Origin of the sequence: Actinoplanes rectilineatus (assembly GCF_000962825.1) — a bacterium.
GTDB lineage: Bacteria > Actinomycetota > Actinomycetes > Mycobacteriales > Micromonosporaceae > Actinoplanes > Actinoplanes rectilineatus.
Window position 1 is genome coordinate 115,344 of record NZ_JZKF01000001.1, and the last position, 57,671, is coordinate 173,014.

Here is a 57,671-nt window from a genome sequence, read left to right on the forward strand (position 1 = left end):
CCCCGATGAACGCCAGGATCACCGCCAGGCCGTAGTTCAGGTGACGCAGCCGGTCCAGCAGACTGCGCAGCACGAAGTACAGCGCGCGCAGGCCGAGCAGGGCGAACGCGTTCGTGGCGAAGACCAGGTAGGGGTCCTCGGTCACGCCGTACACCGCGGGCACCGAGTCGAACGCGAAGACCAGGTCGGTGGTGAAGACCGCGACCACCACCAGCGCCAGCGGCGTCAGCGTCCGCCGGCCGTTCAGCATGACGCTCATCTTGGAACCGTGGTACTCGCCGGTCACCGGCATGAACCGGCGCAGGAACCGCACACTGCGCAGACCGTCGATGTCGATCTGATGCTCCTGGCCGCGGACCGCGTCCCGCAGCACCTTCGCCGCGGTGGCCAGCAGGATCGCGCCGAACAACAGGAACGCCCACACCCCGGACTGCAGGACGGCCGCGCCGAGAGCGATGAACACCGCCCGCAGCACCAGCGCGCCGGCGATGCCGTAGAGCAGCACCCGCTGCGCCATCACGGCCGGCACCGCGAACGAGGTGAGCAGCAGCATGAACACGAACAGGTTGTCGACCGACAGCGACTTCTCGACGATGTAGCCGGTGTAGAACTCGACGGCCGGCGTCCGCCCGTACACCTGCCAGACGAAGACCCCGAACGCGGCCGGCAGCGCCAGGTAGAAGATCGACCATCCGACCGCCTCGCGGATGTGCACCTCGTGTGGTCGGTGCGTGATCGCGAAGTCGAGAGCCAGCAGTGCCAGCAGCACGGCGATGGTGATCGCCCAGAGCGTGGGCGAGGCGATGGAATGCAAGAAGGGTCCTCCCTCGGACATGGTTCAGCGTCCGAGGTCTCCCTCACCCCGCCGGCCAAGCCGTCTAGGGCGAACGCACGGGGACACACACAGGTGTCCGTGATGACCGCACGTTCTCTCGGAGGTACTCCCCTCGCCGGGCAGCTTACGTCACCCGGCCCGGTTCCGACACCGTCTCCGCGGATCCCTGAGCAGCCACCCCTTGGTCACGGGATGGCTGCTCGGCGACGTCAGCGGCCGGAATCAGACAAGATCACGGACCGAGCGGGCGAACCGGGCCGGGGACCGCAGATGCGGAAAACCGGTGGGGGAGACCGGGCGGCTCGACGCGCGGCGGGTGCGGGGCTTCGAGAACCAGCTCCGGTACGCGTGAAGCAGACTCGCGTCCCGGCGGGCCACCGCGAACTGCCGGTACGGCTCCGGAATGGTCCCCAGATCGGCGGTCGCCAGATGCGACTCCACGGTCGCGGCGGGTGCCGCCGTCGCCGGCACGTCCACGCTGATCACCGTCTTGGTGGCGTAGGAGTCGGCGAACGCCTCGGCCAGCACCACCGACTCGGCGTGTGCCACGAGTACGGGCGCCCGGTGCAGGTCCAGCCCGTTGATGATCATCGCGAGGTCCTGCGCCAGGCTCTCCACCGCGTAGTCGCCGCGTGGCGCGGACTGCCCGTGCCCCGGCAGGTCGACCGCGAGCACACTGCACGATCCGCCCATGTCCGCGGCGACCGGCCACCACATGGTCCGGTCGTAGAGCAGTCCGTGCAGCAGCACGACCGGCCGGCCGAACCGTCCCCAACGGTCGTAGACGAGCAGGTTGGCGGGGGTGCCGTAGGCATGGGTCGTCCGGCGTGGAGCTTGAGGATGCACGGGGATGTTCTTCCTTCGTCCAGGGGGAGTACAGGTTCGGGGGAAGATCAACGATGCCGTGACATCACCCGAACCGGCAAATCTCGTGGGCGTATCGGCTGAGTCTTGCTTCGCCCGTCCCTTTTGTTAACGCCCCTGGCCGCTGATGTCGACGTCGCGTATCTGCCACTTCCGCCCTGTTCACGCCCGCCCTGGTTCAGTCGTGCAGGTGGGCGGGGAGCTGCCGGCGGGAGGAGACGTCCAGCTTGCGGTACACCTTCCGCAGGTGGTGGTCGACCGTGTTCGCGCTCAGGTAGAGCTGGGCGGCGATCTCGCTGTTCGTCGCACCGGCCGCCGCCAGCTGGGCGATCGTCTGCTCCTGCGGTGTGAGCCCTTCCCGCGAGGAGGACGCCGAGGCGGCGGCCAGCTCCTGGCGGGCACGCGTGGCGAACGCGGTGGCGCCCATCTCCTCGAACATCGCCACCGCCGTGGCCAGAGGGATCCGGGCGTCGCTGCGGCGTCTGCGGCGGCGCAGCCACTCGCCGTGGAGCAGGTGTGCCCGGGCCAGGTCGGCGCGGGCCGGTGTCCCGGTGAGCAGGGCGATCGCCCGTTCGTGCAGCGGCTCGGCCCCGGCGGACAGCAGGGCCTGCGCGCGGGCCAGCACCCCCAGCGACCAGGGGGTGCCGGCGGCGGTGGCCCGGACGGTGAGAGTGGCCAGGGCGCGATCGGCGAGGACCCGGTCGCCGCTGCGGACGGCGGCCTCGACGAGGTCGGGGAGGACCCGCGAATGCAGACCGAGGGCGTCCGCCTCGAACACGTCGCGGGCCACGTCCCGGGCCCGCGCGTAGTCGCCCCGCCCGAGCGCCAGCACCACCGTGCTCAGCCGGGTCAGCGACTGCAGCGACCCGGATCCGATCCAGCCGGCCGCCTCCATCGTGGCCGCGAGTTCGGCCTCGGGGGACTCGTGGGACGTGCTCGTGGCGCGCCACGCGGGCAGTCCGGGATGGCGGTGGATCGCCTCCAGCTGGGCGGTCCGGCCGATGGCCGCGCGGACCTGTGCACTTTCGGTCAGGAGCTGTTCGGCGGCGGTGATGTCGCCGAGCTGGACCTCCACGGTGGCGGCGCAGTACAGGGCGGTCACCAGCTGCCACAGGGCGCCGGTCTCCCGGGCCGCCGTGATCACCCGCTGCCAGAGGGCGCGATGCGGTTCGGGGTCCCACCGCACGATGTCCAGGACGCTTCCGGTCAGGTGGTGACGCAGCACCTCCGCGGCGGGCACGGCCGGGTCGCGCAGCACCACGCCGGCCCGGCGGAGCACCGGGACGGCGTGTTCGCAGCCGTCGACGGCGGCCGTGGCGAACGCCGCCAGCAGCAGCCCGGGGAGGTCGTCGCCGGGGATCCGCCGGGCCAGCGCGGCGATGTCGGCGGGGGTGGCGTCGCGGATCAGGTGGCCGGCCTGCACGGCGTGTTCGGCGGCCTCCAGAAGGGCCTCGCGGGCCAGGCGCGGGTCGGTGCCGGCCAGGGCGCGTGCAGCGTGCAGGCAGGTCACGGACCCTTTGGCGTACGCGTCCGCGCCACCGGCCATGACCAGTGCCTTGGCGCGTAACGGATAGGTGTGCGGGATCTGCTCGGCACCGGGCGGGACGGTCTCGAGCAGCCGCAACGTCTGGGTGGGCGCACCCGCGGCGAGGGCGGCCCCGGCGGCGGCGAGCACCCGCGGAACCCGGGACGGCCCGTCCGGGGTGAGCTCGGCCGCCCGGGTCAGAAACGCGGCCCGGGCGATCGCCCCGCCCCGCGCCGCCGCATGATCAGAAGCGGTCACCAATCCTGCCGCCACGGTCTCGTCGGTGCCCGGACAGGCGGCGGCGAGATGCCACGCGCGCAGGTCGGCGTCGCCGGGCCGGGTGGTCGCGGCGGCCAGCGCGGCGTGCACCGCACGGCGGCGCGATCCGGCCGCGCCACTGTAGATCGCGGACCGGGCGAGCGGCTCCCGGAACGCGAGCAGACCCGCGGCCCGGGAGCGGACTTCGGGCGACAGACCCAGCGCGGTCGCGGCCGCCGCGATCCGGGCGGCGTCACCGTTCGGTTCGGCGGCGGCCACCAGCAGCCAGGTCCGGATGTCGTCGGGCAGGTCGCGGATCTGCTGCCGGTAGTGCTGTTCGAGCCGGCTGCCGACCGGAAGCGGATCCGGCAGCGACTGGGCGCCGGTCAACTGGTCCGGGGTCAGCTCCCGGCTCAGATCGATCAGGGCCAGGGGATTGCCGCCGGTGGCCGTGACGAGACGGGCCGCCACCCGCTGGTCGAGGGGTCCGGTGACGGTGGCACGCAACAGGTCCCGGGCGTCGTCCTCGGCGAGACCGCGCAGCTCCACGACCACCGTCGGCGGAGGACCGGCGCCGGTCAGCGGATCGCGGGTGGCCACCAGCAGACCGGGAACGGCGGCACGCAGGACCGCGAGTGACTCCGGATCGGCCCACTGGGCGTCGTCGACACAGCACAGGACCGGTTGCTCGCCGTCCGGCCCGTCGAACCCGTCCGGCCCGTCGAACCCGTCCGGCCCGTCGAACCCGTCCGGCCCGTCGAACACGTCCGGCCCGCTCGGCCCGTCGAACACGTCCGGCCCGCTCGGCCCGTCGAACACGTCCGGCCCGTCGAACAGGGCCGCCGTGGCCCGGACGATCGCCGCGAAATCGGGACGGGGCCCCTCGGCGAGACCGACCGCCCGCCGCAGCGTCACCCGGTGCACCGGCGCGAGGGTGTCCACCACGGTCAGATGGGGGATCAACAGGCGGTGCAGGACGGCGTACCCGAAAGCGGCCTCCGCCTCCACCCCCGGGACCCGCAGCAGGCGCACCCCCGACACCGTCCCGGCGAACTCGTCGAGCAGCGCCGTCTTGCCGGTGCCCGGATCACCCCGCAGCACCAGCACGCCTCTCCGGCCCGCACGCAGACTCTCGGCGAACCGCCGGAGTGCGCGGCTCTCGTCGATCCGCCCCCGCACGAGGCCGAACCTAACGACGGACGGCCCGCCCCGGACCGGCCCTGCCCGCACACCATCCGGCCCACCGTGCACCGGCCCGGATCCGACGCCCGGCCCACCGTGCAGCGGCCCGGACTTTCAGTGCCCGGCCGACCGTTCGCCGGCCCGGATCCTCAGTGCCCGGCCTGCCGGAACCGGGCCGGGGTGGTGCCGTAACGCGCCCGGAATCGTCGCGTGAAATGGGTCGGATCGCGGAAGCCCCAGGCGAGCGCGACGGCCGCGACCGGCCGCCGCTGCTGGTCCGGGCGCAGCAGGTCGCCGCGGGCGCCGCGCAGCCGCTCGTTGATGATCCACTGTTCGAGGCTGAGACCGGCCTCCGCGCAGACCTTGTAGAGCTGCCGCACCGACACGTTGTGGGCCGCCGCGATCCGGGCCGCGTCCAGTTCCGGATCGTTCAGGTGCCGGCGGGCGTACGCGCGGACCCGGCTCAGCAGGGTCTCCTCCCGGACCCGCCGGGACTCCGGTCCGCCGGCCGCCGAGGCGAGCAGCGCCCTGACCAGGTCCACGCTCGCCGTCGCGACGGTCGGGGCGGTGGTGCCGCCGGTGATCCGGGCCGGATCGCGCGCCAGGTGGGTGATGTGACCGGCGACCAGCGGGTACAGCGGACTGGCCGGCAGCCGGCCGAGAGCCCGGCGGATCACGTCGGCGGGCAGGTCGAGCCGGTCGATGGGGAACTGCAGACAGCCGGCCGCGCCGTCGCCCGACCAGGAGTAGTCGTAGGCACCGGCCAGATCCACCGCGAGGAGCTCGCCGGCCGGGGTGATGCGCTGCTCGGCGTACTGTTCCAGGCGGCCCACGCCGTGGCGCTGCACGGACAGCGCGATCACCGGCATGACGTCCTGCCGGGCCTGCCGGGCGGTACGCAACAGGCGCAGACCGGCCGACCGGGCGGTGAAGACGGTCCCGTCGCCGAGGTCCCACACCTCCAGCCTGGTCCGGATCGGGCCGGCCGGATCCTCGTGGATCACGTGACAGGGCGCGGACGCGTACAGCATGGCGGTGTGCACCGCCTCGGCCCGGTCGCCTTCCGGAAGCCCCGCGGTGTCAAGTACGAACCCCATGGCCGTTCCCCGTCGCCCTCAACCGTGTGTCCCCTGTGCACGGTAGCCGCCGAGTGTTTCCCCAGGGGAACCGAGCGCGTTGGACACGTCTCGTGGCCAGGCCGCAAACCCGTCCGCGTGGTGACTTCAGGCGCGCTGGCCGCCCGAAGTCACCACGCTGGTGGTGGGGTGTGGTGACTTCGGGCGCGCTGGGCGCCTGAAGTCACCACGCGGACGCTGACCACGAAACGTGTGCCTAGAAGGTTCTGTCGCGCGGCAGCTCGGGGCGGGCCGGGGCGAGCCCGTCCGGCGGCACCCGGTCGTGGTCGCGCAGCCAGCGTTCGACCGAGGGCCAGTGCCAGAGCGAGGTCTCCGGAACCGGCGACGGGAAGTCCTCGCTGGACCGCCAGCGGTCGGCCGCCGCGATGCCGGCCCGGGCCCGGACGGCGACCTCGTGCAGGGTCACCAGCGACGCGTCGTCGCCGGCCCGCCGGTCCACGGTGGCCCAGACGGCGACCTGCGGCTCCTCCCAGCCGCGGGCGGCGAGCACGGTCAGTTCCCGGCAGGCCTGCCGCATCGCGTCGCGCAGCCGGTCCCGGTTCATCTCGATGGTGTCCCACACCGCGGCCCGGGCGGCCTGGATGCTGCCGAAGTCGCCGAGGTGGCCCAGCCCGTACGGCCGGGTGCCGACCTCGGCCGACCAGGTCCCGCGGTGTCCGGGCCGGACGGTGCCGGTGGTCAGTGAGGTGAACTCGGGCACCCGCACCGGAGAGCCGCACTCGCCGGCCAGGCGGCAGGCGGTGAGCACCTCGGCGACCGGGGTGGGCCGGGTGGACCGGGCTGTCGCCGCCACGTGCGCGGTCAGCCGGCCGGCGGGGGTGAGCCGCGACCACCACAGCTCCCGCATCCGGTCCAGCGCCTCGTCCACCGCGGACACCGGGGCGACCTCGGCGGCCAGGCCGGTGATCTCCCGGAGCAGGGCTCCGGCGGTCGGGTCGTCGGGTCGCGGCATGGACACCACCTCACGGTCGGTTCGGTCGGGGCCTTTCAGCATGACCGTCCGGACCATCGGCGGATGTCCCTTCCGGTGACGGGATCTGTCCGGTGTCCGACGGTGCGGTGGATCGAAGAAGACGACCGTGGCGTGACGATCACGTGACCCGATCCGGGGGTAGTCTCCTGCTGGCACGTCGATACTCATCAGTGATCATTAGTTGGCTATGGATAGGCATCGTGAATGGAAAGAGTGGGCGGCGGCAACCGGGATCTCGTACGCGACGGCACGTCGGCGCCATGAGTCCGGGACGCTGCCCGTTCCCCACCTACCGGATCGGTCGCCCGATCACGGTCGGAGAGCCGGTCGCCGTCGTGACCGATGACACCCCACCGGAAGGCGGGGCTGCCGACCGTGTGCTCATCAGAGCGTACTGAAAGGTAACGGACACGTGCCGAAGATCGTCGATCACGATCAGCGCCGGAACGAGATCGTCGAGGCCTTTCTCGCGGTGGTCGCCCGGGACGGGCTGCCCGCCGCCACCAGCCGGGCGATAGCAGCCGAGCTCGGCATGGGTGCCGGCGCCCTCTGGCACTACTTCGACGGGTTCGATGCGGTGGCAGCCGGGGCGTTCCACCGGATCACCGATCGGACCAACGACCGGATCGCCGCCGCGACGGCGTCCCGGCGGGGGCTGGCGGCGCTCGACGCGGCTCTCCGCGAGATCCTGCCGCTGGAGAAGGAGACCCGCGACGAGGCGCACGTCGTCGTCGGTTTCTGGGGGCGGATGGCCGCCAACGACACGATGCCCGTCATCAACGACGTCGTCGAGGACCAGTGGCGCGGCATGCTGCGCGACCGGCTGGCCGAGGCGGTGGAGGACGGCGACATCGACCCGGCCGTGCCGTACGACGAGGTCATCGACGTGCTGCTCTCCATCGCGCTCGCCCAGCAGGTGCACGCGGTGATGGGCTCACCGCTGTCCGAGCCGGCCCGGCAGCTGGCGATGATCGACCACTGTCTGCGGCCCTGGCGGCGTGCGGCCCGGTCCTAACGTCCGGTCAGCCGCTCCTGGGCCGCCGGATAGCGGTCGCCGACCACCTCGACCTGCGTGGCGGCCCGTTCGATCGCGGCCAGGTCGGTCTCGGAGAGGGCCAGGCCGGCGGCGCCCAGATTCTCCTCCAGGCGTTCGAGTTTGCGGGTGCCCGGGATCGGCACGATCCACGGCCGCTGCGCGAGCAACCAGGCGAGCGCGACCTGCGCCCGGGTCGCCCCGAGGCCCTCGGCGACGGTGCCGATCAGGTCGACAAGCTCCTGGTTGGCCGCCCGCGCCTCGGCACCGAACCGGGGCAGGCCGTTGCGCATGTCGCCCTCGGCGAAGGCGGTGTCCGTGGTGATCGCGCCGGTCAGGAAGCCGCGGCCGAGCGGGCTGAACGGGACCAGGCCGATGCCCAGTTCGGCGAGTGTGCCGAGGAGTTCCCGCTCGGGCTGACGCCACCACAGCGAGTACTCGTTCTGCACGGCGGTGACCGGCTGCACGGCGTGCGCCCGGCGGACCGTGGCGGCGGCCGCCTCGGACATCCCGAAGTGGCGCACCTTGCCCGCCGTGATCAGCTCCCGGACCGTCCCGGCGACGTCCTCGATCGGCACGTCCGGGTCGACCCGGTGCTGGTAGAACAGGTCGATCGTGTCGGTGCGCAGCCGCCGCAGCGAGGCCTCGGCCACCGCCCGGATGTTCTCCGGCCGGCTGTTCACCGCGCCGGGCACCTGGCCGCCGTCGGCGTCGAAGGCGAACCCGAACTTGGTGGCGATCACGACCTGGTCGCGGACCGGGGCCAGGGCCTCGCCGACCAGTTCCTCGTTGACGAACGGCCCGTACACCTCGGCGGTGTCGACGAGCGTGACGCCGCGGTCCACGGCGGCCCGGAGCAGGGCGATGTTCTCGGCGCGGCTCGGGCCGGGCCCGTAGCCGTGGCTCATGCCCATGGCGCCGAAGCCGATCGCGGAGACTTCGAGGCCGTTGCCCAGTGTGCGTATCTGCATGCCCGCTACGCTACGTCCCGCGCTATCCATGAAGGATGAACCGAAGACTGCTTCTCACGGCCGGTTCCGGAGTTCTCGGGGTGGCCGTCCTGAACACCGTCACCGGGTGCGGGTCGTCCCCGTCGTCGACGTCGCCGGCCGCGCCGGAGACGTCGGTCCCGGCCGCGGCCGGGCTGGGTGACTGGCACCGGGCCGACCTGTCGTTCGTCTCCGCCTGGATCCTGGTCCGCGGCGGTGAGGCGGCCGTCGTCGACACCGGCACCCCCGGTTCCGGGCCGGCGATCGAGGCCGCCCTCAAGGCCGCCGGCAGCGGCTGGGACCGGGTACGCCACCTGATCCTCACCCACCAGCACCAGGATCACGCCGGTGGGCTCGCCGAGATCGTGCCCTCGCTCTCCGCGAAGCTGTACGCCGGCGGCGAGGACGTCGCCTCGATCGTCTCGGACGTGGCGCTGACGCCGGTCGCGGACGGCGACGACATCTTCGGCCTGCGGGTCGTCGGCACCCCGGGGCACACCCTCGGGCACATCTCCCTCTTCGAGCCGGCCACTGGCGTGCTGGTGGCCGGGGACGCGCTGCGCAACCAGAACGGGCTGGAGGGTTCCGCACCGGAGTACACCGCGGACGCCACCCAGGCCGTCGCGTCGGTGAGGAAACTGGCCGTCCTGCCGGTGCGGGTGATCCTTCCCGGGCACGGGGATCCGCTGACCTCGGGCGCCGCGGACACCCTGCAGAAACTGGCCGCCACCCTGTGACCTCCGGACCCGGGCCGGAACCTCGCGGATGGGGGCGGTGAGACGGGCGGGGCGGGTGGGGACGTGCTTCACCGCGTACCCCGGAAAAAGCGGAAGGGAAAGTCCTGGCATGTGCCCCCGCGGGGTCTCGGCTGTGGGACGTTCGGCTATCGGGACATCGTCGAGGCGTCGGGAGAGCGGGAGGCGGGCCGGTGCCGATTTCGCTGCGCGGCGGCGACCCGGAGCGGGCCGGGGCGCAGCCGGACCGGCGTGATCGGCTGTGGCACGCCGTTCTGCTGACGGCCGGGCTGGTCGCCATCGGCGTGCCGCTGCTGGCGCCGGAGATGCGGATGGTCGCCTACCTGCCGGTGGTGGCGGTCGCGCTCGGTGCGGTGGTCACCGGGACGCGGCGTCCACGGATCGGCCCGCGCTGGCCGTGGTGGGTGATGGGCGCCGCGATGGTCTGCTCGGCGGTGGCCGGCGGATTCCCGGACTACACCGACGGCGTCGACGTGCTGCACGTGGTGATGTGCCTGCTGTTCACGATGGGGTTGCTGGGCCTGCCGGGCGGCCGGGAGTGGTCCGGCCTGACCGAGGCCGGGATCGTGCTGTGCACCGGCGCGGCCCTGGAGTGGGTGTTCCTCTACGACCCGCTGGTGCACGACCGGACCGCGACGCCGGCCGCCGAGAACACCATCGTCTATCCGATGCTGGATCTGCTGGTGCTCGGCGCGGTGGTCCGGCTGATCGTGGTCCGCGGCGGCCTGAACCGTGCGGAGATGGAGTTGGCCACCGCGGCGACCGTGCTCACCGCGGCCGACGTGATCTTCTTCGTGTCGGCGGTGACCGGCGAGTCGGGCGGGCCGGCCTGGAGCACGGTGGGCTGGCTGTTCGGGTTCCTGCTGGTCGGGACGGCGGCGCTGCGGCCGGAGGACACCGAGCAGCCGGGCGCGGATCAGGGCCGCCCGCACGGCTGGCGGACCGTGCTGGCCAACATCGTGCTGGTGCTGATCGGCCCGGTGGTGACGGTGTACCTGCTGATCACCGAGAACGACGGCGAGGACTTCGACAAGATGGACGTCCTGTTGCCGATGGGGTCGACCGGGCTCACCGCGGTGCTGCTGGTGATCCGGCTCAGCCACACGACGGCACTGGCCTACCAGCAGACCGCCCGGCTGCGGCAGGCGGTCCGGGAACAGGCCGGCCTGCAGGAGACGCTGAGTCATCAGGCCTCGCACGACGCGCTGACCGGCCTGCCGAACCGGCAGACGATGAAGGGCCTGATCGCCGACGTCGCGACCGGCCGGACCGGAGGCGCGTTCCTGCTGCTCGGCCTGGACGGTTTCAAGGACGTCAACGAACGGCTCGGCCATCCGATCGGCGACGCGCTGCTGATCGAGGTGGCAGCCCGGCTGAGTGCCGCCACCCGTGACGGTGAGACGGCGGCCCGGCTGGGCGGTGACGAGTTCGCGCTGCTGCTGCCGGGCAGCACCGCGGAGAACGCGGCGCTGCGGGCCGAGGCGCTGCTCGGTGAGCTGCGCCGTCCGGTGCTGGCCGGCAGTCAGTCGCTGCGGCCGAGCGCGAGCATCGGGGTCCGCGGCTTCGCGCCGGCCTCCGACTCGGTGCACATCCTCAGCGACGCCGACCTGGCCCTGTACGCGGCCAAGTCGGCGGGCAAGGACCAGGTCGCGGTCTTCGACCCGGCGATGCGCGAGGAGCAGGCCGAACGGATCCGCCTGCTGGACCGGCTGGGCGCGGCGCTGGACGCGGACGAGTTCGCCGTGCACTACCAGCCGATCGTCGCGCTGGAGGGCGGCACGGTCGTCGGCGTGGAGGCACTGGTGCGCTGGTTCCCGCCCGGGCAGAAGCCGGTCGGGCCGGACCGGTTCATCCCGGCAGCCGAGGACAGCGGTCTGATCATCGCGTTGGGTGAGTGGGTGCTGCGCCAGGCCTGCCGGGACGCCGTGGCGTGGCACCGCCGGTGGGGGACCGGGGTGTCGGTGAACGTGTCGCCGCGCCAGCTCGCCGACCCGGCGTTCACCGTGAAGGCACTGGGCGCTCTGCGCGACAGCGGCCTGCCGGCCACCGCGCTCACCGTGGAGATCACCGAGGGGGTGCTGGTGCGGTCGGGTGCACACGCCCAGCAGGCGATCGCCCATCTTCAGGCGCTGCGCGCCGAGGGGGTACGCGTAGCGATCGACGACTTCGGCACCGGCTACTCGTCGCTGGCGTACCTGCGGGACCTGCCGATCGATGTGCTGAAGGTGGACCGCGCGTTCATGCCGGAGGACGGCGCCGACACGTCCCAGCTGGCCCTGGTCCGCACGATCGTCGACCTGGCCCGCAGCATGGGCCTGGTGACGGTGGCCGAGGGCGTCGAGACCCCGGTGCAGGCCGACCTGCTGCGGGTGCTCGGCTGCACCCGCGGTCAGGGCTACTACTTCGCCCGGCCGGTCTCCGGCCCCGACCTGGAGGCGATGCTGACCGCGGCCGAATTGGCCCATGCGGGGTAGAACGAGCCCTGGAACGTTCAGTTCGCGCCGGACCCGGCCGAACAGGAGGGTGACGCCGGAATCGGAATGAGTGTGCGGGTGACGGAGACGGGCCGGGCGCGGGCACCGGAGCTGACCGACCTGGAGGTCGTCGACGAGCTGGGCCGGGGCGCCTTCACGACGGTGCACCGGGCGGTCCACGACGGTCGCTGGTACGCGGTCAAGCGCCCTCTCGCCGACCCCGACGAGTACCCGGCGATCCTGGCCTCCTTCCACCGCGAGGCCGCCCTGCTGGCCTGCGCCGCCGACCCGGGGGTCGTCGAGGCGCACGCGTCCGGCCTGCTCGACGGAGTGCCCGCGCTGGTCCTGGAACACCTGCCCGGCGGTTCGCTCGCCGACCAGCTGGGCGCCGGGGCACCGACCGAGGAGCGGGTGGTGGCGCTGGCCGCCCAGCTGGCCCGTGCCCTGGCCGCCGCGCACCGGGCCGGCCTGGTGCACCGCGACGTCAAACCCGGCAACATCATGATCGCCGCCGACGGCGCCGCAAAACTGATCGACTTCGGTCTGGCCCAGCTCGGCCGGCCTGCCGACCCGGCCGGCGACCGGGCGGTCGGCACCTTCCTGTACGCCTCCCCGGAACAGTCCGGCATGCTCAAACGCCCGGTCGACGGGCGATCCGACCTGTACTCGCTCGGCGTGGTCCTCTACGAATGCCTGACCGGGCGTCTGCCGTTCGAGTCGTCCGACGTGGGGGAGTTGCTGCGCCTGCACCTGACCGCGCCGGTACCGGACCCGGCCGTGCTGCGTCCCGGCCTCGCGCCCGCGCTGGCCGAGGTGGTGCTGCGCCTGCTGCAGAAGGACCCGGACGACCGCTACCCGGACGCCGCCGCCCTCCTCGACGGCCTGCGCGCCTGCCCCGGCGGTTCGGCCGAGGACCGTCCGGCCGCCGCCACCTGGCCGCTGATCGGCCGGTCCGCGGAACGGGACCGGCTGGCCCGGCGCTGGGAACGGGCCCGGGCCGGGCACGGCGGGATGGCGGTGCTGCGCGGCCGTCCCGGCGCCGGCCGGACCCGGCTCGCCGAACAGGTCGCCGCGGACACCGGTGACGTGCCGGTGCTCTGGGCGACGTGCCGGCCGGACGAGACCCAGCCGCTGGCCGCGGTCCGTGAGGCGGTCCAGGCCTGGGAGTCCCGGGTACGCCGCCTGCCCGCCGCCCGTCGCGCCGAAGCCGAGTCACGGCTGGCCGCGGCGGAGGCCACCGGCGGTCCTGCCCTGACCGGCGGGCTGCACGGCGGACGCGACGAGAACGTCATCGCGGCGTACGTCGCGTACCTCGCTGACCTGGCCCGCGGCTCCGGCGGCCTGCTGCTGGTCCTCGACGACGCGCACCTGCTCGACCCCAGCAGCCGCGGCCTGCTCAGCGAACTCGCCCCCGAACTGGCCGGGCTGCCGCTGCTGGTGCTGCTCACCGAGAACGGGGACTCGCCGGTCGCCGCCGAGGTCGCCACCGCCGGCCTGCTCGAGGTGGCCTGCCCGCCGCTGGCCCCGGTGGACGTCGCCGACCTGGTCGCCTCCCGGCTGCCCGGCGCCCGGGTCCCCGCCGAACTGGCCCGGCACGTGCTGGCCCGCTCGGACGGCCTGCCGCTGACCGCCGTCGGATATCTGGAACGGCTGCTCGACGCCGGCCTGCTCACCCCGCTCTGGGGTGAGTGGCTGCTGGACACCGCCGGCGCCGACGCACTGCCCAGCGGATCCGGGCTGCGTGACCTGATCGCCGTCCGGCTGACCGGGCTGCCCGAGGCGATCCTGGACTGCCTCACCGCGGCCGCGGTCGCCGGCACCCGGTTCCGTCCGGAGATACTCACCGCGGTGTCCGGACGCGGCGCCGACGAGGTACTGGCCGCCCTGGTCGTCGGCGTGGACCGGCACATGCTGGAACCGCGGCCCGGCGGGCGGTACGGGTTCGTCCACCCCCGTCTGCGGGCGGTCCTGCTCGACCGTCTCGGCCCGGACGAGCTGTGCCGGATGCACGCGGCGCTGGCCGTCGCGCTGTCCGCCCTGCCCGAGGGGGAACGGGACGCGGGGCACGCGTATGCGGTGGCCCGCCACTACCGGCAGGCCGGCGACGCGGTCCCGGACGAGGACCGCCGGCGCAGCGCCGCCACGGCCGGGTTGCGGGCGCTCGCCGACCAGGCCGCCACCGAGGCGATCGGGTACCTGTGCGAGGCCGTCGACGGCGATCCGGCGCCGGGCACCGAGCTGCTGCACGCGCTGGCCCGGGCCTACCTGCGGGCCGGCCGGGTCACCGAGGCCGCCGAGGTGCTGGACCGGGCCCTGGCCGGCGAGACCGACCGGCTGCGGCGGGCCCGGCTGCTGACCACCCGGATCGAGTTGCTGCACACCGTCTGGGACGACGAACAGGCTCTGGACGCGGTACGCGACGCGCTGCGTGAACTGGGCCGCCCGATGCCGGGGCGCAGCCTGCTGCTCCTGCTCACCACCGTGATCATCTCGGTCGCGGGTGGGCTGGTCCGGCGTACCCGGCTGCTGTACGGCTCGGTCCGCGGTCGGCAGCGGGCCCACCTGGAGGCGATGACCGCCGTGCTGGACGCCGGCGGGTACGCCGCCGCGGTCGGTGGACGCCTGCGCGAAGCGGGCATCCTCGCCCTGCGCGCCCTGTACGCGGTGAACCGTCTCGGCCCCAGCCCCCAATACGTCCGTGTCTACGCCCTCGTCGGGTACGTGGCGATGGTCGCCGGGCTGCGCCGCAGCGGCGAACGGCGGGTGGCCCGCGCCGCCACGGTCGCCGCCGCGCTCGGCGATCCGGCCCTCGGCGCCTACGTGGAGTGGATGCGCGGCTGCGGCATGCTCTTCGGCGGCCACGACGACGGCGCCGCCTGGGACCGCACCATCACCCGCAACGCCCGCTGGTACTCCCCGGCCCAGCTGATCCCCGGCCACTCGGCGCTCGGCCTGCGGTTCCTGCTGCGCGGGTACCACACCGAGGCGATCCGGGAACACGAGCGCGGCATGCGGGCGCTGAGCGACCCGAGCCTGGCACTCGGCACCGGGCTGGGCATCCTCAGCGTGATGATCCCGGCGTACCAGGGACGTTTCGGGGCGGCGGCGGAAGCCCTCGAACGGATGCGGACCTCGTTCCCGGACGGCACCGGCACCCGGGTGCAGCGGGCCAACATCCTCACCGCGGCCGCCTGCCTGCTCCTAGAACAGGGCGAACTCGGCCCACCGTTCGAGGACGTGATCGCCGGCTTCGACGCCATCGCCCGGCAGGGCGATCTGATGCCGCAACACAAGTGGACGTACGCGTTCAAGACGCACGCCCGCCTCGTGCAACTGCGCTACGCCCCGGACGAGGAACGCCCGCAGCGGCTGGCCGCGGTCCGCGACGCCGTCCGGGAGCTCGGCCGGGCCGGCGGGTCACCGCTGCTCCAGGCCACCCACCTGGCCGCGAAAGCGTCGCTCTTCCAGGCCCTCGGTGACCCGCGGCGCACGATCCGGACCGCCGACGAGGCCGACCGGATGACCCGGGAGCTGGACGCGCCCCTGCTCCAGTACGAACTGATGAAGATCCGGGCCCGGGCGATGCGGACCATCGGCCTGACCGCCGAATCCGACCGGCAGGCCCGCGCCGCCCTCACCCTGGCCGGGTTCTACGGCTGGGAGCAGCGCCGCCGCCAGGTCCGCACCGAGTTCGGCGTCGACGACGGCGGCGCGCACCGCCGCACCGTCGTCGGCGGCCGCACGGTCGACGCCGGGCGCAACCGCCGGCTGGAGGCGTTGCAGGAGGTCGGTGCGGCCGCCGCGACCATCCTCGAACCGCAGCAGCTGGCCCGGGTCGCCCTCGACGAGATGCTGCGCATCCTCGGCGCCGAACGTGCGCTCTACTTCCTGCTCGACGACGACGGCGAACCGGTCCGCTTCGCCGGGCGCGACGCCACCGGGGACCTGCCCGAGACGGTCGGGCACGCGTACTCGCTGGTCCGCCGGGTCGTCGAGATCGGCGAACCGATCGTGGTCAGCGGCACCGACCAGGGCGAGGTGGTCGGCTCCCGCAGCGCCGTCGAACACGGTCTGCGCAGCATCCTGGTCGCCCCGGTGCAGTTCAAGGGCCGCCTCGCCGGGGTCGTCTACCTGGACAGCCGCCTCGCCAAAGGGGTGTTCACCGACGACGACGTGGAGGTGCTCACCTCGATGAGCAGCCACGTCGCCGTCTCCCTGGAGACCGCCCGCGCCGCCCAGCTGCACCTGGTCGTGCAGGCCGCCCAGCAGCAGCAGGCCCTCGCCGAGATGCTGCAGGCGAGCCTCGCCGAACTGACCGCGATCCTGGAACCCGACCAGGTGCTGCGCCACCTCTGCGGGACGCTGCGTACCCAGCTCAACGCGGACACCGGCTTCATGATCGGCACGGACGGCACGGTCTTCGAGATCTTCGGGGACGCGATGGACGAGTTCGTCGGCATCCAGATCGAGGTGCCGGAGACCAGCGGCGACACCCCGGTCCTGCTGGACGCCTCCGGGCCGTGGGCGCCGGTCCTGCTGGGTGCGCCCACGGTGCTGGCCGTGCCGCTGCGCGGCCGGGGCGTCGACGTCGGGCTCGTCCTGTTCGGCGGGGTCGGGCTCGACGACACCTCCCGCCAGGTGGCCGCGGCGTTGGCGGGTCAGGGCATGATCGCGTACGAGAACGCGCGGTTGTTCAGCCGTGTCCAGGAGCTGGCGACCACCGACGAGTTGACCGGCCAGCACAACCGGCGGCACTTCTACGCGATCGGTGGCGCGATGGTGCTGACGGCGATCCGCAACAACCGGCGGGTGGCCGCGGCGATGCTGGACATCGACAAGTTCAAGGCGATCAACGACACGTACGGGCACGGCGTCGGCGACGAGGTGATCCGCGAGGTGGCCGGCCGGGTCAGCGGTCGGCTGCGCCACTCCGACGTGTTCGGCCGCTACGGTGGCGAGGAGTTCGCGGTCGTCCTGCCCGACCACGACGGGCAGGCCGAGGAGGTCGCCGAACGGATGCGCTCGGCCATCTCCAACGAGCCGATCCCGACGCAGGCGGGCCCGCTGCCGGTGACGATCAGCGTCGGGCTGACCGGTCTGCAGCCCGGCGACCAGTCCCTCGACGAACTGCTGGCACGGGCCGACCACGCGCTCTACCAGGCCAAAGAGGCCGGCCGCAACCGGGTCGTCTCCAGCTGACCGCCTCGGCTCAGTGGCGGCTTCCGTCCTCGGGCGCGGTCCAGCCGGAGGACCGGATCCACGTGGGCAGGTCCCAGACGGCCGGCTCGATCGCCGTCACCGCCGCGAAGTCCGACGGGTAGGCGGCCGCCGCGACGGACCTCGCTCGGATTCCGCCGCTCGCGGCGCGGAGGTGACGTTCTCAGAGGTCGTTGGGGCTGAAGTGCATGTAGTCCTTCAGCGTCTTCCAGCGGCCACCCCAGTAGAAGCCGTTGTCGGTGAAGGCGGCCACCGCGCCGTCCCCGTGGAGCATGCCGGGCAGGTACTGGTCGCGGGGGATCCACGGCTCGCTGCGGGGCGGGTCCAGGTAGTCGCCGCGGATCATCGGGTTCTGGCGCGGGTTCACGTCGATCGCCCGTCCGTAGGAGTGCTGCGACCAGCGGGTCGTTCCGGCGACGTAGCGGCACTCGTACCCGCTGGTCAGAATGCTCTTGTCGGTGAGGCCGGGCATGTTGACCGAGGCGGGCTGCATGACCAGGATCGGGAACCGCAGCCGGTAGAGGGCGGCGAACGACTTGCGGGTCGCGGTCACCAGGTCGCGGTGCATGATGATCGTGCCGTCGTGGGGGACGCCGGTGAAGTCGAGGTAGCGGACCCAGATGCGCCGCAGGTCGCTTGCCGGGACGGGGCACTTCCTGGTGGGGTTGCCGTTGGCCTCCTCCGCGGTGACGGTCTCGACGCGGGAGCGCCAGGGTGGCAGCGTGCCGGCGGGTGGGGTGAGCCGCAGCAGGCCGTCGACGCTGATCAGGTCGGCGTCCGCGAGAGTGTTCCATTTTCGCAGGTCAGCGGTGCCGATGCCGTAGCGGTAGGCGATGGCGGACAGCGTGTCGCCGGGCCGGATCACGTGCGTCACGGGGGCCGCGTCGGCGCCGGCGGGCCGGGTCACGGGCAGGGACGGGGCGACCGCGAGCGCTACCAGCGCCAGGGGTGGCACGACTCGGAGCAGGGATTTCCACACGATCATCGAGGGTTCCGGGCTCACGGCAGCGCGTACCCCTAAATCTGGATTTTTCATACTTGAATGGGCATCACCTCTACGCTGAAAAGTACGAGGACCGAAGCAAAACGTAGAGGAAGACAGACATGAAGAGGATCGTCTGCGTCGCGTTCGCCGCGGCCGCCGTGCTGGCTGTTCCCACCGCCGCCCAGGCCGAGGTCTCGCACGCCCGCACCAGCGGGGTCGTCCACCTCAACTGCCACGGAGACGTGGCCCCCGCGAGCTCGGACACCACCGGCGCGGCGGTGCACGCCGCCCGCGCCCTCTGACCGGAGCCGCAGAACAGGACGGACGCCAGCCGTATCGGCTGGCGTCCGTGTTCCACCGTCAGGACTTCGGGTCGTCATCCACGACAGCGGGCGTCAACTCCGGCGTGGTGTCCTCGATCGTCGGCGCCTCGGGCGGCGGAGGCGGCGAGTCGCTCAGCTGCTCGCGCAGGTAGTTCCAGAACACCGCGATCATCGCCGCCACCGGAACCGCCAGCAGACCGCCCACGATCCCGTAGAGGCTGCTGCCCAGCGTCACCGCCAGCAGCACCACAGCGGCGTGCAGGCCCAGCCCCCGGCTCTGGATCATCGGCTGGAAGACGTTCCCCTCCAGCTGTTGCACCGCGATGATGATCGCCAGCACGATCAGCGCCTTGGTCCAGCCCACGAACACCAGCGCGATCAGCACCGCGACCAGCCCGGCGAACAGCGCACCGATGATCGGGATGAACGCCGTCACGAACGTCAACACGGCCAGCGGCAGCACCAGCGGCACGCCCACGATCCACAGGCCGATGCCGATGAACACCGCGTCGAGCAGTCCCACGAACGCCTGCGAGCGGACGAACGCCCCCAGCGTGTCCCAGCTGCGCGACGCCACCTCGGGCACGTCGGTCGACAGCCGGCCGGGCAGCTGACGGCTCAGCCAGGGCAGGAACCGCGGGCCGTCCTTGAGGAAGAAGAACATCAGGAACAGCGCGAGCAGCGTGGTGACCAGCCCGTTCACCACCGTGCTCACCCCGGTCAGGGCGGCGGTGGCGATGCTGCCGACGCGGGCCTGAATCTGCTCGGTGGCGGTGTCCAGATAGGCACTGAGCTGGTCGTTGGTGATGTTCAACGGTGGTCCGGAAGCCCAGGACCGGACCGTGGAGATGCCCTCGATGACGCCGTTGGTGAGGTCCTTCGACTCGGCGGCGACCGGCGTGACGATGCCGACGATCGTGCCGGCCGCGAGGAGCAGGAAGAGCACCATGACCAGTGAGGCCGCCAGCGCCGGTGGCCAGCCGTGCCGCCTCAGGAACCGCACCGGCGGCCAGGTCAGCGTGGTCAGCAGCAGGGCGATGACCAGCGGCCAGATGATCGACCAGGCGCGTCCGAGTAGATCCAGCGTCACCCAGGTCATCAGCAGGACCAGCAACACCTGCAGGGAGATGCCGGCCGACGTGCGCAGCGCACGCCGGGACTTCCGAACGCTCACAGTGGTACCCATGCGATCACCCTAAGGAGCAACGGCCACTACCGCTTGACGGAACGCGCCGACACCTTGCGTAACGAAGCGCGCTGCAATAGAACCTTCTCCATGGCTCCCGATGAGGAACAGGCTGCGGCGCTGCAGTCCGACGTGCCACACGCGGCCCGCATGTGGAACTACTGGATGGGCGGCAAGGACAACTTCGCCGCGGACCGGGCCGCCGGTGACGCGGTCGCCCAGGTCTACCCGGAGATCGCGGTGATGGCGCGCCAGTCCCGCCGGTTCCTGATACGCGTGGTCCGGCACCTGGCCACCGAGGCCGGGATCAGCCAGTTCCTGGACATCGGCACCGGCCTGCCCACCATGCAGAACACCCACGAGGTCGCCCCGGACGCGACGGTCGTCTACGTCGACAACGATCCGCTGGTCCTGGCCTACGCCCGGGCGCTGATGGCCGGCGCGACCTATGTGCACGCGGACTACCACGATCCCGACGTGATCCTGGCCGGCGCGGCGAAGTCCCTCGACTTCAGTAAACCGATCGCGGTGATGTTCATGGGCGTGATGGGCTACGAACCCGACCTGGACCTGGTCCGTTCCCTGGTCGCGCGGATCGTCGAGAAGACCGCCCCCGGTTCCTACCTGGTCTTCTGGGACGGCACGAACACCACCCCCGAGGTCGTCGAGGGCGCCGAGAGGCTGGCCCAGTCCGGCGGCGTCCCCTACATCCTGCGCAGCCCCGAGGAGATCGCCTCGGTCTTCGAGGGCCTCGACCTGATCGAGCCCGGCGTCGTCCCGATCACCCAGTGGCGCACCGGCGACGACGACGCCACGTTCATCGACGCTTTCGGCGCGGTGGCGATCAAAACCTCGTGAGGGGGTACGCGTAACGGCCCGTTCCCGACCGCATTCGCATCGTCCTGCCTGGCCGCGGGGCGGCGGCCGCCGTCGGGGCCGGGCCGCGTCGCGCCCTCTCGCTCCCCGCCGCCGGTCACCCCAGGCGCGCCGGTCCTGCCTCGCCCCGCACCCGGCTGATCCGCGTTCGTGGTTCCGCCCGTGCGTGGCCGATCCACGGCGGCGGTCATCCGCCACCGCACCCCCGGAAGCTCGCCGGCACCCGCACCCGAAGAGCGCTGGCACCCGCACCCGAAGAGCGGCGGTGAGCGCACCCGATCAAGGGTTCGGGTGCGACTGCCACCCCTTAACGGCCGGTGACCGCCCCCGATCACGGTTTCGGGTGCCGTCGCCGCCCCCGATCACGGTTTCGGGTGCCGTCGCCGCCCCCGATCACGGTTTCGGGTGCCGTCGCCGCCCCCGATCACGGTTTCGGGTGCCGTCGCCGCCCTCGATCACGGTTTCGGCGAGAACTCCCGGCGTCCCGATCGAACTCGACGATCGAGACACCTCGTTCGACTCCGAACGTCGCGTCGTCCAGGCCCTGGTCGACCAGCCGGTCCAGCTCTTCGTCGGCCGGACGGCGATTCAGCACGATGGTGAAGGTGTGTGTCGGCACCGGCCCACCTCCCGTCAGGTGACCACGCTGACACCTCGCCCCTCGCCGCCCTGGCGCAAAAGGACACCGCGGCGGTGCCCGATGAGGTGCGCCTACGCGGAGCGGAACGTGGTTGCGGCGGTCAGGGCCAGCGCTGTCGCGGCCGTGACCGCCGCAGCACCCATGACGGCCGGCAGGGTGTGCGGGAGCAGCCACTCCGCGACCGCCACGAACGCGACGCCGGTCGCCCACAGCGGCGCCGACGGCCACCGCACGCCCGCCGCCACCTGGGCGTTGACCAGGACGAACACCAGCGCGTAGAGCGCACCGGTCGCCGCGAACACCGGTGCGTACCGGCCCAGCCCGGCGTAGGACGGCCCGCCCGCCAGGCTGAAGGCCAGCGGGCCGAACAGCGCCGACGCCGCGACCAGGATCGTGCCGGAGGCGGTGACCAGGGCTGCCGCGACCGCCAGGGCCCGGCGGCTGCCCTGGGCCAGGCGGGGCAGGGCCAGCACCGTCACGACCTGCGGGGCCCACAGCGCGCCTTTGGTCAGGACCGTGCCGACCGCGTACCCGCCGGAGTCGGCGGCCGGCAGCAGGTGCCGGGCCAGGAGCAGGTCGGCGTAGGAGACGAACAGCATGGCCAGCGTCGCCGATCCGGCGGTCAGGACCTGGCGCGCGGTGACGCCGGGCCGGCCGGGAGCGCCGGGGGAGCGGGCCAGCAGGGCCAGGACGGGCGGGACCAGCAGGGCGGTTGCCGCGCCGAGCAGCATCGCGCCGGTCAGGCCGAGGTTCAGCAGCAGGCCCGCGGTCAGGCCCAGGTAGCGTCCGGCGGCCAGGATCGCCATCCCGGCGGCCAGGCGGACGAACCGGGCGTCACCCTGCAACTCGCCGAGGGGGCGACCGGCCAGGACTATCGCGAAGGTCTGCGCGGCGAGCAGCAGCGTCACCGGGAGCGGCAGGTCGAGCAGGGGCGACGCGACGGGGGAGAGCGCCACGACCACACCCGCGCAGAGTGTGGCGGTGAGCCATGCGATCCGGCCGGCTGCGGCGCCGGGGCTGCGGGCGCGGTGCACGGCGACGGCGATCTGCAGGCCGGTTCCGGGCACGCTCACGATCGCGGCCATCGCGAGCACGGTGGCCAGAGCGCCGAGATCAGCGGCTTCCAGCCGTCGTGCTCCTATCAGGGGTACGAGATAACCCAGAGCACTGGTGCCGAAAGAGGCGATCGCGACCGACGCCCCCGATAGCCCGGCGCGGGTGGCTAGAGCCGTCCGTCCGCGACCGCCCTGCCGATCCACGGGATCACCTCGTCGAGCATGGTGTCCAGGCTGGTGTCCGCGGTGAAGCCGAGCACCTCGCGGGCCTTGGTCACGTCCGGGACCCGCTTCGCCACGTCGTGGGCGAACGGTTCGTCGCTGGTGTGGCGGAACGGCACGTCCGGTCCTTTGACCTTGTGCCAGATCAGCTCGGCGAGTTCGAGGACGGTGGTGGACCGGGCCGTGGACAGGTTGAAGTCCTCGTTGCGGGCGGCCGGGTGTTCCATCGCGGTCACGATGCCACGGGCGAGGTCTCCGCCGTACGTGTAGTGCCGCACCTGCCCGCCGGTGCCGAGGATGTGCAGCGGGTCCTGCCCCTTGAGCACTTTCTGCACCAGGTCGGGGACGACGTGCGACATGGCGAGTTTGACGTTGCCGGAGAGGACTTCGGCCTCGCCGAGTGCCCGGCCCTCGCCGACGCCGACGCAGTTGAACGGCCGCACGACGGTGTACGGCAGTCGGTACTGGTCCCAGGCGGCCTGCGCGTAGTACTCCACGGCGAGTTTCTGGAACCCGTAGGAGGAGCGGGGCGGCGGGACGAGCCGCTGGTCACCTTCGACGCTGGGCCAGTGGTCGGTGGATTCGTACACCATCGACGACGACAGGTAGGTGACCTTCGTCAGCGTGCCGGACCGGTGGGCGGCGATCGCGGCGTCACAGGACGACGCCATGATCCGCTCGTTGGTGGCGAGCAGGTCGTACGCGTACGTGTGGAAGTAGGAGATCCCCCCGATCATGGCCGCGCCGGCGATGAAGTGGTCGCAGCCGTCGAGCAGCGCGCCGACCAGTTCCGTGTCGCGCGCGTCGCCCTCGACGAACCGGAACCGCGGGTGGGCGTCGTAGCTGTGCGCGACCGGCCCGTACTTGGAGAGGTTGTCGAGCCCGACCACCTCGTGGCCGCGGCCGAGCAGTTCCTGCACGAGGTAGCCGCCGATGAACCCGGCCGAGCCGGTGACCAGCACTCTTGTCATGCCGGGGTGTCCTCCTTGGAGCGGGCGGCGGGGGTGGCTGACAGTGCCGGCCGCCGGGCTGCCCAGCGGGTGGCGAGCCGGTCCGCGGACAGCCGGGGGCCGAACGCGAAGAAGTACCAGCGTAGGTAGCTGGGCAGGAACCGGCCGACGTCGAAGTGGGATTCGCCGAGTTGCCGGTCCAGCCAGATGGTGGGGATCTCGGCGACGGGCCGGCGCAGGCGGGTGGCTTTGGCGGTCAGTTCGATGCCGATCTCGAAGCCGGTGTTCGACTCGATGCCGACCTCGCGGACGAACGCCGTGTCGTACGCCTTGAAACTGTTCGTGGCGTCGCGGGTGCCGGCCCGGGCGAAGGTGCGCAGCGTCTTGCCGGCCCACCGGGAGGCGAGCCGTTTGAAGCGGGGCCCGCCGACCTGCTGCCCGCCGGGCATGTACCGGGAGGCGGCGGCGACCACCACGCCCCGGTCGACGAGCCGGGCGAGGTCGTCGATCTGCCGCGGGTCGTCGCAGCCGTCGGCCATGGTCACCACCGCGACCGGCGCCCGGGCCGCGTCGATGCCGAACCGGATCGCGTTGGCGGGTCCTCGCCCGTACGTGTTGAGCACCGTCCGCACCCGCGGATCCTTGTCGGCCAGGGCCTGCACGTGCGGGACCGTGGTGTCCTCGGGCATGTCGTGCACGATCAGGATCTCGGCCGGCAGCAGCACCTCGCGCAGGATCCGTTCGAGGTGGCGGACGACTTCCGCGCCCTCGTTGTAGACCGGCACGACCACCGAGACCCGGGGTGTCATACCAGGACGCCCTGTCCGGTCAGGCCCCACATGTCGATCAGTGGCTTGCCGGTGGTCAGCGTCGCGTACTCCGGGTGGGGCGCCGCGATGACCAGCAGGTCGGCGCGCTCGAGCACCTCGTCGAGGGGCAGGAACCGGTCGTCGGTGACATAGGGGTCGGTGCACAGCGTCTCCCGCGCCTTGAGCGTCAGGATCTTGCGGAGTTTGTAGGCGAGGCTGTCCCGGGAGTCGTCGCTGCCGCCCTTGAACGCCATGCCCAGGATGCCGACGGTCAACCCGGCCAGGTCGAACCGGTCCTCCAGGCGGGACACCAGGTAGAGCGGCAGACCCTCGTTGATCAGCATCGCGGAGTGGCCGAGCACGAAGTTGTTCCGGTTGAACGCGGCCAGCTGCATGGTGTCCTTGAGCAGGCACGGTCCGGCGGCGAAGCCGGGCATCGGCAGGTCGGCGGCGCGCGGGTAGTCGTGGGTGACCGCGTGCCGGATCCGCTCGAAGTCGAGGCCGAAGTCGTTGGCCATCATCCAGAACTGGTTGGCGGCGGCGAACTTCAGGTAGCGCCAGGTGTTGGTGTACAGCTTGGCCAGTTCGGCCTCTTCCGGCTGGAGCCGGACGATGCCGTCGGTCAGGGTGCGGAAGAGTTTCTCGGCCCGGTCCAGAGCCTGCGGGGTACGCGCCGCGACGATCTGCGGCAGCGTGAACAGTTCCTCCATCGCCCGTCCCTCGGCGATCCGTTCCGGGCAGAACGCCACGTCGACGGTGAGTCCCCGGCTGGTCAGCAGCTTTTCGGTGAGTGCCGTGACTCCGGGGTAGACGGTGCTGCGCAGCACGACGAGCTGCCCGTCGCGCAGGTGTTCGGCGCAGCGTTCGATGGCCCGGGGGACCGCGCCCAGGTCCGGGTTGAGGTGTTCGTCGACGGGGGTGCCGACGACCACGATCAGCGCCTCGGCCTGTCCGACGCTGCTCGCCTCGGTGGTGGCCCGCAGTCGTCCGGTGGTCAGCGCCTCGGCGAGCGGCGCGGCCGCGCCGTTCTCGGCGAACGGCATCACGCCGGCGTTGACGGTCGCCACCGCGGCCGCGTCGATGTCGTAGAGCACGACGGACAGTCCGCGCGACGCCAGGGCGATGCCCAGCGGCAGGCCGACCCGGCCGCAGCCGCCGACGACGCAGATGTCGACTGTGTTGCCCGGTTGTGTCATGTCACCTCACCATCGCGCTCAGTACCGATGCCCGTGCAGGTTACTGGTGAGGAAACTTCAGGTCCATACCTCGACGGATGTCGTTGTACCGATGGGTATGGCACCCTGCTGTCGTGCCGAACCCTCTGGCGGCCGTGGCCGCTGTGATGATCGCCGTCAGTGTGGCGGCCCGTGCCCTGATCGCCCATCGCGGTTATCTGGCGTACGACGACTTCCCGATCCTGTCGATGGCGGACCGGAACGATCCGACGCCGGACTACCTGTTCCGCCTCTTCAACAACCACTTCATGCCGGGTGGTCACCTGCTCAGCTGGCTGGCGCTGCGGTTCGGCGGTTTCGGGTACGGCCCGTTCCTGGCGCTGCTGGTGGCCGGTCAGGCGGCGGTGAGCGTCGCGTTCTACCGGCTGCTGCGCCTGATGCTGCCGGCCACGTGGACGCTGCTGGTGCCGCTCACGGTCTTCCTGTTCACGCCGCTGACCCTGGAGGCCGGCACCTGGTGGGCGGTCGGCGTCAACGTGCTGCCGATGCAGCTGGCCATGGTCCTGGCGGTCGGTGCGCAGGTGAAGTACGTCCGCACCCGGCGGCCGCTGCACCTGGTGACCCTGGGCCTGTCGATCCTGCTCGGACTGCTGTTCTTCGAGAAGGCGATCCTCGCGGTCGCCCTGGTCTTCCTGGTCACCGCCTGCCTGTACGGCGACGGCCTGTGGTCGACGATCCGCCGCTGGTGGCCGAGCTGGCTGGTGCTGACCGGTGTCTCGCTGGCCTTCCTCGGGCTGTACTCGGCGCTGGCCACCTCGTCGGTGCGGCGGCCGTCGTCGGTCGCCGAGGTGCTCACCTTCATCGGGCAGGCGATCAGTCACACCCTGCTCCCGGGGCTGATCGGCGGCCCGTGGGCGTGGTTCCCGGCCGGGGACGGCGCGCCGATCGCCTCGCCGCCGCCCGCCGCGCGGTGGACGGCGATCGTGATCACGGCGGCGTTCGTGGCGTACACGATCTGGCGTCGCCGGACCACGGCGAGCCGGGCGTGGCTGCTGCTGGTGTTCTACCTGGCGCTGGTCCTGGGTCTGCTCGGCGCGACCCGGATGGGCTCGGTCTACAGCGCGGTCGCCGGTTCGGTGCCGCGCTACATCGCCGACGTCGCGGTGGTCGCCGCCCTGGCGATCGGGGTCGCGCTCTGCGGAATCCAAGAACGAGAAGAGAAAGCCGCAAAAATCCGGATGAGTCCGATCCTGCTCACCGGTCTTGCCGCGCTCCTGCTCAGCTCGGCGTTCACCGGCATCAGGTACGGCGACGAATGGGCGAAGAAGGCCGGCCGCGACTACCTCGCCAATGCCCGCGCCGACCTCGCCACCCTCCCGGCCGGCACGGTCTTCATGGACCAGCCGGTTCCCGAGGGGGTCGTCGGCCCGCTGTCCGCGCCGTACAACCGGCAGTCCGAGTTCTTCGCGCCGCTCCCCGAGGGCCCGGTCTTCGTCACCCAGGGCCGCGACATCCGGGTCTTCGACCAGGCCGGCCACGTGGTCAAGGGCTGGATCGACGGCCCCGCGAACCGTCCCGGACCCCGGCAGGGCTGCGGTTACCGGATCACCGGCGGACCGGTGCGCATCCCGCTGACCGCGAGCACCGCCGAGTACTGGCACGTCATCCGGATCGCCTACCTCAGCGACCGGGACGCCTCGGCCACCGTGCGCCTCGGCGACGGCGAGCCGCGCGGCTTCGACGTGCACCGCGGTCTCAACGCGATGTTCGTGGTCGTCTACGGCGGCGGCGCCGAGGTGGTCCTCGAGTCCGGTGACCCGGCGGCCGGCATCTGTACCGACGAGGTCGCGGTCGGCGACCTGGTCCCGGCCCCCGCGAACTGATCGTGCGCCGAGTCGCGGCCCTGGTCACCGCGGTCGTCCTCGCGCCGCTGGCACTGCCCGGTTACGTGCTGCGCTACGACATGGTGTTCGTGCCGCGGCAGCCGCTGTCCGCGGAGATGATCGCCCCGTCCGGCGCGCTGCCGCGGGCGGTGCCGCTGGACGCGGTGGTATCGCTGGCGAACCTGGCCGTGCCGGGCTGGCTGCTGCAACGGCTCGCGCTGGTCGCGGTGGTCTATCTGGCGGCGCTGGGCGCGGCCCGGCTGGTGCCGTCCGGTCGCCGTGGGACCCGGGTCGCCGCCTCTCTGGGGTACGCGTGGACGCCGTTCCTGGCCGAGCGGTTGCTGATCGGCCAGTGGGCGCTGCTTCTCGCGTACGCGATGCTGCCCTGGCTGATCATCGCGGTGCGCGACCTGACCGTGAGGCGTCCCGGTGCCCTGCCCCGCCTGCTGATCGTGGCCGCGCCCGCCGCACTGACCCCGACCGGCGGCCTGTTCGCGCTCGCCGCCGTCGGGATCCTGGCGCCGCTGCGGTCCCGGGCCACCGTCCTGGCCCTGGCCGGGGTGTCCACGCTGAACCTGCCGTGGCTGGTCGCGGCCCTGACCGGCACCGCCGGTGGCACGTCCGATCCGGACGGTGTCGCCCAGTTCGCGGCCCGCGCGGAGAACTGGGGCGGCACGCTGATCGCGCTGGCCGGCACCGGCGGCATCTGGAACGCGCGGACCGTCCCGGGCAGCCGCACGTCGGTGCTGGTCCCGGTCGCCACTGTGGTGCTGCTCGGCGTCGCCGCGGTGGGCCTGCCGGAGCTGCGGCGGCGCTGGCCGGGCGGCGCGCACCGGCTGTTCGTGCTGGCCGGCGGCGGTTTCCTGCTGGCGGCGGCCGGTGCAACCCCGGCGGCCGGGATGCTGGAGTGGCTGGTCGGGCACGTGCCCGGCGCAGGCCTGGTGCGGGACGGGCAGAAGTTCCTCATCCCGTACGCGATGCTGCTGGCCCTGTGTCTGGCCCTGGGGGCGGAACGTCTCGCCGCGGCGCCGGCCCGCCGGTTCGAGCCCGCCGCCGGGCGGGTGCTGCTGGCGAGCGTCGCGCTGCTGCCGGTGGTGCTGCTGCCCGATCTGGCGTTCGGGGTGGCCGGGGCGCTGCGCCCGGTCTCCTATCCGGCCGACTGGGACCGGGTCGCCGCCCTGGTGGAAAGCGATCCGGGTGAGGTGCTGTCGCTGCCGTTCGAGGGCTACCGGCGGTCGTCGTGGACCGGGGGTGTGGTGGTGCGCGATCCGGCTCCGCGCTACCTGGACGCTCCGGTGTTGATGAACGATGCGCTGCGGGTCGGCACGGTCACCGTCGACGGGGAGAGTCCGCGTGCCGCCGAGGCCGCCGCGCTGCTGGCCGCCGGCCGTCCGGCGGCGGAGCTCGGCGTCCGCTGGGTGCTGGTGGACAGGAGCGGGCCGGCATCGCCGCCGGGCGTGTTCGCCGGGCTGACCCTGGTCCATGACGGACAGGACCTGCGATTGTGGGCGAATCCCGCCGCGGTGGCGATGCCCCGGGGTCCCGTCCACCTTGTCCTGGCAGCGCATCTGCTCGCCGGGACATTGGTTCTCATCGCTTGTTGCGGGTATGCGTGGTACGGTCCGCGCACCCACGAGTCCGGGGAGGAAGAATGGCCAAGTTGGCCACGTTCGTCGTCGCGGCCATCGCCGGGGGAATCCTCGGCGTCGTCGGCATCGTCGCCACCTATGGCGCGGTGAGCCCGTCCGCCGACCATGTCGCCGGTGAGACCCAGCTCGATCCCGCGTCGCAGGTCTACGGCACGCGCTGACCGATCCGCGCCGGCTGTCCGGTGGGAAGCTGTCCGGCGACCACCCGGGCGAAGGCCTCACCCGCCTTCTCCCAGGTGAATCGCCGGGCATGCGCCGCCGCGGCCGATCCCATCGCGGTCCGGCGCGCCGCGTCCAGCAGCAGCGCCCGGGTCGCCTGGAAGAACTCGTACTCGTCCTCGACCAGCACCCCGGTCTCCCCGTCGGTCATCGCGTCGGCGACGCCGCCCGCCGAGCGGAAAGCGACCGACGGCGTGCCGCGGGCCCCGGCCTCCACGATGGTCAGCCCCCAGCCCTCCTTGAGCGAGGGCATCAGCAGCAGCCACGACCCGCAGAGCAGCTCGTGCTTGCGGTCCTCGGCGACGAAACCGGTGAACCGCACCCGATCGGTGATCTCCAGGTCCTCGGCGAGCCGGCTGAGCGGCTCGTCCCACCAGCCCTCGCCGGTCACCACCAGCTCCACCGCCGGCATCTCGGTGGCCAGCAGCGCGGTGGCCCGCAGGGCGAACTCGACCCGCTTGTGCGGTACCAGCCGGCCCAGCACGATCAGGCTCGGATGCGGGGTACGCGGCAACGCCGGCCCGTTCACCTCCGGGGTGCCGTTGTGCACGACGGCGATCCGGTGCGGATCGACGCCCAGTCCGGCCAGTTCGCCGCGGGTCGACTCGGAGACCGTCACGTACTGGCAGCGCCGGTAGACCCGGACCGCGAGCCGCGACTCGATCCACCAGCCGATCCGGGCCACCCGCGGGCCGAACACCACCGGCCACTGCTCGCGGTGCACGTGGTGGACGAGGGCGATCACCGGGATCCGGGCGTACACCTTGCTGAGGAACGGCATGCCGTTGCCGACGTCCACGATCACGCCGGGCCGGCCGAGGCGGCGCCGCGACAACGCGCCGATGCCGATCGCGCCGAGCAGGTAGAGCAGCGCCGCCCGCAGGTAGACCGTGTGCCGGCCGCCGCGCCGGACGATGTTCAGCCCGTCGGCGGTGGTCTCCTGCGCGGGTGCCCGGCCGTGGGCCTGACAGACCAGAGTGGCCCGGTACCCCTGCTTGATCAGGGACGCGGCGATCCGTTCGAGGTAGACCTCGGAGCCGCCGCCCTCCGGGTGCAGGGTGTCCCGCCAGTTCAGGAACAGGACGTGACCGCGGCAGGTATCCGTCATGGTCTACTCCGCCACCCCTACTAGCGAGTACGATTCGCGGTCGCGTCACACTAGGGCAGCTCCGCGACGATCCGCAATGGCGACGTAACACGGAAAGGGTCCACGTTGGTCGATGGTGGCCTGCGCTCACGACCGGAGTTCTGGCCGGTCACGCTGCTGAGCGTCGCACTGGTGGCGGTTCTCGCGGGGTGGGCGGGAGTGACGTACGCCGATCGCACCCGCAGTGCTCCACAGTGCTCCGACATGACAGTGTTACGTGTGAATGTCGCACCGAGCGTCACCGACCCGGTGCGCGAGGTGGCCGAACGTCTCGCCGGACGGACCCCCTGTCTGGAGATCGACGTGGTCGCCCGGGAGTCGTCCGACGTGCTGCGCACCCTCGGCGGCGCGGCCCCGGACGTCTGGGTGCCCGAGTCGACCCTGTGGCTGCGGCGCGCCCGGGCCGCCGGCGCGTTCCAGGTACCCGCCGAGGGCGTACCGGTGGCGACCACCCCGGTGGTGCTCGCCGTGGACCGGCGCGCGGCCGGCCGGGTGCCGAGATCCGGCTGGGCCGGACTGGTCGGCGCCGCGAAACCGCCGCTGCGCGTCGCGCTGCCCGACCCGGCGACCAGCCCGCTCGGGTTCGCCACCCTGGTCGGCGTCCGGCGGCTGGCCGGTTCGGACGCGGCCACGACGGCGGCCATGATGCGCCGGCTCGCCCCGGACACCATCCCGGTCACCGGCGAGACGGTGCCCGCCCCCGACGCGACGACCGCGGTGGTCAGCACCGAACAGCAGGTCAAGCAGGCCACCGGGCAGACCGCGGTCTACCCGTCCGCGGCGCTCCCCGGCCCCGACTACCCGTACGCGGTCCTGACCTCGGACGCCCCGGCCCGGGCGAAGGCCACCGCACTGCTGCGGGCACTGCTCGCCGACGAGGGCGCCGCCGCCGTCACCGCCCACGGCCTGCGCGCCCCGGACGGCGACACCCCGGTCGGACTGCCGGCCGAACAGGACAGCGAGGACCTGCTCAACGCCTGGGGCGGGGTGCACATCAGCGCCCGGATGCTGGCCGTCTTCGACATCTCCGGCTCGATGGAGTCGGCCGTGCCGGGCTCCGCCGACACCCGGCTGTCGGCGACCGTCAAAGCCGCCCAGGGCGGGGCGAAACTGCTGCTCGGCACCACCGAACTGGGCGTCTGGGAGTTCTCCACCGACCTGGACGGCGGCCGCGACTACCGGGAGATCGTCCCGGTCGGCCCGGTCGGCCCGCGCCGGTCCGCGATCGTCGCCGAGCTCGGACGGATGCGGGTCGAACCCGCCGGGCGGACCGGTCTCTACGACACCACGCTGGCGGCGTACAAGAACGCGACCCGCAACTGGACGGCCGGCCGGATCAACATGGTGCTGATCCTGACCGACGGCACCGACGACAACGCCAGCGGCATCAGCCGGGCCGCCCTGCTGCGGCAGCTCGGCGAACTGGCCGACCGGAGACGCCCGGTGCCGATCCTGTTCATCGGCGTCGGACCGGAGATCGACGCCGGCGAGCTGCGGCAGATCGCCGGCGCCACCGGTGGGCGGGTCGCGCTGACCGCGAAACCGTCCGGCATCCGCGACATCTTCTACACCGCCCTGGCCGAATTCAGCTGCCTGCCACCGGAGTGCCGCCGATGACCCGTCGTCTGCTCGTGCACGGCGGCGCACTGCTGCTCGTGGTGATCGCGTTCCTGCAACGGCCCGGACGGGTCACCTTCGACACCAAACTGGACCTGGCGGAGAACCCGATCGGGTTCATGGCCCGGGCGCTGCACCTGTGGAACCCGTCGGCCACCTCCGGCGAACTGCAGCAGCAGGCGTACGGCTACCTGTTCCCGATGGGCCCGTTCTTCGCCGCCGGGGACCTGCTCGGCGTCCCGCCGTGGATCACCCAGCGCCTGTGGTGCGCGGTGCTGCTGTGCGCCGCCTACTACGGCACGGTCCTGCTGGCCCGGGCGATGCGGATCGGCACCGGCGGATCCCGGGTGGCCGGCGGTCTCGCGTACGCGACGGCGCCCCGCATGCTCACCGAGATCGGCCCGCTCTCCTCGGAGATGCTGCCGGTCGTCATGCTGCCCTGGGTGCTGCTGCCGCTGGTCACGGTGAAGTCGCCGCGCCGGGCCGCGGCGCTGTCCGCCCTGGCGGTGCTCCTGATGGGCGGCATCAACGCGGCCGCCGTCGTGATGGCCCTGGTCCTGCCCGGGATCTACCTGCTGACCCGCCGCTGGGACCGGCGTCTCGCCGCGCTGATGGGCTGGTGGTTCGTCTGCGTCACCGCGGCCACCCTGTGGTGGATCGTCCCGCTGCTGCTGTTCGGCCGGTACAGCCTGCCGTTCCTGGACTACATCGAGTCCTCGGCCACCACCACCGCGGTCACCTCGCTGTTCCAGGCGCTGCGCGGCACCAACCAGTGGGTCGGCTACATCGTGCAGGGCGAACCGTGGTGGTCGGCCGGCTGGATCCTGGTCGACAACCCGGCACTGATGGCGGTCACCGCCGTGGTCGCGATCCTCGGACTCGCCGGGCTGGCGCTGCGTGACCTGCCGGAACAACGGTTCCTGGTGCTCGGGGCGCTGACCGGCCTGACCCTGCTGACCGTCGGGTACGTCGGCACCCTGGACAGCCCGGCCGCCCCGCTGATCCGGGAACTGCTGGACGGGCCGCTCGCGCCGCTGCGCAACGTCCACAAGTGGGAGCCCGTTCTCCGGCTGCCGGTGGCGCTCGGTCTCGCGTACCTCGCCGGTCGCCGTCTCCTGGCCCGGCCCGCCGTCGCGGCGCTGGTGCTCGCGGCGGCCGCGCCCGCCTGGATGATGGTCCTGCGCCCCGGGCCCGGCTGGGCGGAGATCCCGTCGCACTGGACCGAGGCGACCGCCTGGCTCGCCGACCACGGCGCCCGGGACCGCACCCTCGTCGTGCCGGGTTCCGGGTTCGCCCAGTCGACCTGGGGACGGACCGTCGACGAGCCGATGCAGGCGCTCGCCACCACGCCGTGGGCCACCCGCAACCAGATCCCGCTCGGCTCCGAGGGCAACATCCGGGTGCTGGACGCGGTCGAGGCGGTGCTGGCCGAGGGCCGGGGGTCCGCCGCGCTCTCCGGTTTCCTGGCCCGCGCCGGTTACCGCTACCTGCTGGTCCGCCACGACCTGGACCGGTCCGCGACCGGGGCGCCACCGATCGCCGTGGTCCGCGCCGCGGTCACCGGTTCACCCGGGCTGAGCCGGGCCGCCACGTTCGGCGCGGCCGTCACCGCCGGTGGTGCACAGGTCAGCCCGGCCGACGCCGGCCTGACCGTGCCGGCCGTCGAGATCTTCGAGGTGGACCGGCCGGTACCGCTGGTCACGGCGACCACCCTGGACAGTGTGCCGGTGGTCAGCGGCGGCCCGGAGTCGCTGCTCGGCGTCCTCGACCAGGGCCTGATCGACCCGGCGCAGCCCGCGGTGCTCGACGGTGACCAGGCGGTGCCGCAGGCCGGCGGCGGGCGGATCGTCACCGACGGCCTGCGCCGCCGGGAACTCAACATCGGCCGGATCCGCGACAACGTCAGCCAGACCCTCACCCTGGACGAACAGACACGGCAGGGCCGGGTACGCGACGACGTCCTCCCGTTCCCCGCCGAAGGCCACCAGACCGTCGCCGTCTACCAGGGCATCCGTGCCGTCGACGCGTCGAGCGGCGCCGCCTTCGCCGACTCGCTGGCCGCCAGCGACCCGTCCGCGCTGCCGTTCGCGGCGCTGGACGGCGACGACGGCACGGCGTGGCGGTCCGATCCCAACCAGGCGGGCCCCGGCCAATGGCTGTCGGTGGAACTGGAGACGGCGAAACGGGTCACCGAGGTGACCGTGGACTTCGCCGACGACCTGCGGATCGCCGCCCCGGTGGCGATGGTCCGCCTGACCACCGACCAGGGTTCGGTGGACCGCCCGGTGCCGGCGACCACCGGACCGCACCGGCTGTCCACACTGCCCGGTCTGACCACCTCGGTACGCGTCACCGTCCTCGCCCTGCGCGAGGGCTACCAGGGTGCGGTCGCCCTGCGCGAGCTGGGCATCCCCGGTCTGGACGCGACCCGGGCGCTGCGCGTCCCGGCTACCGGTGGGTCCTACGTCTTCGAACGTGCCCGCCAGCAGCGGGGCGCCTGTTTCCCGGCCTGCGACCAGTTCCTGCGCCGGGTGGGTGAGGAACCGCTGGGCGTGGACCGCCTGTTCACCACGTCCGCCGCGGCCACGTACGACCTGGGCCTGACCGCCCTGCCCCGCCCCGGCGGGACGCTCCCGTTTAAGGCGCAGGCCGCGGTGTCGGCGTCGTCGGTGCTCACCGGGGACGTGACGGTCGGCGCGCACGCCGCGATCGACGGCGACCCGGCCACGTCGTGGCTCGCCGAACCCGGCGACGACCGTCCCACCCTGACCCTGTCCTGGACCGCGGCCCGCAAGGTGGACCGGTTCCGCCTGGTCACCGCGGACAGTCCGGTCACCGCCCGGCCCACCCAGGTCCTGGTCACCACCACCGGCGATCCGGTCGCCGCCGCCGTCGGCGAGGACGGCTGGGTGCGGCTTCCGGCCACCACCACGAAACGCCTGGTGATCACGGTGACCGCCACGACGCCGGTGATCGCCGACCCGCGCGGCAACGGCTGGCCCGCCCCGGCCGGGATCGCCGAGGTGACCGTCCCCGGCCTGAGCCTCACGGCGACCGCTCTGGCGGCCGAGTGCGGGACGGGACCGGCGGTGGAGATCGACGGCCGGAGCTATCCGACGTCGGTGTCCGGAACCCTCGACGACGTCCGGGCCGGGCGCCCCCTGCCGGTGACCGTCTGCGACGACTTCGTCGGGGCGACCGTGACGCTCCCGGCCGGGGAACACCGGATCCGGACGCTGCCGTCGGCCGCCTACGTCGGACAGTCGATCGTCCTCGCCGCCGGTGGCACCCGGCCCGCGGTCACCCACCGGGCCACCACCGTCGAGGAGTGGGGTGCCGCGTCCCGGACGGTCACCGTCGCGGCCGGTGCGGCGGCGCTGCTGGTCGTCCCGGAGAACCACAACGCCGGCTGGGCGGCCACCCTGGACGGCGTCTCCCTGCCGGCGGTCCGGGTCGACGGGTGGCAGCAGGCGTTCCTGCTCCCGGCGGGGGACGGCGGGACGGTCACGCTGACGTTCACGCCGGACGTGCCGTACCGGGTGGGCCTGGCGGCCGGCGCGGTGTTCGTGCTGCTTGTCGTGTTGCTGGCGCTGATCCCTGTTCGCAGGGTCTCGCCGGTCACGGCCGCGGGACGTCCCGGTTGGTCGATACTCGTTCCGCTCCTCGCGCTGGCGGTGCTGCTCGGCGGATTCGCGGCGGTGTCGTTCCTGCTGGCCATGCTGATCGTTCGGCAGTTGTGGCCGCGGGCCCTGCCGTGGGTCACGGCCGGGTTCGCGGGGCTGGGCGCGCTGATCGCGGTGGCCGGACGGCTGCTCGATCATCAGCAGGAGTGGGCGTACGGCGCACCGGTCCAGCTGGCGATCATGGCGGCGGTGTTCGCGATGGCGGCCACGATCGCTCCGTCCGCGCCGCAGCCGTCCGGGGCGACTCTCGCACGATCGATCACGTTGTTCCGGACGTTCCTGGTCGAGCAGAGTGATCCGGATCGGTTCTATTCGCTGCTGGCCCGGGACTCCGTAGCCCAGATAAAAACTTATACGGATTTGTCGGGACAGACAGTCGTGGACGTCGGCGGCGGGCCGGGCTACTTCGCCGCCGAGTTCCGTGCAGCCGGAGCCGTCTACCACGGGCTCGACCCCGCGGTCGGCGACTTCGCGGCATCCGGCGCCGCAGTCGCCGGCATGATCCGGGGCAGTGGCACCGCCCTCCCGATCCGCACCGGCGCGGTCGACGTCACCTACTCGTCCAACGTGCTCGAACACGTTCCCGACCCGGAAGCGCTGCTCGACGAGCTGCTCCGGGTGACGCGGCCGGGCGGGACGGTCTTCGTCTCGTACACACCATGGTTGTCACCGCACGGCGGCCACGAGACCGGCCCCTGGCATCTGCTGCTCGGCGGCCGGGGCGCCCGGCGGCGGTACATCGAACGACACGGTCATGAGCCGAAGAACCGGTTCGGCGAGACACTGTTCCCGATCAGCGCCGCACGGACGATGCGCTGGGTCCGGTCGGCCCGCCGCGCGGGGCTGGTGACCGTCGTCGATGTCCTGCCCCGCTACCACCCGAAGTGGGCGTGCTGGGTGGCACGCGTGCCCGTCCTGCGTGAGCTGCTCACATGGAACTTCACCGTGGTCCTGCGCCGCACCCCGGCGTCCGATTCCGCGGACATTCAGGAAGATCGTGCTGAGGTCTCGCTTCTGGATGTGACTCGGTAGTAACCTTCCGCAAGCTTGGAAATCTACATTCCTCGAATCCTTTCTTAATCTCGCGTTCACTGACTCGTGGAGGCACCATGAGGTCCCGCGTCCTCGGTTCCGTGCTCTTCGGCCTCGGCATCCTGGCGCTGGTGTTCGCCGGCGGCCTGGCCTTCGTGGTCGCCCCGGCCGCCGCCCGCCTGCCGTACGACATGGAGCGCACCCAATCGGTTGCCGAGGCGCCGAACGCGCAGTTCCTGCAGATCACCAATGGCGTCGCCAAGGTCGACACCGGCACCCTGCGCTCCACCGTCACCGTCCAGCCGGACGCGAAGACCACCGCCGACCTCGAGGGCGACCTGGACGGCAGCGCCCTGGTGTGGCTGGTCGGCCAGGAGGTGGTGCGCACCGACACGAACGAGGTGGTCAGCGCATACAGCACCTCGTATGCCGTGGACCGGCGGACCGCCGCCGCCCGCGACTGGAGCGGCCAGTGGCTGGACACCGGCAGCAACCGGCAGAGCGTGAAGTACACCGGCCACATGTACAAGTTCCCGTTCGGCACCGAGAAGAAGAGCTACGACATCTTCGACCGGGACATCCTGAAAGCCCAGCCGGCCCGATTCGTCAAGACCGAGGAGGTCGGCGGGCTCGAGACCTACCAGTTCGTCCAGGAGATCACGAACGGCCGCCAGGACCTCCCCAAGGACCGCCTCGATGCCATCCTCGGCCAGCTCATGCCCGGCGCCACCAGCGGTTCGGTCGCCTACGCCAACACCCGCACCGTCTGGGTGGAGCCGACCACCGGCCAGTACATCCGGGTCCAGGAGAAGCAGAGCAAGACCCTGGTGGGCAACACCGGCCAGTCGGTGACCCTGCTCGACGCCCTCTTCACGTACACCGACGACACCGTGGCGAAGTCCGCCGACGCGGCGTCGGCGAACCGCCAGAAGCTGCTCCTGGTCGGTGTCTGGGGCCCGCTCGCCCTGGCGCTGCTGGCGCTGCTCCTCATCATCGCCGGGGCGATCCTGGTGACCCGCCGTGCCGCCCCCACCACGGCACCGCGGCACGCCCACCCGCGGCACGCCGCCGACGAGGACGAGACCGCGCCGATCCGCTGACCTGCTGTTCCCCGGCCGCACCCGGGCTTTTCCGGCCGCGCCCGCTGTCTGTTTCCGGCCGTGCCCCGCACAGCAGGTGCACAGGGCGCGGCTGGGGCAGGCCCAGATCAGCGGACCACCATCGAACACATGATGATTCTGGTTCTCCTTCTCCTGATGGGTGCCGGTGTCTCGCTCCTCCTGGCCAGAGGCCGCAACGGCGTCACGGCCCGGGACGACGAGGCCCTGGCGGATGCGCGCGCCGAGGCCCAGCGCTGGTACGAACGTCTCGGCGGCCAACTCGTGAATCTCCGTGACGACGGCTCGTCGGCGCGGCAGGCCCTGGTCGACGCGACCGAACGCCACCAGGCAGCCGGTGCCCAACTGGCCCGGGCCACCACGGTCACCCAGTTCCGGCTGGCTCGCGAGAGCGCCATCGAGGGCCTGGCCTACGTCCGGGCCGCCCGCACCGCTCTCGGCCTCGACCCCGGTCCCGAACTGCCGCCGCTCGCCGCGGCTCGGGGCGCCGGCCGGGTCGCCGAGGAACAGGACCTCAACGGGTACCGGGTGGCGCCGCAGGCCGGACCGTCCACCCCGTACTACTACCCGGGCGGCTACCGGAACGGTCGCCCGATGCCGGCCGGCTGGTACTCCACCCCGTGGTGGAAGACCGCGCTGGCGGCCGGTGCCGGCACCCTCGGCGGCATGATGCTCTTCGACACGCTGCTCGGCCACCACCACCATGGCGGCCCCGGTGGTCCGGGTGGTCCCGGCGGGTTCTTCTGAAGATCAGTTCCCCCGGTACGCGATCCGGCCGTCGACCACGGTCAGACGCACCGGGGCCTCGGCGAACTCGTCCGGGTCGCACCGCAGCGGATCCATCCCGAACACGGTGAGATCCGCCCGGCGGCCCGGCACCAGCCGTCCCGCCACCGCCCCGAGCCCGGCCGCCTCCGCCGCCGCGACGGTGTATCCCTCCAAGGCCATCCGGGCGGTCAGTGCCTGCTCGGGCAGCACCGGTTCCACCCCGGCATCACCGGCCGGGCGCCGCAGCCGGGCCGCCGCGACGATCCCCCGCGGGTCGAACGGCGCGATCGGCCAGTCCGACCCGAGCGTCAGCCGGGCACCGGCATCCCGCAGGTCACGCGCCCGGAACGCGCGCCCGGCCCGGTCGGGTCCGAGCCGGCTGGACCAGTTGTCGCTCTGGTCGGCGCGCGTCCAGTGTGTGCAGTGGGTGGGCTGCATGCTCGCCGTCACGTCGAGCGCGGCCAGCCGGGCGACCAGTTCCGACGGCATCGTCTCCAGGTGTTCCACCCGGTGCGGGACGGCCGACGTGCGCGGCAGCTCCGCGTAGGTGTCCAGCACGAACCGGATCCCCGCGTCGCCGATCGCATGCGTGACGATCGGGATCCCGTGGGCGGCTAGTTTTCCCACCGCCACCGCGTAGTCCGCCGGGTCCGGCCAGAAACACGCCGTCGACTCGCCGTGGCTGTCCGGCTCCTCCAGCCATGCGGTGCCGCCGTCCACCGTCCCGTCGATCATGAACTTGGCGCCCTCGACCCGCCAGCGCCGCCCGGCCAGACGCTGCTGCGCGATCACCGCGTCCAGCCCGTCGGCGCCCGCACCCGGCATCACGAACGGCGCGCACCGCCAGCGCAGCGGCAGATCACCCTCGTCCTCGAGCGCCCGGAACAGCTCCAGCGAGTCGCCCTCGAAGTCCATCGCGTTCGCCGCGGTCAGCCCGCTCGCCGCCATCCGCCGCATCAGGTCCCGCAGCCGCTCCCGCCGGTCCGCCGGGTCGTCGTCCGGCAACAGCTCCCGGACCAGGTCCAGCGCGTCGATCTCCAGCAGATGGCCGGTGGGCGTGCCGTCGGGGCCGCAGGCCACACTCGCGCCCGACGCGAACCGGCGCGGCCCGCTGATCCCGGCCAGTTCCAGTGCGCGCGGGCTGACCAGCGCCGAATGCGCGTCGAAGAGCAGCAGGAACACCGGCACGTCCGGCCCGAGCGCCTCGACGAGTGGTGCGTGCGTGATCGGCGCCCCGGCGAACACGTTGGGGTCGAGACCCCACCCTTCGACCCAGCCGCCGTTGCGTGCGGCGGCTTTCATCGTGCCTTTCAACCCTTCGAGGGTACGCACGGACGACAGGTCCACACCCCGCGTGAGCCCGATGCCCATCACCGGATGCGCGTGCCCGTCCACCAGCCCCGGCGTGATCGTCGCGTCGCCCAGGTCGATCACCTCGGTGTCCCGGCCCCGCCACCGGCGGGCGTCGGACCGGTCGCCCAGCGCGCTGATCGTCCCGCCGGTGACGGCGAGCGCGGTCGGTGTCCACGGTCCGTTCTCCGCGAGTGTGTGAATACGGTCGGCCATCAGGATCAGGTCGGCGGTGGTCACGGTCGCCTCCTCCGGGGCTGTCACGTCAACGGTGACTACCCGCGTCAACCGCTCCCGGTTCAGACCGATCTCTGTCAGTAGACGTCCCGGACGTAGCGCTTGTCGGCTGCCAGCTGTTTCAGCCATGTGGACGCGGCGCTCTCGGAGAGGCGGCCGTGCTGGACGGCGATCTCGCGCAGGGTCCGGTCGACGTCGCGGGCCATCCGGTGGGCGTCGCCGCAGACGTAGAAGTGGGCACCGTCCTGCAGCCACGCCCACACGGCCGCCCCCTGTTCCCGCATCCGGTCCTGGACGTACACCTTGGACCGCTGGTCTCGGGAGAACGCCAGGTCCAGCCGGGTCAGGGTGCCGTCATCGGTCAGCGCGGCCAGCTCCTCCCGATAGTAGAAGTCGGTCGCCTCCTGCTGCTCCCCGAAGAACAGCCAGTTCCGTCCGTCCGCGCCCGCGGCCCGGCGCTCTTCGAGGAAGCCGAGGAACGGTGCGACCCCGGTCCCCGGCCCCACCATGATCATCGGCGTGGACGGGTCGGCGGGTGGGCGGAAGTGCGGGGCGCGCTGCACGAACACCCGCATCGGGGCGTGCGGCGGGGCGTCCGCGAGGTGCGCCGAGCAGACGCCTTTACGGGCGCCGAACCGCACCACCGACACGGTCACGCTCACCTGATCCGGATCGGTCAGCGGGGTGGAACTGATCGAGTACAGCCGGGGCTGCAGGCGTTTGAGCACGTCGACCCACTCCTGGGCGGACGCCCGCACCGGATGTTCGGCGATCACGTCCACCGCCTGCCGTCCCCACGACCACTTCGCCAGTTCGCCCTTGTTGTCGGCGCGCAGCAGGGTCTTCAGGTGGCCGGCGCCGGACCGTTCGGCGGTGAACCGCAGCAGGTCCGGGGTGATCCGGGTGATGTCGAGGTGGGAGGCGAGCGCGGTGCCCAGGTCCACCGGCCCGTCCAGGTCGACCGTCTCGTCGGCGGACAACCCGGCGGTCGCTAGCCACTCGGAAACCAGGTGCGGGCAGTTGACCGGCCACACCCCGAGCGCGTCGCCGGCCCGGTAGTCCAGGCCGCCGCCGGTGTCGAGGGTGAACCGGCGTACCTCCTTCGCTGATCCGGGCAGGCTGAGCAGGCGGTTCCCGGTCAGTGTGGCGGTCAGCGGCGCGGCCTTCGTGGGGGCGGGCACCGGTGCGGCGGTCAGGGCGGTGACGACGCTGGTCAGCCAGCCGGCGGCGGTGTCGGCGTAGTCGGGTTCGCAGTCGGCCCGCGGGGCGAGCCGGGTCGCGCCGAGTTCGGCGAGACGTTCGTCGAGACGGCGGCCGTGTCCGCAGAAGTCGTCGTAGCTGGAGTCGCCGAAGGCCAGCACCGCGTACCGGCGTCCGTCCAGCCGGGGCGCGTCCTCGCCGCGGAGCGACTGCCAGAACGCGTCGCCGTTGTCCGGCGCGTCGCCGTCACCGAACGTGCTGGTCACCACGAGCAGGTCGGCGCCGCTGTCGAGCACGTCGCCGACGCCCGAGTCCATGCCGAGCACGGTCACCGGGCGCCCGATTCCGGTCAGCCGTCCGGCCAGGTCACGCGCGAACTCCTCGGCGGTGCCGGTCTGCGACGCCCACAGGATCTGTACCGGGCCCGCCGCCGGCTCGGTGGGTGGTTGCGCTGCCTTCTCGGGTACGCCCAGAGCACTCCCGAGCCAGCCGTTGATCCACATGGCGGTGGCCGGGGAGAACGGCGCGTTGGTGGGGAGGATGGGCGGCTCGGTCCGTTCAGCGGGCACTCCGGCGAGGAATCCGGCCAGGTAGTGCCGTTGATCGTCGCTCAGAGTCGGTGGCGCCGGGTCCAGTCCGAAAATGGTGGGAGCAGCGGTGACCGGGACGGGCAACGCCGGGGCGGGGGTCGGGATGCGGGTGAGGGCGACCGCGCACACCTTGAGTTCCGGCTGGAACGAGATCGGGTCGACGGCGTCGCTGGTCACCGCGTTGACGCTGAGATATTCGCCGAACAGGTCGTTCCAGTGCATCGGGGCGAAGCAGCCTCCCGGCCGGACCCGGTCGGTGACCGTGGCGGGCAGGACCGCCCGGCCGCGCCGGGAGGCGATCTCCACCTGGTCGCCGTCGGCGATGCCGAGGGCTGCCGCGTCGTCCGGGTGGATCTCCACGAAGGGCGCCGGGTTGAGCCTGTTCAGCTTGGCGATCTTCCCGGTCTTGGTCATGGTGTGCCACTGGTGCTGCAGACGGCCGGTGTTCAGCGTGAACGGGTAGTCGTCGTCCGGCATCTCGGCCGGTTCCAGGTGCGGGCGGGCGTGGAACACCGCACGACCGCTCGGGGTGGCGAACCGGAGTCCCCGGTCCGGGTCGCGGTACCGGATGGGGTTGCGGTCCGGCCCGCCGGGTGCGGCCGGCCACTGCACCGGCCCGCCCGCGAGCCGCTCGTACGTGACGCCGCTCAGGTCGTACCCCGTCTGGGGGTTGGCAAAGGACTTGATCTCTTCGAGGATCTCGGCGGCGCCGGTGTAGGTGAAGGCGTCGCGGTAACCCATCGCGACGGCGACCCGCGCGATCAGCTGCCAGTCGGGCAGGGCCTCGCCGGGCGGGTCGACCACCGGGTGGACCAGGGACAGGCTCCGCTCCGAGTTGATCATGATGCCGTCGGTCTCCGACCACATCGCCGCGGGCAGGGCGATGTCCGCGTACGCGTTCGTCTCGGTCTCGGCGAACGCGTCCTGGGTGATCACGAGTTCGGCGGCCTCCAGCCCGGCGATCACCGTGCGGCGGTTGCCGACCGACGCGACCGGGTTCGTGCAGACGATCCAGCAGGCCTTGATCCGCCCGGCCGCCATCTGCTCGAACATGTCGACGGTGCCCTTGCCGACGTCGGTGCGCAGCGTCCCGGCGGGCAGGTCCCAGACCCGTTCGGTGAACTCCCGGTCGCCCGCGACCAGCACCGACCGCTGGCCGGGCAGTCCCGGGCCCATGTAGCCCATCTCCCGGCCGCCCATCGCGTTCGGCTGGCCGGTGAGCGAGAACGGACCGCTACCGGTCCGGCAGATCGCGCCCGTGGCCAGATGCAGGTTGACCAGGGCGTTCGTGTTCCAGGTGCCGTGCGTGCTCTGGTTCAGGCCCATCGTCCACAGGCTGACCCAGTTCCCGGCCCCGTCGATCCACGCCGCCGCGGTCCGGATGTCCTCCTCGGCCAGCCCGGTCAGCGCGGCCACCCGGTCCGGCGGATAGTCGGCCAGGAACTCCGGCATCACGTCCCAGCCCTCGGTGTACGCCTCGACGAACTCCCGGTCCGGTGTGATCAGGTGCAGCAGGCCGTTGAGCAGCGCCAGGTCCGCCCCGGGACGGATCGGCAGGTACAGGTCCGCCTTGGCCGCGGTCGCGGTGCGCCGCGGGTCGACGACGATCAGCTTCGCCCCGGCCTTGACCCGCTCCATCATCCGCAGGAACAGGATCGGGTGGCAGTCCGCCATGTTCGAGCCGATCACCAGGAAGACGTCCGCGTGGTCCAGATCGTCGTACGACCCGGGCGGCCCGTCCGCACCGAGCGACGTCTTGTAACCGGTGCCCGCGCTGGCCATGCACAGCCGCGAGTTCGACTCGATGTTGTTCGTCCCGAGATAGCCCTTCACCAGCTTGTTCGCCAGATACTGGGCCTCCAGGGTCATCTGGCCGGACACGTACATCGCGACGGCGTCCGGCCCGTGCTCGTCGACGATCGCCCGCAACCGACGGGCGGTCTCGTCGATCGCGGCGTCCACCCCGCTGCGGCGCGGCGCGGCCCCCCGCTCGTCCCGGATCAGCGCGGAGTCCAGCCGGCCGCCGGCGCTGAGCAGGTCCGCGCTGGTCGCGCCCTTCGTGCACAGCCGTCCCGCGTTGGCCGGATGCTGCCTGTCGCCGGTGGCCTTGACCACCCGGGCCCGCCCGTCCGGCCCGGCCGCGACGTCGAGGACCATGCCGCAGCCGACCCCGCAGTACCCGCACACGGTTCGCACCTGGGTGACATCGGCAGCCACATGAACCCCTTAACCCCGGATCGTCGTCCCCTCGACGCTAGGGAGCGGGGGTTTCGTCGCCATCACTCGAGTGTGCGACCGCCGTTACCCCGGCCTCACCACGGCCCGTCCGTCGATGTGAGGGCCGGTGTGCTCCCGTCACCAGGGCCGGTCGGCCCTGCCTCAGAACAGGGACGACCGGGCACGATGGTGACACCTGGTTGGGAACGGGGCCGCCGTCACAGGCCGGCTGAGGCGGCGGCCCCGGAAAACCATCAGTGGTGCAGTTCGTCCAGGAGGTTGCCGTCCGCGTCGAACGTGCGGACCGGCCCCGGCGGCCACACCGAGACGCCGCCCTTCCAGTGCACGATCTCCATCTCGGCCATCTCCATCGACTGGACTTCGGCGAACATGTGCTCACCGCCGCCCAGCTCGTACGTCATGCCCAGTGGTTCGAACATGACTGTGAACGGCGCGTCGCCGTCGGCGGTCAGCTTGATCCGCAGGACCCCGCTCACGCCCGGTCCCAAGCGTCGAGGATCTTCTTGGTCAGGTCCACCCGGGCCGGAGCGGTCTTGTTACTGGGAATCTTCACCATGGCGTCCTTGTACAGCTCGTGCAGGATCGTCACGTCCTCCTTCGACACGATCGCCCTGAGCTGATCATCCGTCAGCCCGTCCAGGCGATCGGCGGCCGGCTTGCCGTTACCCCAGATCTTGCGGCCCACCTCGACGACGGTGCCACCACCCGGGAGGATGGTCGTCCCGTTCCAGCCGTTCTTGATGAGGTTCTGCGCGACGTTGACCGGGCAGGCGTCCGGGTCCTCGTTGTGGGTGAGCAGCGTGGTGCCGGCCGCCGCCACGTAGTACGTGTGCAGGTCGTCGACGGTCAGGTTGTACACCTCGGTGACCTCGGTGTGCTGTCGCACCGCGGTGATCAGGACCCGCTCACCCGCGTCGTCGAGCAACTCGTCGCCCACCCGAAGGTCCTCGGCGAGCAGCCAGTCCCGCTGCTCCGGCACCCAGAACGGGTGGTTGCCGGTGGCCGTGACGGTCTCGGTTGTCCCGTCGTTCGTCACCTCGATGTCGACGAGCTGTTTGGTGCCGGCCCCGACGATGGTGGCGGTCACCGCCCGCGCCCCGGTCCGGCCGAGCACCGGGTCGGTGGCGAGAACCCTGTCGCCGACCGCGAGTTCCTCGATCGGCCGGGTACGCCCGTCGCCCAGCACGACCCGGGTCCCGGCGGTGAAACTGTTCCGCTTGCAACCCTTCATGATCGTTTCGATGATGTTCTTGATGTTGCGGAGCTTGTCGGAGTTCTTCCACGCCTTGAGCGCGGTGCCGCCGTACCCGACGATCGGCACCGCCGACACCAGCGACAGCAGGCCACCGACCCAGTCGCCGCGGCTGACCGAGACCACCGCGTCGATGCCGTCGCAGACCTCGCCGGCGCCCGGGATCAGACCGCAGCCCATCAGGACGAACTGCAGCACGTCCAGCAGGACCTCGCCGTTCTCGCCGATGACCGCCTTGAGATCGCCGAGCATCTGGCATCCGGGCGAGTTCTGGTTCGCCGGGCTGCTGCACTTGGGCTGGTCGGCGAGCGCGCCCGCGAAGTCCTGGTAGACCCGCAGGCATTCGGCCGACACCGCGGACGGGTCGAGCGACAGGCAGCCCCAGGTCTTGTGGTCGTCGGCGGCGCTGCCCACGCCGTCGGCGCCGGTGCCCGCTGCGGTGTCGCGGCGCTGGGCCTCGACCTCCTTCAGCTTGGCGGTGTAGATCTCGGACGCCTCGGTGGCCGCGGCGTTCGCGGCGTCGGCGTCCTTACCGGCTGCTTCGGCCGAGGCGCGGGCGTCGGCCTTGGCGGCGTAGGCGGCATTGGCGTCACTGCGCGCCTGGTGAGCGGCGGCGGTGGCGGTTGCCGCGGACCGGGCGGCGCTGTTGGCGGCGTTCTGCGCGGTGGCCGCGGCCTGCTGGGCCTTGGTCGCCGACGCGGCAGCCGCGTCTGCTGAGGCCTTCGCCTCGTTCGCCGACTTCGCCGCGTCGTTGGCGTACCCGGCGGCCTTGTTCGCGTATCCGACCGCCTCCGCGGCGGCCTTGTCCGCCTCGCCGGCCTTGCCCCACGCGTCGAGTGCGGCTTCGTTGGCCTTGGCCGCGTCGGCCAGCGCCGTCTGCGCGTACTGCTGGGTCGCCACCACCAGTGCCCGTGCGGTCTGCACGTGCGCGGCCTGCTCCAGGTCACGCTGGGCGGCCTGGTACTGCGAGGTGGTCAGGAAGTACGACAGGTACGACTTCGGCCCGGCCAGCGCCACCGTCCCGGCCGCCTTGACCTCCGGGCCACCGACGTTCATCACCTGGTAGACGGCGATCCGGTCGTCGGCGGCCTGCGCGGTGTACTGCCCCTCGCGCAGGAACTTGTGCATGTCGGCCGCCGTGCCGAGGACCGCCTTCTCCGCGGCGTTCTTCAGGTTCGCCCCGGTCGCGGTGTTGTTGATGATCGCGTAGATCTTGATCCGGTCCTGGGCGTACTTTCCGGAGTAGTTCCGGGTCCGCAGGAACGTCTCCACCGCCGTGTCGGTTCCGGTCAGCGCCGCGTCTGCCGCCGTCTTCTCCGCACCGTCCGGGAGCGTGTCGATCAGCCGCCACACCTTGGCCCGGTCGTCCTGGCCCACCGCCGCACGACGGCCCTCGGCCAACCACGACCGCAGCTCGGTCTCCCCGCCGGTGAGCGCCTCACCCGCCGCGGCCTTGGTCCACTCGCTGCCGGTAGTCAGCAGGGTGACCGCGGCGTGCCGGCCCTTGTCGAGCACGACCTCCGACGACGCCCCCGCCGTGGCGGCCTCGGTCAGCAGCTGCCGGGTCGTGGTGTCGACCCGGTCCTCCTCGGCGGTGTCCCAGAGCAGCTTGTCGTTCCAGGCGACCGCCTCACCGGCGATGGCCTTCGCCTCCTGCTCCTGGCGCAGCGCGTCCTGGGCCCGCAGCACACCCTGGTCGGTGGCCTCGGCCAGCCGGGCGCTGTCGTCGGCGCGGGCCAGCGTCTCCAGGGTCGCCGCCTGCTCGGCAAGCGTGACGGCCAGGTTCGCCGCCTCGACCGCGGCGGCGGCGTGCTTCGACGCCTCGGTCGCCGACTTCTCGGCCCGGTCCGCGGCGTCCGCGGCGGCCTCGGCCGCGTCGGCGGCCCGCTCGGCGTGGTCGGCGGCCTGCTTCGCGAACGCGAACGCCTGGTCCGACGCCTCCGCCGCTTTGCGTGCCAGGTCCACCGCCCGGGTGGCGGCACGGGCACTCGCCGCCGCGGCCCGGCGGGCGTCCTCGGCCGCGGCCCGGGCCCGGGCCGCCTGCGCCTCGGACACGTTCGCCTGCGAGCCGGCCTCGTCGGCGGCCGCGGCCGCCGCATCGGCGTTCGCGCTCGCGCCCTGCATCGCCAGGGCGGCCTTCGCCGCCTCGGCCAGCGCCCGGTCCCGCTCAACCTTGATCTTCTCGAGTTCGCGGGCCTGCTTGGCCGCGTCCCGGGCAGCCTCGGCCGCGATCCGCGCGGTCCGGGCATCCCCGGCGCCGGTACGCGCATTCGCCGCAGCCTGCTGCGCAGCCGCAGCCGCCTGCGCGGTCCGGGCCGCCGCCGACGTCGCCTGACGCGCCGCGTCCGACGCGATCCGCGCCGCCCGCATCGCCGCATTCGACGCACCGACCGCCTCCCGCGCGGCATCCGCGGCACCCTCGGCGGCATCCGCCGCACGACCCGCCGCCGCGTCGGCCTTCTTCGCCGCGCTACCGGCGGCCTTCGTCTCGGCCGCCGCCGTCTGCGCGGCCTTCTTCGCCTCCTCGGCGGCGTTCGCCGCCCGCGTCGACGCACCGACCGCCGCCAGCGTCTCGCGCGCCGCCGTCTCGGACGCCTGCTTCGCCTGCTCGGTCAAACTCTGCAGCGACGCCAGTTCCTTGTCCCGGGCCCGGGCAACCGCCTGGCCCGTGGTCAGGAACTCCTGCAGGTCCTCGGCGGTCCCGGCGAGAGCCGTCTTCGCCGCCGCGTCCAGCATCGGCCCGCTGTTGTTGACCCCACCGGTCAGCATCCGCGTCGCGGCGATCCGGTCGTCGGCGTACGCGGCCTTCTCGTACCCGCTGGACAGGAAGGTCTCGATGTCCGCGGTGGAACCGTTGAGCGCCGACTCCGCCGCGGTCTTCACCGTCGGGCCGCCGGCGTTCTCCAGCACCCGGGTGGCCCGCATCCGCTCGTCGGCGTTCCAGGTGGACTCCCAGCCCTGCCGGACGAAGGAGCTCACCGCGGCCGGGGAGGCGGCGATGGCGGTCTGTGCGGCGGTCCGCAGTGCCGGACCGTCCAGGCCGGCCAGGGCCTGTGCGGCGGCCAGCTCGTCGGCGGCGAACGCCTCGTCGTAGCCGGTCACCACGTACTGCCGGATGTCCTCCTCGGAACCGGTCAGCGCGGCCTCGGCGGCCCGCCGCAGCGACGGCCCGCCGGTCAGCAGATCCTGCAGGACCTCGGCACGATCCACATAGACGTCCTCGGCGGCCGCGGTGGCAGGCGAGGCTGGGGACAGGAAACCGAGAGTCAGTAGTAGGGCGGTGGCCGCGGCGAAACCGCGGCGCAGTCCGGGCCCTTGTCGTCCACCGCCGTGGCGGACGCGCGTGGGCAGGGTTCGGTGCACCATTCCCCCGTTGTGGAGTAGGACCACGGAGGATGATCGAGCCGTCCGGAGGGGCGCGCCGATTCCCCCGTGGATCGAGCAGCGATCACAACATAGATCGACAATGTGACGCAGGTAAATGCATCACTCCCGATGCGGACAGTGGCGCTCGTCCCACAGCAGGTGCACAGGGCACGGGGAACAGCCCTAGATCCACCCGTGACCCGCGGCGATGTGCGCCGCCTCGTGACGGTTCGCCGCGTGGAGTTTGCTGATCGCCGAGGCCAGGTGGTTCCGCACCGTGCCCCGCGACAGCACCACGCGCCGGGCGATCTCCTCGACCGGCGCCCCGTCGCGGGCCAGCGCAAGGATGTCCGCCTCCCGCGGGGTGAGCGGCGAGTCCCCGGCGCTGATCGCCTCCGCCGCGAGCACCGGGTCGACATAGCGACCGCCGGCGTGCACATCGCGGATCACCGTCACGAGGGTCTGTGCCGGGACGGTCTTCGGGAGGAAACCGCGTGCGCCCGCGGCCAGCGCCGACTTGAGATAACCGGGCCGCCCGTGCGAGGTCACGATGATGCTGCGGCACTCCGGCAGACTTGTCACCAGGCTCCGCGCCACCTCGATCCCGGTCGGGCCGGGGAGCTGCAGGTCGAGCAGGGCCACGTCCGGGCGTACCCGCGCGGCGAGCGTCGACGCCTCGTCGCCGGTGGCCGCGCGGCCCACCACCGTGAAGTCGGCCTCCAGTTCGAGGAGGCCCGCGATGGCGTCCCGGATGAGGTGCTCGTCGTCGGCGACCAGAATGCGGATCATGAGCCTGCCCGGACCGGGAGCGTCGCCGCGAGCACGAACCGGCCGGCGTCGCGGGAGACGGCGACCGTCCCGCCGAGCGCCTCGATCCGTCCGGCCATCGCCCGCAGGCCGGTGCCGTCCGGCGAGGACCCGTCCGGCACCCCGTCGTTGACGATCGTCACGGTCGCCTCCTTCTCCGCGGTGCTGGTCGTCATGCGTACCTCGGTGGCCCGGGAATGGCGCAGCACGTTGGTGACCGCCTCCCGGACGACCCAGCCGAACCCCGCCACGCAGGATGGCGGAACCGGATCACCGGAGATCGTGCAGGCGATGCCCGCGGACTGCAGGAGCGACCGTGCCCCGGCGGCCTCCACGTCCCAGCTGGTGTCGATCTCACCGCGGACGACGCGGCGGACCTCCGTGCCGGCGTCCCCGGTGATCCGCTGGATCTCCCCGATCTCCCCGGCGGCCTGCTCGGCGTGACCCCGGCGGACCAGCTCGGCGGCGAGCGCGCTCTTGACCGAGATCGTGGCGAGGGTACGCCCGAAGACGTCATGCAGATCGCGGGCGATGCGGAGCCTTTCGGTCGCCTCGGTCGCCGCCTTCAGCTCCCTGAGGACTCGCAGCGTCCAGGCACTCAGCCAGCAGGTCCCGAGGACGAAACCCATCAGAACCGCGTCCACGAGACGGCTGCCGGTGTCGCCCATCAGGACGCAGAGCACGAGCACCGCCGCAGAGAGGGCGAGCGCCCGGCGCGCGGTGAGTGACGGCACGACGCTCGCGGCGGCGCAGGTCACCGTCGTCGCCGCGGCCAGCCCCGGCCCCGGCGACGGCAGCACCCGGAGAAGCACGCCCCCGGCGACTCCGGCCAGCACCCACAGGACCAGGACGACCGTCCGCGGGGATCGGCCGCGGTCGCCGATGCCGTCGATGGCCCGGTTGACGACGGCGATGTTCCCGGCGGCCAGGACCACACAGAGAACGAGGGCCGTGCCCGCGGCGATCGAATCGAACACCCCGGGCTCCATCGCCAGGGTGAGGATCGGGATCCCCGCCACGAGGGAGGCAGACCAGCGAACGAACGTCTCGAACCGGTGCGCACTCGGCAACGGCCAGTCGCTCATGTGGTCATTGTGCAGGTCAGCCTTCGGCGGGGGTACGTGCGGGGCCTGCGTGCCGGGTCCGCCACCAGACGGCGGCGGCGACCGTGACGTGCAGCGCGCACGGCAGCAGCATGATCACTGAGCCGGACCCGGCCGACCGGTCGAACATCACGGTCAGGTCCATCTGCAGGAGCAGCGTGATGATGAAGGCGACCGTGTTGTTCACCGCGTGGATGACGACGGCGATCTCCAGGCCCCCGATCCGCCACGTGATCAGTGCGAGGGTGACGCCGAAGACGACGTAGTACAGGTTGAGCCAGGGGTCCGAGGACGCGTGCAGCGCCGCGAACAGCAGACTCGATCCGGCGACCCCGAAGGTCAGCGCCGCGACCGGGCCGCGGCCCCAACTCGCCGCGACACGGAACACGAGCCCGCGGAGGCCGTACTCCTCACCGGCCGCCTGCAACGGCGTTGTCAGGACGGTGACCACGAAGAACGCGGCCAGGGTGTGGGACGGCCACGGCGTCGTCGCGTACGGCATGGACAGGTTGACCACGACGAGGCTGACGGTCCACATCGGAAGAATCACCAGCAGGGCCCGGCCGAACACCGCTGTCCGGAACGTGCCGACCACCGAACTCAGCGACGGCCCGGGTACCCCGTAGAGCCACCGCTGCAGCAGCATGGCCCACGGCACTGTCAGGCCGATGGCGAGCATCGTCGCAGCGTGACCGACGGGCGTATACCCGCTCAGGCCCAGCGCCGCCTCGAGGCGGGCGGCGGCCGCACCGAGCCCGATCGTCGCGCCGACGACGCCCGCCGCCAGCAGGACGATCGCCAGCAGCCCCCGGCCGACGCGACGCCGGTCACCGGCCAGGACCCGGTGGTACTCGGTGCGACGGTGGACAGGGGGCGCCAGTAGGGGAGCAGTGGTCATGCGTCAAACCGTAGGTTCGCGCCGGCCCCGGGCCGAGTGTCACCAGTCGTGACCTGGGCATGCGTTCACCCGGGGAGAACCATGTCGAATGTCATGGTCCTACTGCATCCGGCCGACGGCGGTACGCAGCCGCTGCACGTCGCGGCGGCGCTGCTCCATGGTGGTGGCGATGCCGACCAACAGCAGGCCGCCCAAGGCGAGCGGCACCCAGCGCGGCACCAGATCCCAGTACCGGGCCATCTCCAGCAGCGCGACCAGGGTCAGCACCGCGCCACCGACGACGACCGGCGCCTGCAGACGGGCGCGGGCGCCGGTGACCAGCACGGCCAGGGCACCCAGCCCGAGGAGCAGGCGGCGCAGGTACTGCGGGTCGGCCGCACCCAGGGTCACCGCCATCGTCGGGACGAACGCCGCGGCCAGCGCCGGACCGTACGCGACCCACGACGGCACCGGCGTTCCGCGGCGTGCGGCCCAGCCCGCCACCAGGGCCAGGATCGCGGCCGGCAGCGTGTACGCCTCGACCAGCCGGACGTCGGAGGAGAACAGGAACAGCCACCAGCCGAGCAGCACCGTGAGCCCGCTCGCGAGAGACCAGCCGAACCGGGACGTCTCGTTACGGCGCAGCGCCCGGACGGCGAGGACCGCCGCCCACACGGTGGCGATCACCGCGGCCTGTCCGGCGGTGCCGGAGACGAGCAGGGCGACGACGGCCGCCGCGTGGGCGGCCGCCCCGACGGCCCGGGCCTCCCGGGGGTGCCCGCTGCGGGTGGCGAGCAGCCACTCGACGCCGGCGATCACGAGTGCCGCGGCGAGTTCGGCCCGGCCCGCCCCGCCGGACTCCAGCCCCGCCATGTCGGACGCCGTGTACGCGACGACCAGCAGCGCCGCCGCCCCGGCCAGCCAGCCGGCGATCCGGGACGCCGGCAGCCACCCGGCCACACCGGTGATCGCGGCGGCGGTGACCAGCAGGGCGAACGCCGCCAGCGTGACCCCGTGGACCGCGGCCGACCCGGCGAGCGCCGCCGCCGTCAGCACTGCGAAGAGCACGGCGAGGCCGGCGTCCCACCCGGTCCGCGACGGTGTCAGGGCGAGCGCGACGAGGCCGGACAACCCGATGATCAGGGCGGTCAACGGCACCGCCGGCCAGGGCGCACCGGCCGCCGCCATCGCGAGCGGTCCGGCCAGGGCCAGCAGCGGGGTCGCTGCCCGGGCGGCGGCACGCACCCCGGACGGCGCCAGGAGGAGCGCGGCGGCGAGGGCGGCGATCAGCAGCGCCGCGACCGAGGACCAGGCCACCGGAGACTGGGCCGGGGCGTGCCCGGACCAGAGCACGTCAAGCGTCGTGTAGGGCTCGAACAGCACCACGGCCAGGTCGGTGAAGGTCAGCAGACCGACGGCGAGCACCGGCAGCACCGCCGCGATGATCCCGGTGGCGATCGCCGGACGCAGGATCACGATCAGTGGCAGGGCGGCCGCCGCGTACAGGACGACGGGGTCGGTTCCGGACGCCGACCACAGCGGGACGGACGACACCACGGTCAGGGCCACGGCACGGGCGGCTTGCGCGTACCCGCCGAGAAGTCGTACCACGACCGGAACCGCCGCCGTCAGGGCCGCACCCAGCGCGAACGTCGCCCGGACCCGGACCGGAGCCGGGGTGCCGGCCGCCATCAGGGCCAGCCACAGCGTCGGCGGCAGCGCGCCCAGGCCGGCCGTCACCGCGGTCACCCCGACCGGACTACGGCGCGGGCCGGCGTACGCGATCAGCGCCGTGCCCAGCCCGGCGACCACGATCACCGCGCCGACCCCGGCCGCCACCGCGGCCTGACCCGCCCCGACGACCAGCGCGAACAGGATGCCGGCACCACTGACCGCCAGCCGGAACGGCACCGAACCGCGGACCGCGAGCAGCAGTGCGGCGACCGCCACCGTGCTCCCGGCGACCGCGGCCGTCCACCAGGGCAGGCCGAACGACGCCGGGACCAGCAGGACGGCGACCGCCGTACCGGCCAGTGTCAGGTCGAGGCGCACCCCGCGGTAGGGGAGGAGCAGCACCGCGGTGCCGGCGACCACCAGCGCGGCCGGCGGAAGATCCCAGGACAGGCCGTCGATCCGGGCGAGCCGGTACGCGGCGTCCGTGCTGCGGAGCGTCGCGACCAGGGTCCAGACCAGCACGGCCACGGCCGGCACCGCGCCCACGACCAGCGCGCCCACCCACAGCCCGAGACGCAGCGCCGCCGAACCGGCCGCGAACCGGCGGGCCGGCACGACCGCGCCGGCGATCACCAGCGCGACCAGGGCCGCCCGCAGCATCGCCCCGGAACCCTCGAAAGCCAGCGTCCACCACGCGGCGCTGATCCCGGCCGTGACGACGAGCAGGCCACCGGCCATGCCCTGCGCCACCCGGTTGCCGGACAGCACCGCCCAGGCGGTGAGGACCACGGCGACCAGCGTCGACGCGGCCCCGGCGAGCGCGGCTGCCGGCGGCGCATCCTGGAGGATCACGCCGGCCAGTCCGAGGAGCAGCGCCAGGCCGGCCGCCCCGAGACCGCCCAGATGAGCGACCCATCGGACCTCAGGAGTCGTCCACCGGCGCGACACCACCAGATCAAGAACGGTCACCCCGGTCAGCGCGAGGACCCAGCCGGTCAGTTCGGCGCCGACCGCCGCGGCGATCAGCGGCAGGACCGGCTGGGCGATGGCCAGCGCCGCCGCCCGCGGTCCGGTCAGGCCGGTCGCCCGGGCGTACCCGACAGCGAGACCGGCGGTGCCGACGCAGACCCCCGCCGCGTAGAGCGCGCCGTCGAGCGCCTGCACCCCGGCGAGATCAACAGCCCAGGCCGCGAACCCGTCCAGCAGAATCATCGACAGACCCACCGCGGCCAGCGTCTCCGCCGCTGCTCGCAGCCCCTTGCGGACCGCCAGCGGCGGCACCGCCAGCACCGCGGCCGTCGCCCCGGCCAGCAGCAACGCGCGCCCGGCCACCCCGACCTGCACCCAGGCCACCGCGGTGAACACGACCGCCGCCACCAGCAGTAGCAGCCCACCCATCGCGAACAGGACGTTCTGCACGGTCAGCGCGGAAAGTCTCGGTTCTGCCGGGGCCGGCGGCGGCATCACCGGGACGGGACCCGGCATCATGACCCGGGCCGCGTGGGCATGCCGGATCGCCCGCGCCTCGGCGATCTGCCGCTCCATCTGCGCGGCCTCGTCCCGGAGCTGCCGCAGCCGCACCTCCACCCCGGCCGCGGCATCCCGGACCTGCCCCAGTCGCCGCTCGATCCCGGCAATCAGATGATCCATCCGCACGACCTCGGCGGCGTTCACGTCCGGCCCACGCCCGCACCCCGGACAGCCGGTCTGCAGTGACGCAGTGTTTCCACACCAGGGACACGGATAGAGCGGGGGTGGTGCGGCGGTCACGATGATCTCCGAGGTAGCGGGCCTGACAGGGTGCCAAGCTTCCCCCACCGCCGCAAGTAGGTCACTCTCGGTGACTCGCTTGCGCCTTCCTTTACGGTACGAACTACCCGTTCCATCACGGGCTCCCGGAGCGCGGCCCTGCTGCCACTCCATGCCCGTCCCGCGCCCCGGCCCCGTGCGCGGGCCGGGCATGGAGCGGGCACCCAGCCGGCATCAACGTCACATCGATCTCACGCGGCTACCGTCCGTGCGTGCTCACCTCGACTACCGCATGTGCGGTACACCGCATGCCCGCGCTGGGACGACGACGGAACGTCCCCGGCCGACGACGCTGAAGATCGTGACGACGATTGCGGAGCCGGTCTCTCCACGGCGATCCCGGAGCCCTCGCCTGCGGGCCCGGCGGCTGATCCGTGCCGTGCTGGTGGTGGCGGTGACCGTGCTGGCCGCGATCACCCTGCGCGAGCAGCTGCCCGACCCGGACACGCTGCTGGCGGCGCTGACCGCGGTGGACGCCCGCTGGGTGGCGCTGGCCCTGGCGGCGGGACTGCTCTCCCAGGTGGCGTTCGCGGATCAGCAGCGCCGCCTGCTCCACGGGTTCGGCGTCCGGATGCCCCCGGCGATTGCGGTGGCCCTGACCCTGAGCCGCTCCGCGATCAGCATGGCCCTGCCGGCCGGCTCCGCGGTCTCCGCCGCCTACGCCTTCCAGATCTTCCGCCGCCACGGCGCGTCAAAATCGGTCGCGGTGGCGGTGACCCTGCTGTCCGGGTTGGTCTCCTTCGTGGCGCTGGCCCTGCTCTACGGCTTCGGCTGGTCGGTGCTCCTGACCTCCGGGCTGGTGCTCCTGCTGGCGGCCGCCGTCGCCCTGTCCCGCCGTCGCGCGTCCGGGTGGTCCGGCCCGCCGGTCCGGTGGCTGGCCGACCGTCTGTCCCCGATCCGCACCGCCGCCCAGGGGGTCCCCGCGACCACGTGGGCCGGAGCTCTCCTGGCCGGCGTGGCGAACTGGCTGCTCGACATGCTCTGCCTCCTGGCCGCAGCCCAGGCGAGCCACGCCGACGTGGACATCACCCGGCTGGCCGTGATCTACCTGGGCGTGCAGTTGGTGCGTCAGATCCCCATCACCCCCGGCGGCATCGGCCTGATCGAGACCACGATGCTGGCCGCCCTGATCGCGGCGGGCGCCCCCGAGGCTCCGGCGGCCGCGGTGGTGCTCGTCTACCGCCTGGTCTCCTTCTGGATCCTGCTGCCGTTGGGCGCGGCCGGCCACCTGCTCCTCCGTTCCCGCCGCCCCTAACTCTCGCCGCCCGCAACTCCCCACCCCTCCCGCCCACCCTCACCGCTCACAGGCGGCGGCGAGGGCCTCCGCCGGCGGAGGCCCAGGCGGCGACCGCACCCGATCAAGCCATCGCGTGCGCTCACCATCCCAAAACGGTGGGTGACCGCGCCCGATCACGTGATCGGGCGCGCCCACCGCCCGGGTCGGCGTGATCGGGCGCGCTCGCCGTTTCGGCCGCCGTGATCGGGCGCGCCCACCGCCCGGGTCGGCGTGATCGGGTGCGCTCGCCGTCTCGGCCGCGGTGATCGGGTGCGCTCGCAGTCTCGGGGGCCGGTGGTAGCGCCCGATCACGCCGCCGTGTGTGCTCACCCTCCCGAATCGGACGGTGAGCGCACCCAATCCCGTGGTCGGGTGCGCTCACCGTCTCGGCCGTGGTGATCGGGTGCGCTCACCGTTTCGGCCGTGGTGATCGGGTGCGCTCACCGTCTCGAGGTCCGGTGGTCGTACCCGGTCAAGGCGTTGGGTGCGGCCGCCGGCCTGAAGCGGAGGGTCTGTGTACCCGATCACGTCATTGAGTGCGCCCGCCATCTCGAAGCGGAGGGTCAGTGCATCCGATCGTGGGATCGGGTGCACTCACCGTCTTGGCGGGCGTGAACGCGTGCGGCCGCCGTCCTGCGTTGGCGTGATCGGCGCCGGCGCGCCTCGGGGTGATCGGCGCACCCGATCAAGGGGTCGGGTGCAGAGGCCGGCCTGAAGCGGAGGGTCTATGCGCCCAATGCCTTGATCGGGTGCTGTCGCCGGCCTGGTGGGTTGATCGGGTGCGGGCGCCGTCTCGGGTGGCGTTGACGGGTGGGACTGGTGCTGTTGCTGTTGCTGTTGCGGACGAGGGCTTGCCGCTGGGACGGATGGGGCTCCTGAACTGGGAAGACGTTGCGGAAACGGGGGCTTGCCGGGTAAGTCGGAATTATCGTGAAGTAATGGGACGAACCAAGAAAGAAGCCATGAAGATATCGGCAGGGTTCCCGGTGGCCGTTTCGCTGGGGCTCTGTCTGTCGGTGACTGCCGCGGGGATGGCGGGTACGGCGAGCGCCGCCTACGCCAAGTCGCCCGGGTCGGTGACGGCTGCCGTGAGTGTGGTGGGCCTCGGGGCGGAGGTCGGGGGGAAGCCGCTCAAGGACGGGCTGCTCGTCGAGAAGGAACTGCCGGAAGGCTACAAGGCGACGAGTGATCTCGACTCGCTGCGGGAGACGCTCACCCCCCTCTACGAGAAGGGGCCGTCCGGGGATCCCTGCGCCGGTCAGGGCGCCGAGGACCCGATCGCGTCCACCAAGCCGGTCGTTCCACCGGTGATGC

35 protein-coding genes and 1 pseudogene (2 of these 36 cut by a window edge) are annotated in these 57,671 nt (G+C 72.6%); 14 read left to right on the plus strand and 22 right to left on the minus strand.

Annotation, left to right across the window (positions count from 1 at the left end):
• From WH85_RS00475 to WH85_RS00495, 5 genes are all read right to left on the minus strand, one after another.
• Positions 1 to 814, minus strand: partial view of a TerC/Alx family metal homeostasis membrane protein gene (locus WH85_RS00475; RefSeq protein WP_245673757.1) — the 5' portion only. The gene continues 179 nt to the left of window position 1, outside the view; 814 of the gene's 993 nt are visible here — the first part of the coding sequence; the start codon lies at positions 812 to 814; its stop codon lies off the left edge, out of view.
• Between the two features lie 243 nt (positions 815 to 1,057).
• Positions 1,058 to 1,681, minus strand: a complete 624-nt coding sequence (locus WH85_RS46555) for an alpha/beta hydrolase (protein ID WP_052720034.1) — start codon at positions 1,679 to 1,681, stop codon at positions 1,058 to 1,060.
• Between the two features lie 196 nt (positions 1,682 to 1,877).
• Positions 1,878 to 4,661 (minus strand): helix-turn-helix transcriptional regulator, encoded by a 2,784-nt coding sequence (locus tag WH85_RS00485; protein WP_045739579.1) that lies wholly within the window; start codon positions 4,659 to 4,661, stop codon positions 1,878 to 1,880.
• Positions 4,662 to 4,813: 152 nt separating this feature from the next.
• Complete coding sequence (locus tag WH85_RS00490; RefSeq protein ID WP_045739580.1) at positions 4,814 to 5,761, minus strand: helix-turn-helix domain-containing protein; 948 nt, start codon at positions 5,759 to 5,761, stop codon at positions 4,814 to 4,816.
• Positions 5,762 to 5,996: 235 nt separating this feature from the next.
• A complete protein-coding gene (locus WH85_RS00495) occupies positions 5,997 to 6,752 on the minus strand; it encodes a hypothetical protein (protein ID WP_157410654.1) in 756 nt (251 codons plus the stop codon).
• 433 nt (positions 6,753 to 7,185) lie between these two features.
• Here WH85_RS00495 and WH85_RS00500 point away from each other — a divergent pair, with 433 nt between their 5' ends.
• Positions 7,186 to 7,788: a TetR/AcrR family transcriptional regulator gene (locus WH85_RS00500; RefSeq protein ID WP_045739582.1), complete on the plus strand. Its 603-nt coding sequence runs from the start codon at positions 7,186 to 7,188 to the stop codon at positions 7,786 to 7,788.
• On the opposite strand, the gene WH85_RS00505 is transcribed toward WH85_RS00500, so the two are convergent.
• Complete coding sequence (locus WH85_RS00505; protein ID WP_045739583.1) at positions 7,785 to 8,777, minus strand: aldo/keto reductase; 993 nt, start codon at positions 8,775 to 8,777, stop codon at positions 7,785 to 7,787. The two genes, WH85_RS00500 and WH85_RS00505, sit on opposite strands and share 4 nt — an antisense overlap.
• A gap of 35 nt (positions 8,778 to 8,812) precedes the next feature.
• Here WH85_RS00505 and WH85_RS00510 point away from each other — a divergent pair, with 35 nt between their 5' ends.
• From WH85_RS00510 to WH85_RS00520, 3 genes are all read left to right on the plus strand, one after another.
• Positions 8,813 to 9,532: an MBL fold metallo-hydrolase gene (locus tag WH85_RS00510; RefSeq protein ID WP_045739584.1), complete on the plus strand. Its 720-nt coding sequence runs from the start codon at positions 8,813 to 8,815 to the stop codon at positions 9,530 to 9,532.
• Positions 9,533 to 9,723: 191 nt separating this feature from the next.
• Positions 9,724 to 12,024 carry a putative bifunctional diguanylate cyclase/phosphodiesterase gene (locus WH85_RS00515; protein ID WP_052720036.1) on the plus strand — a complete coding sequence of 767 codons (2,301 nt, stop codon included), beginning with the start codon at positions 9,724 to 9,726 and terminating at the stop codon, positions 12,022 to 12,024.
• Between the two features lie 78 nt (positions 12,025 to 12,102).
• Positions 12,103 to 17,223, plus strand: coding sequence for a diguanylate cyclase (locus WH85_RS00520; RefSeq protein WP_245673758.1), 5,121 nt, complete (start codon positions 12,103 to 12,105; stop codon positions 17,221 to 17,223).
• Between the two features lie 181 nt (positions 17,224 to 17,404).
• On the opposite strand, the gene WH85_RS00525 is transcribed toward WH85_RS00520, so the two are convergent.
• Positions 17,405 to 18,226: a M15 family metallopeptidase gene (locus WH85_RS00525; RefSeq protein WP_045739726.1), complete on the minus strand. Its 822-nt coding sequence runs from the start codon at positions 18,224 to 18,226 to the stop codon at positions 17,405 to 17,407.
• Positions 18,227 to 18,345: 119 nt separating this feature from the next.
• Between WH85_RS00525 and WH85_RS00530 the strand changes: the two genes are divergently transcribed.
• A complete protein-coding gene (locus tag WH85_RS00530) occupies positions 18,346 to 18,528 on the plus strand; it encodes a hypothetical protein (RefSeq protein ID WP_045739586.1) in 183 nt (60 codons plus the stop codon).
• Between the two features lie 58 nt (positions 18,529 to 18,586).
• Here the strand turns inward: WH85_RS00530 and WH85_RS00535 are convergent, their stop codons facing one another.
• Positions 18,587 to 19,735 (minus strand): AI-2E family transporter, encoded by a 1,149-nt coding sequence (locus tag WH85_RS00535; protein ID WP_045739587.1) that lies wholly within the window; start codon positions 19,733 to 19,735, stop codon positions 18,587 to 18,589.
• Between the two features lie 90 nt (positions 19,736 to 19,825).
• On the opposite strand from WH85_RS00535, the gene WH85_RS00540 reads away from it, so the two are divergent.
• A complete protein-coding gene (locus tag WH85_RS00540; RefSeq protein WP_045739588.1) occupies positions 19,826 to 20,593 on the plus strand; it encodes an SAM-dependent methyltransferase in 768 nt (255 codons plus the stop codon).
• 442 nt (positions 20,594 to 21,035) lie between these two features.
• Here WH85_RS00540 and WH85_RS00545 read toward each other — a convergent pair whose 3' ends face one another.
• From WH85_RS00545 to WH85_RS00565, 5 genes and pseudogenes are all read right to left on the minus strand, one after another.
• On the minus strand, positions 21,036 to 21,230 hold the full coding sequence (locus WH85_RS00545) for a hypothetical protein (RefSeq protein ID WP_045739589.1): 195 nt from the start codon (positions 21,228 to 21,230) through the stop codon (positions 21,036 to 21,038).
• A 63-nt stretch (positions 21,231 to 21,293) separates the two neighbouring features.
• Positions 21,294 to 22,510, minus strand: a pseudogene (locus WH85_RS00550) (lipopolysaccharide biosynthesis protein); the annotation flags it as partial.
• Positions 22,474 to 23,499 (minus strand): NAD-dependent epimerase/dehydratase family protein, encoded by a 1,026-nt coding sequence (locus WH85_RS00555; RefSeq protein ID WP_045739591.1) that lies wholly within the window; start codon positions 23,497 to 23,499, stop codon positions 22,474 to 22,476. The pseudogene WH85_RS00550 and the gene WH85_RS00555, both read right to left, overlap by 37 nt.
• Positions 23,496 to 24,287 (minus strand): glycosyltransferase family 2 protein, encoded by a 792-nt coding sequence (locus WH85_RS00560; RefSeq protein ID WP_045739592.1) that lies wholly within the window; start codon positions 24,285 to 24,287, stop codon positions 23,496 to 23,498. The genes WH85_RS00555 and WH85_RS00560 overlap by 4 nt, the downstream gene beginning before the upstream one ends.
• Entirely contained in the window at positions 24,284 to 25,483 is a 1,200-nt protein-coding gene (locus tag WH85_RS00565) for a nucleotide sugar dehydrogenase (RefSeq protein WP_045739593.1), read from the minus strand. Before WH85_RS00565 ends, WH85_RS00560 begins: the two co-directional genes overlap by 4 nt.
• Before the next feature lie 113 nt (positions 25,484 to 25,596).
• Between WH85_RS00565 and WH85_RS00570 the strand changes: the two genes are divergently transcribed.
• Both WH85_RS00570 and WH85_RS00575 read left to right on the plus strand, forming a co-directional pair.
• Positions 25,597 to 27,345 (plus strand): hypothetical protein, encoded by a 1,749-nt coding sequence (locus WH85_RS00570; RefSeq protein ID WP_052720037.1) that lies wholly within the window; start codon positions 25,597 to 25,599, stop codon positions 27,343 to 27,345.
• A gap of 2 nt (positions 27,346 to 27,347) precedes the next feature.
• Positions 27,348 to 29,084: an MmpA family trehalose lipid delivery protein gene (locus WH85_RS00575; protein ID WP_425394604.1), complete on the plus strand. Its 1,737-nt coding sequence runs from the start codon at positions 27,348 to 27,350 to the stop codon at positions 29,082 to 29,084.
• Between the two features lie 55 nt (positions 29,085 to 29,139).
• Here WH85_RS00575 and WH85_RS00580 read toward each other — a convergent pair whose 3' ends face one another.
• Positions 29,140 to 30,321, minus strand: coding sequence for a glycosyltransferase family 4 protein (locus WH85_RS00580; protein WP_045739595.1), 1,182 nt, complete (start codon positions 30,319 to 30,321; stop codon positions 29,140 to 29,142).
• A gap of 258 nt (positions 30,322 to 30,579) precedes the next feature.
• Here WH85_RS00580 and WH85_RS00585 point away from each other — a divergent pair, with 258 nt between their 5' ends.
• The 4 genes from WH85_RS00585 to WH85_RS00600 all read left to right on the plus strand — a co-directional run bounded on the left by WH85_RS00585 (position 30,580) and on the right by WH85_RS00600 (position 38,557).
• Positions 30,580 to 31,977, plus strand: a complete 1,398-nt coding sequence (locus WH85_RS00585; RefSeq protein WP_052720038.1) for a substrate-binding and VWA domain-containing protein — start codon at positions 30,580 to 30,582, stop codon at positions 31,975 to 31,977.
• The gene (locus tag WH85_RS00590; RefSeq protein ID WP_045739728.1) at positions 31,974 to 36,692 is read left to right on the plus strand and encodes an alpha-(1->3)-arabinofuranosyltransferase domain-containing protein; all 4,719 of its coding nucleotides are present in this window, start codon (positions 31,974 to 31,976) and stop codon (positions 36,690 to 36,692) included. Before WH85_RS00585 ends, WH85_RS00590 begins: the two co-directional genes overlap by 4 nt.
• Positions 36,693 to 36,769: 77 nt before the next feature.
• A complete protein-coding gene (gene pgfA, locus WH85_RS00595; protein WP_045739597.1) occupies positions 36,770 to 37,792 on the plus strand; it encodes a cell envelope lipid trafficking protein PgfA in 1,023 nt (340 codons plus the stop codon).
• A gap of 129 nt (positions 37,793 to 37,921) precedes the next feature.
• Positions 37,922 to 38,557: a hypothetical protein gene (locus WH85_RS00600; RefSeq protein ID WP_052720039.1), complete on the plus strand. Its 636-nt coding sequence runs from the start codon at positions 37,922 to 37,924 to the stop codon at positions 38,555 to 38,557.
• A gap of 3 nt (positions 38,558 to 38,560) precedes the next feature.
• Here WH85_RS00600 and WH85_RS00605 read toward each other — a convergent pair whose 3' ends face one another.
• The 8 genes from WH85_RS00605 to WH85_RS00640 all read right to left on the minus strand — a co-directional run bounded on the left by WH85_RS00605 (position 38,561) and on the right by WH85_RS00640 (position 54,922).
• The gene (locus WH85_RS00605; RefSeq protein WP_245673759.1) at positions 38,561 to 40,168 is read right to left on the minus strand and encodes an amidohydrolase; all 1,608 of its coding nucleotides are present in this window, start codon (positions 40,166 to 40,168) and stop codon (positions 38,561 to 38,563) included.
• 74 nt (positions 40,169 to 40,242) lie between these two features.
• Positions 40,243 to 44,172: a bifunctional nitrate reductase/sulfite reductase flavoprotein subunit alpha gene (locus WH85_RS00610; RefSeq protein ID WP_045739599.1), complete on the minus strand. Its 3,930-nt coding sequence runs from the start codon at positions 44,170 to 44,172 to the stop codon at positions 40,243 to 40,245.
• 254 nt (positions 44,173 to 44,426) lie between these two features.
• A complete protein-coding gene (locus WH85_RS00615) occupies positions 44,427 to 44,669 on the minus strand; it encodes a hypothetical protein (RefSeq protein WP_083448679.1) in 243 nt (80 codons plus the stop codon).
• The gene (locus WH85_RS00620) at positions 44,666 to 48,811 is read right to left on the minus strand and encodes a polymorphic toxin-type HINT domain-containing protein (RefSeq protein WP_052720040.1); all 4,146 of its coding nucleotides are present in this window, start codon (positions 48,809 to 48,811) and stop codon (positions 44,666 to 44,668) included. The genes WH85_RS00615 and WH85_RS00620 overlap by 4 nt, the downstream gene beginning before the upstream one ends.
• 183 nt (positions 48,812 to 48,994) lie before the next feature.
• The gene (locus WH85_RS00625) at positions 48,995 to 49,600 is read right to left on the minus strand and encodes a response regulator transcription factor (RefSeq protein ID WP_045739601.1); all 606 of its coding nucleotides are present in this window, start codon (positions 49,598 to 49,600) and stop codon (positions 48,995 to 48,997) included.
• On the minus strand, positions 49,597 to 50,703 hold the full coding sequence (locus WH85_RS00630; protein WP_045739602.1) for a sensor histidine kinase: 1,107 nt from the start codon (positions 50,701 to 50,703) through the stop codon (positions 49,597 to 49,599). The genes WH85_RS00625 and WH85_RS00630 overlap by 4 nt, the downstream gene beginning before the upstream one ends.
• 16 nt (positions 50,704 to 50,719) lie before the next feature.
• Complete coding sequence (locus WH85_RS00635) at positions 50,720 to 51,619, minus strand: CPBP family intramembrane glutamic endopeptidase (protein ID WP_045739603.1); 900 nt, start codon at positions 51,617 to 51,619, stop codon at positions 50,720 to 50,722.
• 99 nt (positions 51,620 to 51,718) lie between these two features.
• Positions 51,719 to 54,922, minus strand: coding sequence for an SCO7613 C-terminal domain-containing membrane protein (locus WH85_RS00640; protein ID WP_157410656.1), 3,204 nt, complete (start codon positions 54,920 to 54,922; stop codon positions 51,719 to 51,721).
• A 460-nt stretch (positions 54,923 to 55,382) separates the two neighbouring features.
• On the opposite strand from WH85_RS00640, the gene WH85_RS00645 reads away from it, so the two are divergent.
• Both WH85_RS00645 and WH85_RS00650 read left to right on the plus strand, forming a co-directional pair.
• Positions 55,383 to 56,336 (plus strand): lysylphosphatidylglycerol synthase transmembrane domain-containing protein, encoded by a 954-nt coding sequence (locus tag WH85_RS00645; protein ID WP_169792389.1) that lies wholly within the window; start codon positions 55,383 to 55,385, stop codon positions 56,334 to 56,336.
• 983 nt (positions 56,337 to 57,319) lie between these two features.
• Positions 57,320 to 57,671, plus strand: the start of a protein-coding gene (locus WH85_RS00650; protein WP_157410657.1) for a hypothetical protein. Its footprint extends 431 nt past the window's final position; 352 of the gene's 783 nt are visible here — the first part of the coding sequence; its start codon is at positions 57,320 to 57,322; its stop codon lies off the right edge, out of view.

Excerpts from the sequence above, each read along its gene's own strand:
- WH85_RS00490 (WP_045739580.1), bottom strand. The coding sequence starts at position 5,761 with ATGGGGTTCGTACTTGACACCGCGGGGCTTCCGGAAGGCGACCGGGCC.
- WH85_RS00495 (WP_157410654.1), bottom strand. The coding sequence starts at position 6,752 with ATGCCGCGACCCGACGACCCGACCGCCGGAGCCCTGCTCCGGGAGATC.
- WH85_RS00505 (WP_045739583.1), bottom strand. The coding sequence starts at position 8,777 with ATGCAGATACGCACACTGGGCAACGGCCTCGAAGTCTCCGCGATCGGC.
- WH85_RS00510 (WP_045739584.1), top strand. The coding sequence starts at position 8,813 with ATGAACCGAAGACTGCTTCTCACGGCCGGTTCCGGAGTTCTCGGGGTG.
- WH85_RS00525 (WP_045739726.1), bottom strand. The coding sequence starts at position 18,226 with ATGATCGTGTGGAAATCCCTGCTCCGAGTCGTGCCACCCCTGGCGCTG.
- WH85_RS00530 (WP_045739586.1), top strand. The coding sequence starts at position 18,346 with ATGAAGAGGATCGTCTGCGTCGCGTTCGCCGCGGCCGCCGTGCTGGCT.
- WH85_RS00535 (WP_045739587.1), bottom strand. The coding sequence starts at position 19,735 with ATGGGTACCACTGTGAGCGTTCGGAAGTCCCGGCGTGCGCTGCGCACG.
- WH85_RS00540 (WP_045739588.1), top strand. The coding sequence starts at position 19,826 with ATGGCTCCCGATGAGGAACAGGCTGCGGCGCTGCAGTCCGACGTGCCA.
- WH85_RS00555 (WP_045739591.1), bottom strand. The coding sequence starts at position 23,499 with ATGACAAGAGTGCTGGTCACCGGCTCGGCCGGGTTCATCGGCGGCTAC.
- WH85_RS00560 (WP_045739592.1), bottom strand. The coding sequence starts at position 24,287 with ATGACACCCCGGGTCTCGGTGGTCGTGCCGGTCTACAACGAGGGCGCG.
- WH85_RS00565 (WP_045739593.1), bottom strand. The coding sequence starts at position 25,483 with ATGACACAACCGGGCAACACAGTCGACATCTGCGTCGTCGGCGGCTGC.
- WH85_RS00580 (WP_045739595.1), bottom strand. The coding sequence starts at position 30,321 with ATGACGGATACCTGCCGCGGTCACGTCCTGTTCCTGAACTGGCGGGAC.
- WH85_RS00590 (WP_045739728.1), top strand. The coding sequence starts at position 31,974 with ATGACCCGTCGTCTGCTCGTGCACGGCGGCGCACTGCTGCTCGTGGTG.
- pgfA (WP_045739597.1), top strand. The coding sequence starts at position 36,770 with ATGAGGTCCCGCGTCCTCGGTTCCGTGCTCTTCGGCCTCGGCATCCTG.
- WH85_RS00600 (WP_052720039.1), top strand. The coding sequence starts at position 37,922 with ATGATGATTCTGGTTCTCCTTCTCCTGATGGGTGCCGGTGTCTCGCTC.
- WH85_RS00620 (WP_052720040.1), bottom strand. The coding sequence starts at position 48,811 with ATGGTGCACCGAACCCTGCCCACGCGCGTCCGCCACGGCGGTGGACGA.
- WH85_RS00625 (WP_045739601.1), bottom strand. The coding sequence starts at position 49,600 with ATGATCCGCATTCTGGTCGCCGACGACGAGCACCTCATCCGGGACGCC.
- WH85_RS00630 (WP_045739602.1), bottom strand. The coding sequence starts at position 50,703 with ATGAGCGACTGGCCGTTGCCGAGTGCGCACCGGTTCGAGACGTTCGTT.
- WH85_RS00635 (WP_045739603.1), bottom strand. The coding sequence starts at position 51,619 with ATGACCACTGCTCCCCTACTGGCGCCCCCTGTCCACCGTCGCACCGAG.
- WH85_RS00640 (WP_157410656.1), bottom strand. The coding sequence starts at position 54,922 with ATGGATCATCTGATTGCCGGGATCGAGCGGCGACTGGGGCAGGTCCGG.